This is a genomic window from Acrocarpospora sp. B8E8 (assembly GCF_039871605.1).
Classification (GTDB): domain Bacteria; phylum Actinomycetota; class Actinomycetes; order Streptosporangiales; family Streptosporangiaceae; genus Acrocarpospora; species Acrocarpospora macrocephala.
The window spans coordinates 1-55,471 of record NZ_JBDPLV010000071.1 but is presented as its reverse complement, the minus strand read 5'-3'; the positions used below and the strand labels follow the sequence as shown (position 1 = coordinate 55,471).

Here is a 55,471-nt window from a genome sequence, read left to right as displayed (position 1 = left end):
CGCGCGAACTCCTCCATCGAGGGCGCGCTCGAAGACGCGGATTCCTCGATCACGAACAGCGATCATGCCGGACTCCGGCGAGACGATCAAACCGGCGACACCAAGATCAGGAGGTGTGAATGGTTACAAGGAACCACGTCGGATGTTTGAGTAACCTTCTCATTAGAGCAGCACCCTTACCGACGATACCGGTACATTGTCACCGATTTGGAGGTGAAGGGTGACACAGACGAATCCACAACAGAACAATCAGGACTCTACGGGACAAACGGGTGAGGCCCCTCACGATGAAGACCTGCAAAACGACAAGGCAGATAAGAGTTGGAAGCGCTGGGACCGCATCACTATTGCTGCCGCAGCTGCAGCAATAGTGACGCAAATCGTTGGATTTTGGCAGCCTAAGCTACCCGCGAGCGCGCTCTCAGGTCTTATGATGACCGTAGCAGCGGCCGTGTGGCTGCACGGGCACCGACATATGAAATTGAGAAACAAAAAAGCAATCCTCTGCATTGCCTTCTTGTCCGCCGGCTGGGTCTTCTTGGGCTTTGCAGTCCAAGAAGTACTTTCGAACAGGCCAAATCCTGCTTCAACTTTTCAGGACAACCCACACCCCTCAGAGTCCCCATCGAAAAGTATCCCTATCGACAACGGCAATCAAAATTTGATTGATCAGAAGCATCTTGCGAAGTGGGAAACGTCCCTTGGAGAACGCATTGGACTGCAGTCGCGACCTCGCAGTGAGGAACGCAAAGGATATGCGAAGACGACGTACGCCGACCTTGAAGATGGGAGTAGTGGCGAAGGTGCGGTAATCGTAGCGGCTCCCTGGAAAGAAGGTTCCTGGACCGCAGGGGAGTTTCCCCTTGCCAGACCCATAAAAGCCACAGATCGATTCCTTGCGGCTGTAGGGTTCGACAGAAACTCAGAGGTTAAGGAGGCTAAATTTCGGGTGGAATGCCTTGGAGGCTCTCTATCTAAGCCCGCCCGCATAGGGGAAGTTGTTAACAAATTGGACAATAAACTTGCAATTTTAGATCAGCCTTTGCGTAACTGCATAGGCGCTACGGCGCTGCGCCTTTACACCGTTGGCGACAAAGTAGCCGGAGCCCATTTGATTTGGGTGAGAGCACAAATAGAATCCGACTCTGCAACTACGGAAGACTAGTCCAGAAAATCCGGGCGACGGCTCGTTGAGAGGTTCGGGAACGGCGAGGTAAGGCCGAACCGCACCTGCCGCAGGAACGAATCCGCCAACGGCACGATGGCCAGGTCCGGATCCAGCACCGTCCAGTACCTCGCCCCGGACGGCAACCTCACTGGGAAAGCTCGCATCCCAATGACCCCCCGATCATGTGCTGAGCTGCATGAACATCTATCAGCAACGAGCGGCACACCCAAGGAGATCTGCCGTAGAACAACACTGCCGCGTGTCGGGTTTATCGCAACGTCACGCAACGCCCCTGGCGGCCCCCGGAGAGCGGACGTAATGCTCGCGGTTTTCCACCCCCCAGTGCCAGCGGACGTAGGCGCCCAGATGGGCGGGTCCGGCCAGGTGGGCGGGCAGGTTCGTGATGGCGTAGGCCACCGCTTTACTCCTGCCCGAGCCGTGCCGATCGGCGATGTGCCGCACGATCCGCATGACCTGGACCGCGCCGGGAAAGTCGACGCCGTCGGCGGGGCGGTACGGATGGTGCGGCGTTCGCCGCGGCCGTGGCCCCGGTCGATCTCGGTGTGCCCGGTACCGGCCCACTCGTGCTCGGCGTCGGTCCCATCAGCCGGCGTGGCCATCGCCGTGGCCAGGAGCGCGGGCTGATTGTGCTTCAAAATCAGGACATAGTACGCGCCGAGGTCCTCGGCCAGATGCCGGGCGGTCTCGTGGACGGTATGCAGCGCGTCGGCGGTCAGGACCGTACCCGCCAGATCCACTCCGGCTATCAGTGGCTTGAGTTCGGGCACCTCGCTGGTCTTGGTGTCGATGGCCCGCTGAGCAAGCCTCGTGTCCCGGGTGTGGCAGAACGGCGACAGTAGTTGGGGACGGCGGCCGTCGGGGCGGCGGGCTCCGCGGATGGCCTTGCCATCGGCCGCCGCCCCGGGCGGCAACCCCGCCATAGCGGGAGGTTCCCGGTCACGCTGACGGACCCGGCGGGCTTCACGCTCGTTCGGCCATGCCGGCTCGGCCGGCTCGGCGGTGTCCGGCCGAGCCGTACCGGGGGTATCGGGATGGCCGGGTGCGTCGGCTTCGCGGGGCGCCCGCCCGGCCAGGTAAGCACACACCTCGCGTTCCAGCTCGTCGCCGTCGACCTCGCCCAGGACCCGGCGGAAGGTCCGCTCGCCGGGCGGTACGTGCAGCCCGGTGAGCGGATCACGCCACACCTCCAGTTCGGCCGGTACTTCCTGCGGGCACGCGTCGGAGGCCCAGTGCCAGACCGCGATAATCGAGTCTCCGCCGGCCACGGCCACCCCGCACGCGGCCAGTGCCAGGATCGAGGCCAGCGGATGCCGGACGTTTCGGGTGGACCGGTGGTCGGAAATCCGGCGGAAGCGGGCCAGCAGCCCCTCGCGGGTCACCCGATCGGGCACCGATCCCTTTGTCTTGCCGCTCTCGATCGGGCTGATCAGCGATGATAGGGCCACAAGCACGGCTTCCTCCCGGATCGACTGGTGTGAGAACCTCGATCTTCGGGAGTCGTGCCCGTTTCCATCCCTGAATTGGATCAGTTATTACCGGCGGCGGAGGCACGGCCGTTCGCGCGCAAGGAATCAAACCCGGTCAAAACTTCGAGATGCCGGGGCCGTGCTCTAAGACCTGCCCAAATACTGCGCCACCACCGATAGCAGCGACGGCTTCGAGGAGGTGACCAGGGTACTAGTTGGTCGTGCTCGGCGAGGGCGTTGATTTTCTGGTGCTCTTTCGCGGGAACGCCGAGCCGGGACCGTACCGTACGGCTGTTCCGCGTTTCGCTTCGGACGTTCTCGTGAGCAGTTCTCGGCTCACCAGGTCTCGAATGATGTCCCGGGCCTGATAGACGTTCATGTCGAACAAGCGCTGGATCGTACGATTGTTCACGTAGCTGTAGTCCCGCACGTGCTCGATCACCTTGGCGTCGATATCCTCCTGTGCCCGGCTGTGGTAGGCGACTGCGCTGCCCAGACGGGCGACCACCTCGGCCCGTAGCCGATAGGCCGGGAATCGGTACCGCATGGTCGCGCGAGTGGGCTCAAGGATGTTGGCCGGTGCCGCGGCCAGCCGCAGCAGCACCGCCTGTGCGTCCTCCGGCGAGCGCTGGATCACTTGCGCGACATCTGACGCGCTGACCGCGCGGTGTGTGCAGAGCAGCAGGATGGTGAGCATCGCGTCAGTGTCGTCCCGCTCCTCCTCGGGTAGCGAGGCCACGAACTCCGCGATCCGGGTGTTCGGCGCCTGCCCTCGGAACGAGACAGAAACCCGGTGCGCGTCCTCGGAGATCAGGGGGATGTCCCGCCCCGACCTGATCATCTCGCGATACATCCGATCTATGCCCAGTCCGACATCCTCCGCCAGACCCAGCAGGCGGAACCCGGCGGCAAGCGCTGGATGACGTGCCTGCGAGCCGCCGGCGAGAATATTGCTGAGAGTCACCCCGGCGACCAACGGACCAGGAGAGTCGATACGCAGGAGCTGCGGCGAGTGCTCAATTCGAATGGGCATCTGTAGGCGCCAATCCCGATGGATGATCGCGTTGACGAGGGCTTCTCGAACCGCAGCCGAAGGATAGTCCTCAATTTGAAGTTGCTGGCCGCTGGCCAAAGTCACCGGCGTGATCCTCTGTCCGACCCGGATAGCTCGAGATATGTCTTCAAGAGCCACCACCATTGGCGGACCGACCCGCAAAATTGAGTCCGGCTCGCCACCCATCGTTCGTTTATGCAGGTAGACAATGGCGTCAACCGGCCCGTTTCGCGGCTCGCACAGCATCAGCTCCCCCGCCCTGCTCAGCTTGCCGTCATCGGCGACCGCGCGCATGGTCCGGAGCAGATCCATATCCCCGAATCGCGAATATCGCTGCCGGGCAGGGTCGACAGAGCTGGCGAGCAACCTCCGGCAGTACCGCAGAGCGAGCGGATCGATGTCGTCGACCGGTCGTCCGCTCGTCCTCGCCGACCAATCGAAACCACGACGCTCATCAGCAAGCCGCGAGACATCGAGAGGTCTCATCGGCACGCAGTCAGTGTTTATCCGTTGATATGTGTAGCCTTTCGTCGTCGAGTACACCTGAATGCCCTCAGGAACAGCGATCTCCACCAAGCGCTTACCGGCGAACTCGAACGCTCTCACCTCGACGAGAAGCCCAGGGTCGGTCAGTTCGTGAATCCGGCCGCGTAGCTTGGCCGTGTCCAGTTCGCAGCCGACAAATGCTTCCTGACCCGACCTGGAGTCCGCCACACCGACGACGATGACCCCGCCGCTCGAATTAGCGAAACAAACAGCCGCCTCGGCCAGATCAAGCCAGGTATCTTTGAGTGCGGGCTTCTCCTGTTTGAAGTCCAGGGTCTCCGTCTCGCACTTGGCTGCGGCGGTGCCAGCCAAGATCCTCTCCAGAACCGGCTGAGGAGTCGGCTCCACTTTGAGTCCCCCTTTGATGTAGCCGTGGCAGCAAGGGTAGCCCCAAAGGAGCATCAAAGTAAGAAAGTGGCGGGGTCAGGTTGTTAGGGCTTGGGCGAGCATGAGGCCGAGGGTGGCGGAGCCTAGGCCGGCTATGAGGCTGGCGGTGATGTTGGCGGTGGCGTAGAAGCGGAAGCCTTCCTGGGATAGGCGGATGGTTTCGTAGCTGAAGGTGGAGTAGGTGGTTAGGGCGCCGCAGAAACCGGGGCCGAGCAGGGCGGTGACTTGGGTGGTGGCGGGGAGGCCGAGGAGGAGGCCGAGGATGAAGGAGCCGGTGACGTTGACGGTCAGGGTTCCCCAGGGGAAGACCGAGTCGTGGTGGGACTGGATGAAACGGTCGGTGAGGTAGCGGAGGGGGGCGCCGATTGCGGCGCCTAGGGCTACGAGGAGGGCGGTCATCTGATGACTAGGCGGGCGGTCACGGTGATGCCTGTCCAGGCGGCCAGGAGGGCGCCGATGAGTGTGGCCGCTGCGTAGAGGAGGGCGGTGGTGGGGGCGCCGTTGGTCATCGTCTGGTGGATGTCCAGGACATATGTGGAAAAGGTGGTGTAGCCGCCGAGGACGCCTACGCCTAGGAATGGGCGTAGGAGGCGGGCGGTCCATACCTCGGTGATCAGGACCATGAGGACGCCGATCAGGAGGCAGCCTGAGATGTTCACCAGGAAGGTGGACCAGGGGAAGCCGCCGGGTGGGTGTGGGAGTGCCACGCCGATGCCGTACCGGCCGAGGGCGCCGAGCACGCCGCCGGCGGAGATGGCGGCGAGCACGGGGAACGGCGTCGGGCGCAGTTCGGCGCGCTCGGCGGGTACGTGGAGGTCGACGTCGGAGTCGATGGGTTCGCGCATCGCGAACCCAGCATCGGTCACAAGCGGGGTTCCGCGCAAAACACCGTGCCGTTGCCGGAGAGTTCCAGGGCGCCGTCGGAGGCGGGGGCGAAGATGGCCTCCGCAGGGTGCAGTTTGAGCTCGTCCTGGGCGGCGTTCCGGATACTTACGACGCCGTCGACGCAGATGAGGATGCGCGGCTTGTCGCCGGGGACTTGGTAGGCGTCGCCGGGGGTGAAGCGCCGGAGCTGGAACTCCGGTGACGGGGTGAGGTAGACGTCGGCCACCGGTTCGATGGCGGCGGGTTGCGCGGCGGGGTCGGTGATGCGGAGGAGTTCTTCGATGTCGATGGGCTTGGGGGTCAGCCCGGCCCGCAGCACGTTGTCGGAGCTGCCCATGATCTCCACGCCGAAGCCGCCGAGGTAGCAGTGCAGCACGCCGGCGCCCAGGTAGAGGGCCTCGCCAGGGGCGAGTTGGTGGTGGCGCATCAGCAGGGGGGCCAGGACGGCAGGGTCGTTCGGGTACTGCTCGGCCAGCTGGGTGACCAGGTCGTGGTCAGCCGTCCGTACCAGATCCTGGACCAGGGCGGCGCGGTCGTCGGCGGGCCAGCCGAGCAGGATGCGGAGGGCGGCGAGCACGTCGCCGGAGGCGAGGGCGTCGGCGACGGGGGTGAGGGCGGGCAGGCCGAGGGCGGCGACCAGTTCCGCGGCCTCGCCGGGCGGGCGGAACCCGGCGAGGGCGGAGAAGGGGGTGAGTGCGCAGATCATCTCGGGCTTGGGCCACGGATCCGCGTAGTTGTGATCCCCTCGGAGGAAGCCTTCCGCGGCCTGTTCCAGCGACGGGTGGACCTGCATGGAGAGCGCCCGATCCACCGCGATCAACTTCAGCAGGTACGGCAACCGCTCCCCGAACCGCTCGATCACGGCAGCCCCGAGCTCGGCCACGGGATCCGCGGCGATGACGTCGGGCAACGCCTGCTGCGACCCGTCGCGCGGCAGCGACGACGGGCCGGAGGGATGGGCGCCGAGCCACATCTCCGCCTCGGGACCAGCCGCGGATCGCCCGGTCAGCGCGGCGATGGCCGTGCGGGAGCCCCAGGCATAGTCCTTGATCGGGTTGGTCAGCAGGTCCACGTGGCGTCCTTCGATCTAGAGCGGCTATTCAGCCCTAATGTTGTCAATGTCAAACGAACCTGGGCTAATCCACAGGAACATTCCTCGCACATCGGCGAGGTCCTCCAGTGAACAGGACATGGCCGAGGTGAGATCGATCTCCACGGGAACGACGCTGTCCTGGTTGGCCCAGGTGAAGTTGGACTGGCACCAGGTGAATCCTGGCCCGAACTGCAGGGCCACCGCCACCGACGTGCCCGCGGGGCCGGTCTTCAGGTCCCACTTGAACTGCGACTTGTTGGCCAGGTTCACCGGTTCCGGGAATGTCGCCCCGAACCAGGCACCGCCGGTGGAGTTGATCCGGAGGCCGGAGACGCCGTCGGTCGCGTACGCCGAGGTCTGCTCGACCGAGCCCGCGTCGGGCTGCCAGTTGCCGGGGGCCCAGCCCTGCACGCCGTCCTCGAAGGAGAACAGCTTGATCGCGCCGGTCGGGTTGGGCTTCACGGTGACGGTGATGTCGGCCACGTTGGAGGTGCGGCCGGCCGCATCCTTGATCGTGTAGTGCGCGGTGGCGCGCCCGGCGAACTCGGCCGGAGGCGTGTACGAGACCTTGCCGTCGACCAGCGTGAAGTCCCCGGAGCTGGTCTGCCGCCCGGCGGTGGCGGGATCCAGGTCGATCGTGCTGGCCTTCACATACGTCCGGTACGCGATGTCGTTGGCGGCCACGTCCAGCGTCGCCCCGGTGCCGAACTCGACAGTCGTGGCATCGTGATCGGCGACCGGCGGCAGCGAACGCTGCCCATATGCGAGTTCGGTCCCGGCGTTGGTCAGCGTCTGACAGACCGGCGACGGGCAGTACACCGTGAAGCCGTCATAGTCCGGATAAAGCGTGTTGTCGTCCTGGATGCCGGACAGGATCCAGTACAGCCAGCCGGTGCCGCCCGACGACCGCACCGCCTCGGTCCACTCCTGGTAGACGACGTTACGGGTCGCCTTGTCGCGCAAGCCGAACTCGCCCAGCAGCGATGGCTTGCCGATCTGGCGAGCCTTCTGGATGTGGCTCTTGATCCACTCGGTGCCCCAGGCGGCGTCCTTCAGCCAGCCGTCCGGGTAGAGGTGGAAGGACATCACGTCCACGGCGGGCAGCTTGGTCAGCGCGGTGTTGTCGACGCCCTCGCCGCAGTTGATCGTCCAGTCCGAGCTGGTGGGATCGGTGCAGCGGAAGCCCTCGTCGCCGACGCCGACCAGGTGCTTGCCGTCCTTGGACTTGATGAACCTGGTCATCTCGTCGGCCCAGGTGGTGAGGGTCTGCGGGGTGCAGGTGGCCGACTGCGGGTAGAGTCCTGAGCCCTTGCAGCGCGGCTCGTTGCCGAGCTCCCACATCATGACCGTGGGGTCGTCCTTGTATTTGACGCCGGTCAGCGTGTTGGTGCGGTTGAGGACGTGGTCGATCCAGTCCTTGTACCAGCCGCGGATGGTGGGGTCGGTGTAGAAGTCGTCGTGGTTGTCCAGGCCGGCCCAGCGGACGTACTGATCGATGCCGCCGAAGTCCGCCCAGTTGTTGGTGAACGGGATGATCAGCTTGATGCCGGACTGGCGGGCCTTGTAGAGCACGTAGTCGAGGCGTTCCAGGCCGTCCGCGCCGTCGTTGTAGGCGGGGCGGGTGCCGTTCCAGTACTGAAAGTAGACGCCGTCGGCCTTGCCCGCGACCGAGTTGCTGCCGTCCTGGTTGCCGATGTCGAGCCAGCCCCAGGTGCGGATGACGTTGAACTTGGCGGCCGCGGCGTCGGCGAGGACGTCGTCGGTCATCAGGCGTGATTTGTACATCAGGTAGTAGTTGTTGGTTCCCGAGAAGTGGAACTTCTTGCCGTTCAGCACCAGGTCAGCGCCCTGGCGTTTGACGAAGCCGTCGTTCTGGTGTGTCGCTGAGGCCGCTGGGGTGGCGATCAAGGCCGCCGATAACGCCATGGTCAGGATGGCGGTGAATCTCACGGTTGCTCCTTCAGGATGGTCGATCCCCGAGAACGAGGGCGGCGGCGCCGTACAGGCCGGCGTCGCGGCCGAGTGAGGTGGCGTCCACGCGCAGGCGGTGCAGGAAGCCCAGGCCCGCCTGGCGCGCGATGGCCTGGCGCAGCGGGACCATCAGGGTCGGGCCCGCCGCGGCGACGCCACCGCCGATGACAACGTTGTCAATGTCAAAGAGGGCGGCGGCGGTGAGGATTGCCGTGCCGAGGGCGTCCGAGGCGCGCTGGAAGGCGAGTTTGGCCACCGGGATGCCGCGTTTGGCGTCGGCCGCCAACGCACGCGCGTCGACCGCGCGCCCGGCCCAGAAGGCGGGTTCGACCGCCCGCCGCCAGCCGTTGTCGAGCGCCCAGCGCACCATGCTCGGCCCGCTGGCGATCGTCTCCACGCAGCCGGTGGCCCCGCACGGGCAGGCATCCCCATCCCGATCCACACTGATATGACCGATATGTCCGGCATTTCCGGTGGGGCCGAGGAAGGGCTGGCCGTCCACGACCACGCCGCCGCCGATCCCGGTGGACACGACGATGCCCAGCAAGGTCTTGTACGGCCCCGCGTCCGAAGCCCGCTTCCCGTACGAGCCCTGCCACCACTCCCCCAGCGCCATGCACTGGGCGTCTCCCGCCAGCCGCACCGGCAGCTCGGGCAGTAACTCGCTCACGGTCTTGACCAGCGGAAACTCCCGCCAGGACGGGATGTTGACCGGGCTCACCGTGCCGCCGAGCACGTCCAGCGGCCCGGCCGACCCGATGCCCACCCCGGTCAGCCCCGAATCCCCGGTCAGCCCGGGCACCGCGATCCGGCCGACCAGTTCGGCCAGCGTCGCGGTCGCGTCCGGGCCCACCGGCAGTTCCAGCCTGGCGGTGATCACCCCGGTGGGCTCCACCATGGCCGCCGCGAACTTCGTCCCTCCGATGTCGATCGCCAGAACCGTCATGTTCCGCCCCTCCGTTAAGAGAACTTTTCCGGAACCATCCCATATCGGGCTTTACGGCATCACACGTGGGCCTCGTTGACGCAGCGCAGCACCGGATAGGCGGTGAGCGCGTCCGGATCCACGTCTCCGGACACGTGGAAGGTGGCCGTCTCGCCGGGGAGCAGGGTGACGAGCTGGTCGTCCACGGTGGCGTCGGGGTCGAGTCGGTCGGGGAAGATCGCCAGCTCGCGGACGAGGGTCCTGGCGGTGATCGAGACCCGCAGCCCGCCGTCGGCCGGCTCGGTGGTCGCATCGAACTCGGCGGGCGGGAGATCAGTCGCGGGGTCCTCGGTGAAGAAACGCAGCGCCCGCGCGTCACCCAGCACGGCGACCAGCAGTTCGTGGGCGGGTTCTGCCGCCGTCAGCGAACCGGGCAGCGGGATGGCCAGGGTGCCGCGCGCGGGCACGGCGACCGGGACGTGCTCCTTGGCGAGCGTCTCCCCGGCGATCGACTGCCGGACGACCGCGAGTTCCCCCGCCCACTCCTCGCCGGTGTCGTTGACCACGACGAGCACGAGCGTGTCCCCGTCCACCCCGTGCGCCAGCCCCACGGACGAGTCCTGAAATGTCAGCAATCGGTCGGCGAAAGCGCGGCGCATGCCGTACCAGAGGGGCTTGCGGCGGGCGTCGCCGTCGACGGCGGCCCAGGAGGTCACCGGCCAGCAGTCGTTGAGCTGCCAGACGATCGTGCCCATGCAGAACGGTGCCAGCGCCCGGAACCGCTCCACCCCGAACACCATCGCGCGCGCCTGGTTGAGCTGGGTGTAGTAGTGCCAGTCGTCGAAGTTCGACGGCTGCGGCAGATGATTCCCCAGACCGCGGAGCAGTTTCCCGTTGCCGTCCACGGCCTTCTGGTGGTGCATGACCCCCTTGGACGTGGGCGCCAGTGGCTCGTCACTGACCGACCTGCGCAACGTCGCGTACGTCGGCGGCCCCTGGAACCCGAACTCCGCCACGAACCTCGGCTGGTAGGTCGCGTAGAACGTGTAGTCCTCCCGGTTCCACACCGTCCAGATATGCGTGGACCCATGCGCCGGATCATTGGGCGCCAGCTCCGGCGACCCCGAGTACGGGCTCCCCGGCCAGTACGGCCGCGTCGGATCCAGCTCCCGCACCACCCGGGGCAACAACTCGTAGTAGAACCCCGAACCCCAGCTACGCGCCTCCAGCTTCTCCTGCCAGCCCCAGTCCGCGTGGCCCTCGAGGTTCTCGTTGTTGCCGCACCACAACACCAGGCTCGGATGGTTGGCCAGCCGCGTCACCTGCTGCCGTGCCTCGGCCTCCACCTCGAACCGGAACGGCCCTTCCTCCGGGTAGGCCGCGCAGGCGAACGGAAAGTCCTGCCACACCAGGATGCCGAGCGCGTCGGCCAGGGCGTAGAAGTCCTCGCTCTCGTACAGCCCGCCGCCCCACACCCGCAGCGTGTTCGCCCCGGTTTCGACCGCCTGCTGGAACCGCTGCGCCAGCCGCTCGCGAGTCACCCGGTTGGGAAAGCAGTCGTCGGGGATCCAGTTGAAGCCCTTCATGAAGACCGGCACGCCGTTGATGATGATCCGGAACGCGTCCGGTTCCAGTTCGACCGTGCGGAAGCCGATCTCCTTCGTCCACACGTCGTCGCCGAGTTGCACGGTCAGCGGGTAGAGGGGCTGCTCGCCATACCCGCGCGGCCACCACAGGTCGGGATCCTGGACGGTCAGCGAGACCACTGCCGTGCGTTCGCCGGGCGCGAGCCGTACCTGCTCGGAGACGCCCGCGACGGACGCGGTCAGGGTGAGCGGGGCCTGGGTGGCGCGGTCGGCGGTGACGTGCACCTCGACCTGGCCGACGCCGTCGGCGACGGTGACCAGCGGGCGGACCTCGGCCAGCCGGGCGGTGCTCCAGGTGTGCAGGTAGATCGGGCGCCAGATGCCGGAGGTGACCACGGTCGGGCCCCAGTCCCAGCCGAAGTTGCAGGCCATCTTCCGGATGAACTGGTACGGCTGCCCGTACGCCCCCGGCCGGTCCCCGAGCGCGGCCCGCTGCCGCTCCGCATACGCGTACGGCGCCTCGAAGAGGATCTTCAGCGTGTTCCGGCCCTCCACGAGCAGGTGCTTGGCCGGAAACCGATACGACCGATGCTGGTTGGCGGTCTGCCCGATCTGCACCCCGTTGAGAAGCACCGTGGCCACCGTGTCCAAACCCTCGCAGACCAGATCGGCCCGCTCATCCTCGGTCCCGTCCCAGCCGAACGCGGTCTCGTACGACCAGCCCGTCCGCCCGATCCAGGTCAGCCTGACTTCGTTGTCGTCCAGATAGGGATCGGCGATGATCCCCGCCGTCAACAAGTCGGTGTGCACGCATCCGGGCACCGTCGCCGGGAGTCCCGCCACGACCGGGCGTGACTGCCCGGTCGAGGAGACCGCCGTGACGGCCCAGCCTTCGTGCAACATCGTGATCACACGCCCTCCCACTTCCTGTGCAGTTGCGGCACCGAGGCGAGAAGCTTCCTGGTGTAGGCGTGCTCCGGCGTCTCGAATACCTTCTCCGTCGGGCCGTACTCGACGATCCTGCCCTGGTGCAGGACCACCGTTCGCTCGCTGATGTAGTTGCCGAGCGCGAGGTCGTGCGTGATGAACAGCACGCCGAGGCCGCGGGATTTCAGGTCGGCCAGCAGGTTGAGCACATCGATCCGGGTGGACGCGTCGAGCATGCTGGTGATCTCGTCGGCCACCAGCAGGTCGATGTCCAGCAGCAAGGCCCGCGCGATCAGCAGCCGCTGCAGCTGGCCGCCGCTGAGCTGGTGCGGGAACTTGTTCAGCACCTGACCGGCCTCCAGCCGGACGTCGTTGAGCGCGGCGGCCACCTTGTCCTGCCAGATCCGGTCTGGCTCCTTGGGAAAGTAGACCTCTTTGATCATGCTGAACACCCGATCGGCCTTGAAGATCGGGTTGTACGAGCTGAACGGATCCTGGAACACGCCCTGGATCTTGCGGTAGTAGGCGCGCTTTTCCAGTTTCGTGACGTCGTCCCCGTCAACGGTGATCGTGCCCTTCTGGGCGGACATCAGCCGGAGCACCATCTTGCCGATCGTGCTCTTGCCGCTGCCGCTCTCCCCGATCAGCGAGACGACCTCGCCCCGGGCGACCTCGAAGCTCACCTCGTCCACGGCCGTCATGGTCTTGCCGCCGAAGGCGCCGACTCTGAAGACTTTCGAGACTTCCTGGAGTTTCAGCATCATGCCTTCCAGCACGCGACGAAATGATCCTTCTCGACCTCGACGGCCGGGGGTTCCTCCCGGCACTTGTCGAAGGCGAGCGGGCAACGATCCTGGAACCGGCAGCCGACCGGCGGATTGAGCAGCGAGGGCGGATTGCCGGGAATGCCGGTCAGCTTCTTCTCCGCGTAGCGAACCCCGACCTCGGGCAGCGAGGAGATCAGCAGCTGCGTGTACGGATGGCGGGCCCGGTTCACGATCGTGTCCGCGGGGGCCTTCTCGGCGAGCTTGCCCGCGTACATCACCATGATCGTGTCGGCCAGCTGGTTGGTCAGCGAGATGTCATGGGTGATGAAGATCATGCTCTTCACGAAGCCCAGCTCGCGGAAGCCCTTCAGCGTGGTGACCACGGCCTTCTGGGTGGACACGTCCAGCGCCGAGGTGATCTCGTCGGCGATCAGCAGGGACGGGTTGAGCAGCGTGGAGATGACCATCACCATGCGCTGCTTCATCCCGCCGGACAGCTCCAGCGGATACTTGGTGAGCACGTCCCTGGAGAGTTCGACCAGGTCGAGCCGCCGGTGCAGCTCGTCGGTGTCCACCGTGACACCGCGCGAGTCGAGCAGCTCGCGGACCATCCGGCCGATCTTGCGGGTCGGGTTCATCGCGCTCATCGAGTACTGCGGGATGATCGATACCTCGGTGAACCGGAACGGGTTCATCTTGACCGTGTCCCCGATCGGCAGGTTCTCGCCGTCGAGTTCGACCCGGCCGCCGACCAGCTTCATCCGGCCGTCCATCCGGATCAGCGCCTTGCCGAGCGTGGTCTTGCCGCAGCCGGACTCCCCGGCCAGGCCGAGGATCTCGCCGTCCGCCACGTCGAAGCTGACCCCGTCGAGGGCCTTCACGTCACCGCGAAGAGTCCGGTAATAGACCCTTAAGTCCTGCACAGACAGGGTCATCTAGAGCTCCCTCAGCTTGGGGTTGAACACCTCGTCGAGGCCGACGTTCGCGACGTAGAGGGCGCCCACGATGGCGGTGATCGCGGCGCCCGGCGGGATGAACCACCACCACAGGCCCAGATGGAGCGCGCTCCACTGGTTGGCGTGGTTGAGCATCACACCGAGCGACACGCCGTCGGTCGGGCCCAGGCCGATGAAGTCGAGGGAGGACGCGATCAGGATGGAACTGCCGAACAGCAGGATGAACGTCATGAACAGGTAGGAGCTCATGTTCGGCGCGATCTCCCGCAGGATGATCTTGCCCGTGCGCACCCCGCTCAGCCGGGCCAGATCCACGAAGTCGCGGCTGCGCAGCGAGAACGTCTGCGCCCTGATCGCCCTGGCCACCCAGGGCCAGGAGGTGAGGCCGATGAACAGGGCCTGCATGCCGACGCTGCGGATGCCCAGGTAGGCGTTGATGATCAGCAGTACGGCCAGGGTCGGGATGACCAGGACCACGTTGGTGAGCATGTTGAGGATCTCGTCGACCAGGCCGCCCCGGTAGCCGGCCACGAACCCGATCACCATGCCGATGAGCGCGGCCAGGCCGCCGGCGAGCAGCCCGACCACGAAGGCGTTGCGCACGCCGTGCACGAACTGGGCCAGCACGTCCTGGCCGAAGGTGGTGGTGCCGAGCCAATATTCGCCGTCCGGCGGCATCATGGGCTGGCCGACGTACTCCATCGGCGGGCGATCCACCAGGAACGGCCCGATGATGCCGATGAGGAGAAATATCGTGACAATGCCAGCGCCGAGCAGGAGCTTTCCGTTCCGTACGGCGAAGTAGAGGGCTTCCCGTCGCACCGTGACCGGGGGTGTGCCCGGATCCGGCGCGGTGATCGCGGTGATCGGATCGGTGGTGGTCATGTGGTCGCCCCTGTCATTCCCGCCCGGGTCCGCGGATCGACGATCACGTACACGATGTCGATCACGAAGTTGGCGATCAGCACGCCCAGGACGATGAACAGGAAGGTGCCCTGGAGGAGGAAGAAGTCCTGGTTCTGGATGGCCTTGAGGATCAGGCTGCCCAGCCCCGGATAGGAGAACACGATCTCGGTGACCAGCGCGCCGGCCACCAGCACGCCCAGCTGCAGGGCCAGGCCGGTGATCTGCGGCAGGACGGCGTTGCGGAAGGCGTACCGCCGGATGAGCCGGTGCGGCGCGCCGAGCGCGGCCAGGTAGTTGGAGTAGTCGGCCTCCAGCTCATAGATGATCATGTTCCGCATGCCGATCGCCCAGCCGCCCAGCGCCACCAGGAACAGCGACACGAACGGCAGCAGCCAGTGCTGGAACAGGCTCCCGACGAACTCCCACGACAGGTTCGGCTGCATCGCGAAGCTGTAGCCCCCGGCCACCGGCAACACCTGGAAGACGACCCCGAACCCCCAGCAGAGCAGGATCGCGATCCACATGTACGGCATCGCGGTCAGCACATACCCCACCGGAAGCACCGTGTTGTCGAGGATCTTGCGCCGGGCCGCGAGCGCGCCGGCCCAGTTCCCGACGAACCAGCTGAGCAGGATCGACGGGATCAGCAACCCCAGCGAGTACGGCACCGCGTCCATGATCACGTCGGCCACCGGCAGCGGGTACGCCCAGATGCTGATCCCGAAATTTCCGGCGAACAGCGCGCCCCAGAAGTTGAAGTACTGCGCCAGGATCGGCTGGTCGAAGCCGAAGAGATTGCTGTAGTACTGCTGCATCGCCGCCACGGCCTCCGGGTCGGAGATGCGCGCCCTGGCGACCATGCTCGCCACCGGGTCGCCCGGCATGAACCGCGGGATCATCCAGTTCACGGTGACCGCGACGAAGAACGTCAGTGCGTAGATAAGCAGTTTCCGGCCGAAATATTGTCGCAAACCATCCTCCGGGGGATGTGTCCCCCAGCCTGGCCAGGCGGGGGATGCGGGCGGGCCTTGGCTGGCCCGCCCGATCCACTAGGTCCCGACTACGCGCCGGCGGGCTGGAGCTCGGTCAGCGTGAGCACGCCGCCCAGTTCGAGCCAGTTGCGCCACATGGTGGGCGGCGTCTTGGGCGTGCCAGCGGCGTCGGACGGCCAGTTCTTCCAGACCGAGTTGCTGACCTGCGACCAGAGGCCGTTGTACCAGAGCGGGATGACCGGCATGTCCTCCAGCTGGATCTTCTGCAGCTGGGAGGTGATGGCCTTCATGCCCTCGACGTCATCGGTCTTGGTGGCGTCGAGCTGGCCGACCAGATCCCAGGCCTTCTCGTTCTCGTACCGGCCGAAGTTCACGGTGTTCTGGAGCTTCTGCACCGGCATGTTGAAGACGTAGTCGTAGTAGCGCTCCGGCGTGTTCGACAGCTGGCGCTCGTTGTTGATGAGCATGTCGAACTTGCCGGTGCTGCGCTGCTCGACCAGGGCGTTGTAGTCGGGGAACTCGGGGGTCAGGCTGATCCCGACGTCCTTGGCGCTGGTCGCGATGACCCGGATGGACTCCATCCAGTCGGTCCAGCCGGTCGGCACGATGATCTTCAGGTCGATCTTCGAGCCGTCCTTGTTGTTGATGAAGCCGTCACCGTCGGTGTCCTTGTAGCCCGCGTCGGCCAGCAGCTGCTTGGACTTGGCCGGGTCGTAGCTGAAGCCCATCGAGCCGGTCACGCTCTTGTCGACGTACTTGTCCCACTGGGGCAGCAGGCCGGTGGGGTCGGCGGGCTTGACCAGGTTGCCGTACACGTTCTCGACGATGCGCTTGGTGTCCACCGAGTACGCCATGGCCTTGCGGAAGGCGGGGTCGTCCATCGGCTTCTTCTTGGTGTTCAGCACCAGCCAGGCGGTGTTGGCCGACAGCATGAACGGCGCGTCCGGGTAGTAGGTCGAGACGCCGAAGTTGCCCCTGACCAGGTTGGCCACGCCGGGCAGGAAGTTGTTGCTGAGGTCCAGGCCCTTCTGCAGCAGCAGACCCATCGCGACCTCGTTGCTGGAGTTCACGATGTCCACGATGTACTTGGGCTTGACGTCCTTGCCGAGGGCCTTGATCCCCCACCAGTCGTCACGCTTCACCCAGGCCTGCCGGTCCTGGTCGTGGCTGTGGTAGTTGTACGGCCCGGTGCCGACCGGGTTCTCGTTGGCGAAGTCCACGACCTCTTCCGGCTTGACCGACTCCCAGATGTGCTTGGGCACGATCGCGCGCTGGTAGACGTGGTTGGCCCACTGCTGGTAGCGGGCCTCCTTGAAGGTGAACTTCACCGTCTGCGGGTCGACGACCTCGGCCGAGTCCAGGAACGTCCAGATGTTGTGATAGGGAACGGTCTCGATCTTGCCGAGCTCGAAGGTGAACTTGACGTCGTCGGCGGTCAGCGGCTTGCCATCCGACCAGGTGATGCCGGAGCGGAGCTTCAGGGTGTATTCCTTGTCGCCCGTCCACTCACCGCTCTCGGCCAGCCAGGGCTGGAACTTGTCGGTGGTGGCGTCGTAGAGGAAGAGCGTCTCGTACAGCAGGCCCTTGGTTCCGGTGGCCGAGTCCCACTCGCGGAGCGGGTTCCAGTTGGCCGGCGGGCCCCACATCGTGCCGCTCGAGTAGAGCGTCTCGTTCCGGGGGAACGACTTGGAGTCGGCGGGGGCCGCCGCACTCGCCGCGGGGGCGGAACCTTGCGTCGATGGCGTCGTGTCTCCGCTCGAACAGGCGGCGGCAGCCAGGCTGACCACCACGAACGGGATCAGAAACCGAGTTCGGTTTCGCATCGTCTTGTCTCCTTCCTCCTCGCGGGTCAGACCGCGTGGAGGTCCGTACATCAGCAGGCCTAATCCCCGATGGATCGACCGTGAGAGGTGGTGCCTTCACCTCTCCTGGACCGTACGTGGGAGCGCTCCCACGTCAGCAAGCAGCACGCTCCCGGCCCCGAACAGCCTCCGCGTGTCGACTCCCTTCCCGTCGTACGGGTGGCTGAACCGGATAAGTACCGTGACCGTAAAATCTGCATGTCAGGGGTGTCAATAGGGGCGAGATGAGGTGTGATGGCACCGAGACATTTGAATCAGGGGGCGTAGTAGGGTGTGCCCTGTTCGAGCAGGGACTAGACCGGTTCAGTGAACGTCAAGGTGGGTGTGTGAGAAGACCGACCATCGCGGACATCGCGCGGCAGGCGGGTGTGTCAAAAGGCGCGGTTTCCTATGCGTTGAACGGACAGCCCGGTGTGTCGGAGAGCACCCGGGCCCGGATCCTGGCGATCGCCGACGAGATCGGCTGGCGGCCGAACAGCGCCGCGCGCGCCCTCAACGGGGCCCGCGCCAACGCGATCGGGCTCGCGCTGTGCCGCCCCGCCCGGATCCTGGGCATGGAACCGTTCTTCATGGAGCTGATCAGCGGTCTCGAGGCGGAGCTGGCGGCGCGGTCCTGCGCGCTGATGTTGCAGGTGGTCCGGGATCACGACGCCGAGATTGCGGTCTACCACCGCTGGTGGGGCGAGGGGCGGATCGACGGGGCGATCGTGGTGGACCTGCACATGGACGATCCGCGCGTCCCCGTGCTGGAGTCGCTCGGCATGCCGGCCGTGGTGGTCGGGGATCCGTCCGCGTCGGGGTCGCTGGTGTCGGTGTGGTCCGATGAGCGGAGCGCGGTGCGGGAGACCGTGCAGTATCTGGCCGCGCTCGGGCACCGGCGGATCGCGCGGGTGGCCGGGCTGCCCAAGCTCATGCACACCGCGATAAGGGATCGGGCGTTCAGCGAGGCCGGGGCCGGGCTCGAATCGTGCGTGACGGTGCACACCGACTACACCGGCGAGGAGGGCGCGCGGGCCACCCGCCGCCTGCTCAGCGCACCACACCGGCCGACCGCCATCGTGTACGACAACGACATCATGGCGGTGGCCGGCCTGTCGGTGGCCCAGGAGATGCGACTGACCGTGCCAACCGACCTGTCCATCGTGGCGTGGGACGACTCCCCGCTATCCCAGGTGGTACGCCCACCGTTGACGGCGCTGAGCCGCGACATCCCCGCTTATGGGGGACATGCCGCACAACTGCTGCTGTCACTGATCGACGGCACCGAGGTGACGGCCCTGGAAGACCAGGCAGCACGCCTCAACCCCAGAGGAAGCACCGGCCCGCCCCCCGCCTAATTCACAACTTTTCCTGAATTTTCGGCGTCTAAGTGTGTGCTGGTATTGCGACCCGAATCTGACGTTCAGGATCGGTCGCTACACTGCCGATTCTCGCCGACCCCCCTTCAGGAGTGAGCACGTGAGTGCTGTCGACGTGCGCCCGGCACCGAAATGGCGGGCGTGGGTATGGGCATTCGTGGCCGCGGCTACCGGCGTCCTGACCGGAGTGGTGACCTTCCTGGTCACCGGCGTCGTGACGCTCACGAGCAACGTGACCCGCCAGGTGGTCACCGAGGCGGACCTCGGCCCGCGCCCGGTGAAGATCGCCACCGAGGCGATGAACGTGCTGCTGGTGGGGTCGGACAAGCGGGACGGCGCCAACGCCCGCTACGGCAAGTTCGGCGGCGAGCGCACCGACACGATCATCCTCGCCCACGTCTCCCCCAAGCGGGACGGCGCGCTGCTGATCAGCTTCCCCCGCGACTCCCTGGTCAAGCTCCCCAGCTGCCCGGCGCGCGCGGGCTTCCCCGGCCAGCGCGCGCACATCGGCATGATCAACGAATCGTTCAACTCCGGCGGCATCGGCTGCACCTGGAAGACCATCGAGAACCTCACCGGCATCCGGATCGACCACTTCGTGAAGGTCGACTTCACCGGCTTCAAGGAGATGGTGAACGCGCTGGGCGGCGTACCCATCTGCGTGCCGGCGCCCGGCATCGCCGACAAGAAGGCGCTGCTCACGCTGAGCGCCGGCCGGCACTTACTCACCGGCGAGCAGTCGCTCGGCTACGTCCGGGCCCGCTACAGCCTGGGCGACGGCTCCGACATCGGGCGGATCCAGCGCCAGCAGATGTTCCTGGCCTCCATGGCCAAGAAGGCGATGAGCGGCGAGACCCTGACCGACCCCGCCCTGCTCTTCGACTTCCTCGACGCGGTCACCCGGTCGATCACCACCGATCCCGCGCTGTCGGTCGGCGTCATGAAGGATCTCGCCCTCAGCGCGAAGGGCATCACCGCCGGTCAGATCAGGTTCGTGACCACCCCCTGGCGTTACTCGCTGTCCAGCCCCGGCCGGGTCGAATGGGTGCAGCCCCAGGCCGACCGCCTGTTCAAGATGGTCGCCTCCGACACGGTCGCCCGCGACCTCACCACCGGCGAGCAGAAGATCCCCAAGTCCCAGGTCCACGTCATCGTCCAGAACGCCTCCGGCCGCGCCAGCCTCGGCACGATCGCCGCCGCCAACCTGGAACAGCGCGGCTACCACATCGTCCGGGTCGAGCAGGCTCCCAAGTTCGCCGCGAAGACGGTGGTCAAATACACCCCCGTGGGCGTGGCCCGCGCGTCCCGCCTGTTCCGCGAAATCCAGCAAACTACGACATCCCGCATCGAATCCGGCACAACTCCGCGTGTGGTCCTGGCCCTCGGTGGCGACTGGCAGGGCCTGAAACCACCCAAAACCCTGGACGACATCGACAGTTTCGACGCAACCCATGACACGTGCGGTTGATCATCCAAGGGCGAGTGACGCTGCGCAACTAGCCTGTTACTAGCCCTGAGAGGTAGACATAGTGGGGCATAACGGACCGGGAGTGTGAATGGGCGGAAACAGGAGCCTCTGGCGTGCTTTGGGGCTGACTCTGGGTTCCGCCGTGCTCTGGGGTATCGCGCATCTGTGGGTCGGCCGCACGCGCACCGGTCTCGCCCTCGCCGCGATCTACACGCTCCTGCTCGCGACCGGCATCGCGGTCGCGACCAGCTTCCGCTCCACCGTGCTCGCCCTCCTGGTACGCCCCGGCTGGCTGACCGCCACCGTCGTGGCCACCCTGGTCACCGCCCTGGTCTGGGCCATCGTGATCGTCTCGTCGTACCGGCTGGTCCGGCCGCAACCGCTGCACGGCACCCGCCGCCTGTTCGCGGGCGGGCTGGTGGGCGGGCTCTGCCTGGTGGTGACGGCTCCATTGGCGTACGCCAGCCGGGTCGCCTACGTCTCGCACGACCTGATGACCACGGTCTTCTCCGACCAGTCGGCCTTCCCACCGGACCGGGGGGACCACTTCGACTACCTGGGCAGCAAGCAGCGGCTCAACCTCCTGCTGGTCGGCGTCGACGCCGCCAAGAACCGCCCCGGCGCCCGCACCGACAGCATGACCGTCGCCAGCGTCGACACCAGAACCGGCCAGACCATGCTGTTCAGCCTGCCGCGCAACCTACAGCGCGTCCCCATGCCCGCCGGCCCTGCCAGAACCGCCTTCCCGAACGGCTTCACGGGCGGCGGCGACTCACCCGGCCTGCTCAACGAGGTCTATCAGTGGGCCGAGGACAATCCGTCCCTGGTCCCCGGCGTCCCCGACCGCCAGCGGGGCATCACCCTGCTGAAATCCACCGTCGGCGGCATCCTCGGCCTTCCCATCGACTACTACGCGATGGTCGACATGAAGGGCTTCGCCCAGATCATCGACGCCATGGGCGGCGTCACCGTCACCGTCAAACAGGACATCGTCTTCGGCGCCTACCGCGAAGGCCTCGTCAAAGCCGGCACCCGCCGCCTCACCGGCGACGAAGCCCTCTGGTTCGGCCGCTCCCGCACCGACAGCGACGACTACGTCCGCATGGGCCGCCAGAAGTGCCTCCTGCACGCGGTCGCCAAGCAGGCCGACCCCCTCACCGTCCTGCGCGGCTTCGAACGGATCGCCGCCGTCACCAAACGCTACGTCTCCACCGACATCCCCCAGTCCCTCCTGCCCTCCCTGGTCACGCTCTCCGCCAAGCTCAAGCTCACCGAGATCCGAAGCCTCCAGTTCGTTCCCCCGCTGATCAGCACCGCCAACCCGGACTGGACCTTCATCCGCCAGAAGGTCAAGGACACCATCAACACCCCCGCGCACCCTGAGATGCCCTCGAAGCGCACCCTCACCCTGGCGCCGCCCGCCGACACCGTCTCCCTCGACGCAACCTGCGGCTGACTCAACCGTTCTCGCGCCCGACTCCCGCCGCTCACGGCCCGATAACGGATCCCCACCAAACTTGACGGAAATCTGGGGATCGCTTTGAATACAGATAACCCGACTTATTTAGTAGGAATCAGGGAGAAGCGCATGGATGCTCGCAGGATTCGCGGAGTGGCGGCCGCGTTGGTCGCAGTGGCGGTTACCGCGCTCGCGGCCGCCTGCGGCGGGGGTGGGGACTCCGCTGGGACGACGGCCGGGAGTGGGGAGCCGGCGCCGGCGGCGACCGGGGAGGTGCGGCTCGGATTCTTCCCGAACATCACGCACTCCACCGCGCTGGTGGGGGTCGAGAAGGGGTTCTTCACCAAAGCGCTCGGCAGCGGCGTCACGCTGAAGACCAGCACCTTCAACGCGGGACCTGCCGCGATCGAGGCGGTCTTCTCGGGGGCCATCGACGCGACCTACATCGGGCCGAACCCGGCGATCAACGCCTGGGAGAAGTCCAAGGGCCAGGCCATCAAGATCGTCGCGGGCGCCGCGTCCGGCGGGGTCTACCTGGTGGTGAAGCCGGAGATCAACACGATCGAGGACCTCAAGGGCAAGAAGGTCGCCACCCCGCAGCTCGGCAACACCCAGGACGTGGCGCTGCGCTACTACCTGGACGAGAAGGGCATCAAGACCGACACCAAGGGCGGCGGCGAGGTCTCGATCGTGCCGCAGGAGAACTCGCTGACCCTGCAGACGTTCGCGACCGGGGACATCGACGCCGCGTGGGTGCCGGAGCCGTTCGCCAGCCGGCTGATCCAGGAGAGCGGCGGCAAGATCCTCATCGACGAGCGGGACCTGTGGCCGAACAAGCAGTTCGTCATCACCCACCTGATCGTCCGGCAGGAGTGGGCCAAGGAGCACCCTGACCTGCTCAAGAAGCTGATCGAAGGCCACGTCGAGTCCACCGCGTACATCAAGTCCGACCCCGCGGGCGCGGCGGCCGCCGTGAACAAGCAGCTGGAGTCCCTGACCGGCAAGCCGCTCAAGCCCGAAGTGCTGGACACCGCGTTCAAGAACATCGAGTTCACCAACGACCCCATCGCCTCCTCCCTGATCGGCAGCGCCGACCACGCCATCAAGGTCGGCCTGCTCCAGCCGGTGGACCTGAACGGCATCTACGACCTGACCGTGCTGAACCAGATCCTGGCCGCGAAGGGAGAGACGGCGGTGACCGACAAGTGACCGCTCCTACTCAGGAGCTCGGTTCCGGCCGGACGGATGGGCAGCGGCCCGCCGTCCGGCTGGACGCCGTCTCCAAGGTGTACGGCCGGGGCGCGAGCAGCCTGCTCGCCCTCGACAAGGTTTCGTTAGACGCGGCCCAGGGCGAGTTCGTCTGCCTGCTGGGCGCCTCCGGCTGCGGCAAGAGCACCCTGCTCAACCTGGTCGCCGGCCTGGACCGCCCGACCACCGGCACGATCGAGACCGGCGAGCGCAAGATCGCCATGATGTTCCAGGAACCCGCCCTGTTCCCGTGGCTGACCGTCTCGGGCAACATCGAACTGGCGCTGCGCGTGCAAGGCCTGGACCGTACGGCCAGGCGGGCCAGAGCCGCCGAACTCCTGGACGTCGTGCACCTGGGCGGCTTCGCCAAGAAGCGCCCGCACGAGCTGTCGGGCGGCATGCGCCAGCGGGTCTCCCTGGCCCGCGCTCTCGCCCAGGAAGCCGACCTGCTCCTGATGGACGAGCCGTTCGGCGCCCTCGACGCGATGACCCGCGACCTGCTGCACGACGAGCTCGAACGCATCTGGCGGGAACGCAACCTCGCCGTCCTGTTCGTCACTCACAACGTCCGCGAAGCCGTACGCCTCGGGGATCGGGTGGTGCTGCTGTCCAGTCGGCCCGGCCAGGTCATCGAGGACTATCCGGTACGGCTGCCGCGCCCGCGCCGTACCGAATCGGCGGAGGTGGCCGAGCTGGCGGGCCGGATCACCGAGCGGCTCAAGGAGGAGGTGAGCCGGCATGGCCGTTGACGCGCCCGACCGGCTGAACGAGCAGATCGCCGGGCTCCACGCGCTGGAGATCCAGGTCAAGCGCAAGCGGGGCATCCCGGCCCTGCTGTGGGGCCGGATCTGGCCGATGCTGCTCGCGGTCGGCATCGTGCTGGCCATCTGGGAAGGCGTGGTGCTGGCCGGTTTCTGGCCGGAATACGTCTTCGCCGGGCCTTTCACCGCGCTGCAGGAGCTGGGCGCCCGGCTCGGCACGGCCGAGTTCTGGCACGCGATCGCGACCACGATGCGCCGCGGTATCACCGGGTTCGCGCTGGCCATCCTGGCCGGCGTGGTGGTCGGGGCCGCGGTGTCGCGGGTCCGGCTGCTCCGGGCCGCGTTCGGCTCGCTGATCACCGGGCTCCAGACGATGCCGTCCATCGCCTGGTTCCCGCTGGCCATCCTGCTGTTCGGCCTGAACGAGAGCGCGATCACGTTCGTGGTGGTGCTGGGCGCCGCGCCATCCATCGCCAACGGGCTGATCACCGGGGTCGACTACACGCCGCCGATCCTGCTGCGCGCCGGGCACGTGCTCGGCCTGCGCCGGGTCGCGCTCTACCGGCACCTGATCCTGCCGGCCTCGCTGCCGTCGTTCCTGGCGGGGCTCAAGCAGGGCTGGGCGTTCGCCTGGCGGTCGCTGATGGCGGGCGAGATCCTGGTGATCATCGCCAACCAGCCGTCCCTGGGCGAGCAGCTGCACTACGCGCGGGAGTTGGCCGACTCGGCCCGCCTGCTGGCCACGATGATCGTCATTCTGGTCATCGGAGTGCTGGTGGACGTGCTGTTCGGGGTGGCGGACAGCGCCCTGCGCCAGCGGTGGGGCCTGGACCAGCGGATCGGATGACCGCTGGTGCGCCTGTCGGCCCGCACCCAATACGCGCTGCGCGCGGCGGTCGAACTCGCGGCCGCTCCCGGCGGGCCGGTGCCCGCGGAACGGATCTCCGTCGCGCAGCGCATCCCCCGCCGCTTCCTCGACAACATCCTGCTGCAGCTGCGCCGGGCCGGGCTGATCCACAGCCAGCGCGGCCCCGACGGCGGCTACTGGCTGGCCCGCCCCGCCACCGAGATCAGCCTGGCCGACATCATCCTGGTCATCGAGGGTGTCGCCCAGGAGAACGAGCGTTTCCCCGGGGTCTCGGAACCGCTGGAGAAGGTCCTGGGCGCGCTGCGCGAACACCAGGACAGCCTGCTCTCCGAGATCACGCTCGCCCACGTGGCGGCTGGTTCGTTGCCCAACCTGTCACGCTGATATGACGGAGTGAGCAGTAGGTCCCGTACGCCCCTCTAGTTATGGAAGACTCCCCATCCAGTGGTATTTGCCGTGTGCAAAGGCAGGCGTGATGGGAACTCCGGGTCAGCTGATCGTCAAGCGATATCGGCTGGTACGGGCACTCGGCCAGGGCAGCACCGGCATCGTCTGGGAAGGCCACGACACGCTCCTCGATCGCCCCATCGCGATCCGGGAGGTGCTCCTGCCCGCCGGGCTCCGGGAGAGCCGGCGGCTGGCCCTCACCCAGCGCGTCACCCGGGAGGCCCGCCACGCCGAACGCCTCCGGCACCCGAACGTGGCCGCCGTCTACGACGTCGCCGAGGACGAGGGCACACCCTGGATCATCATGGAATTGGTACGGTCCCGGTCCCTGGACGGGATCGTGGCCAGCGACGGCCCGCTGAGCCCGGAACGCGCGGCGGTCATCACCCGGCAGATCCTGGCGGCGCTCACCGCCGCGCACGCCGCCGGGGTCAGGCACGGGGACGTGCGCCCGGCGAACATCCTGGTCGGGCATGACGGGCGGGTGCTGTTAGCCGACTTCGGGGTGAGCGTGCTCGCCGACGAGCCGGCCTTCACCGGCCGGACGGGGGAACGTTCCCCTGCGCATGGTGAGGCGGCGAGCGCGACCCGGGGCGTGAGCGCGTTTCTCGCGCCGGAGCGCACCGGCGGGGAGGGAGCTCGGGATTCCTCCGACTTATGGTCGCTGGGGGCGAGTCTGTATCTGGCCGTGACCGGGCGGCCGCCCGCGGCCGTGTGGCCGAGCGCGAAACCTGGGCAGGCCATGGGCGGGCCGGATTTGTCCGCCGTGCCCGCGGAGCTGAAGCCGCTGCTCACCGGGCTGCTGGCGCGCGATCCCAAGCGGCGTCTGGCGCCGGATGTGGCCGATCGGATGCTGGCCGAGTTCGAGCCGCCCGCGCCGCCGCCGGAGGTCAAGCCACGGCGGAGCCGGACGCGGATGATCGCGCTGGGGGCCGCGTCGGTGGTGCTCGCGGGTGCGGTCGGCGGGTGGGCGTTGATGCGCCCGGAACCGGGTGTCACTGAGACGCTGAGCGCGTATTCCTCCAGTCCGCCGCCTGTCGCTACGGTCTCCGCGTCGCCGACGCCCTCGGTCAGTCCGGTGGACGCGCCCCGGCTCAAGCTGTCGTGGTATGAGGCGCCCACCGGATGGCGGGCGGCCGTGCCGAAGAAGTGGCGGCTGGAGGAGACCGAGTATTCGCTGTGGTGGCTCGACCCGGACGGCCGAGCCCAGCTGAACGTGGAAGTCACCAACCAGAGCGGCACCGATCCGCTGGCGGCGCTGCACGAGGCCGAGGCCTTCCTCTATCCGAATGTGAAGAACTACGAGAAGCTGCGGCTGCGGTCGGTGACGTCGAAGCACGGCACCGCCGCCGACTGGGAGTTCACCTGGCAGCAGCGGAAGACCTCGGCTGACACACATCTGGTCAAGGGCGTCACCTACCACCAGTACCGGCGGGTCATCTCCACCGGTACCACCACCAGCGTGCTCACCTGGACCACGATGGCCGACGACTGGGAACGCCTGCGCCCAACCCTGGTCCGGGTCTTCCGTCTGTACGAACCGCCGAAGGACCCCACCTGACGCCGCGATGATCGCGGTGGTTTCGTCGCCGGCGTGGTCTCGGCTGTGGTTACTGCGCTTGTACGAACCCGCCGAAGGAGCCCGCCCGACGCCGCGATGATCGCGGGGTTTCCAGTCATGGCGTGATCTCGGCTGCGGTTGCTGCGATCGATTCATCCGCCGAATGACCCCGCCTGACGCCGCGTGATCGCGGTGGTTTCGTCTCCAGCGTGGTCTCGGCTGTGGTTGCTGCGATCGGTTCGATCCGCCGATGGAGCCCGACTGACGCCGCGATGATTGCGGGGTTTCCTGTCATGGCGTGGTCCCGGCTGTGGGTTTCTGTGATCGGATCGATCGCGGGTTTCTGCGGTTAGAGGTCTGTTCTGGTGGGCGGGGCGCGGGCTCCGGGGAGCGTGAAGGCCGCCATGTGGGTGTCAGCGTGGGTGAAGGCCGCGTGGCGTGCCGTCGGGGGCAGGTCCGCCCGGCTGGCCGTGGTCGAACTGTGGATGGCGCTGGTTTGGCCGGGGTTGCGAACGTGTGCGTACCAGGTATGGAGTTTGTTGAGGTCGGTCAGTTTGACGCCCATGAAGGCTGGATTTGGGCCACTGTGGTCGGGTGCTCGGCTGATCGTGGCGTTGCTCCATAGCGACGATCGCACGTCCACCCAGAGGGGGCGGTGCGGTGTCATGACCACGACACCGCGGGCCCCTCGGGAGGCGTCCATGTAGTGGGCAGGCCGTTGCTGCGCATACGCGTCGGAAGCCGCCATGAAAGGCAGCAAGAAAGCCGCGCAGAAGGTCAGTGACATGACCACGGCCGCCACCATGGTCCGTCCGACCGCTGAGGCGGTGCGCCGACACCGCTCAGCCAATGCCACAACTGACATAGACAATCCCCTATCAACAAACACGCATTCAATTACGGGGGGATTGAAGCTCTCAAGGGCTTTGATGCCCTGGGTTATTGCTGTTAAACACGTGACTGGTGTGACTCAGGTAAAGAACTTCGTTAGTGGCGGTGCACGGCACCTAAATGGGACTACCCGTCCGAAAGTGAATCCCTCAAAAAGCCGCATGACCGCCCGGAAGGATGAAACTTCCCGGAGTGGATTGCGGGAGACCGGTCGTGGGTGTTCCAGAATCTGGATGTTCTGCGAGGTACTCGCCAGCACCGGTTGCGCTGGTAGCGGCGGTTCCTCACGTACCGTCCAGAAGGTCGTTGTTGATTGCGATGAATTCGGGAGAAGGGCCGGACGCCGGACCGAGATTGAGGAATCGGACATAGCCTGACCAGCTACGTCTTCGATGGATTCCGCGCGCTTCGGGAAAACGTTGCGCACTAGTTCGACGAGCGTGAGCACGAAGGTCGTCAGCAAAGCGAGGAGGCGCTTAACCCCCCAACCCGCCTGAACTTCCCAGAATCGGTACACACTTCCCCCTTAACGACGTTCACCGCCTGTCACCAATTCGGGGGTGAAGACCTTCGGCCTCAATTGGCTGACGCATTGCGACAGCGCCAGATCTACCCTGCACCCCACACTCAAAACATCGAAAAATAAACGTCCACTTCTATCCCCAATGAAGCCTTTGAAGACCGTCCGCCCCAGCGTTTTCGCTGATTTCCGACTGCGAACACAATTACCGGGATTTCAGGCTCAAAGGAATGCTCCCCCAAGGCCTCGCAGGGGCTCAAGCGTTACGTGAGTCCTCCCACCACCCAGCCCTCTGCCTCCTTCGAGCTCCGCCCGTCCCGGCCAGCGCCGCGGATCCCCACACGACAACCACAGCACCGCGGTTTCTCCCACTCAACCCTTCATTTCCCTCGGGGTCCGCCGTTCCCGCCATCGCCGTGTCCTGGTTGGGTGGGAGAACGACCCCGGACACGGCGATGGCAGGGACGGGCGGACGCTCGAATGAAGCGAGCCGAGGACCTGCTCTTCGCGGGTTGAGGGTCCGCGGGTTGGTGTGCTGCTCCTTGATCGGGCGTGGCGGTGGCCGAGGGGGGCGGAACCCGAGGCAATCAAAGGGCTCGGTGGCGGAACCACCGATCCAGCGGATAGTGCGGTTCCGGGCGAAGCCACGGGGAGCGGGCGGGGCCGGGCGAAGCCCGGAAGCAAATAGGGGGGAGGGTGGGTGAGAACGACCCCGGACACGGCGATGGCGGAGACGGGCGGGCTCTTCGGATGGGTGGCGGTTAGGTAGATCTTTTCACGGGGTGCGTGACCTGCGGTTTTGTCGCGGATCAAGGCTAAATGTCGTAGCTGCTGGATAGCGTGAGGGTGGCTGTTCGGATCCGCCGGTGCGAGAGGGGGGCCTTCATGCTCGGGTCTGCGATCGACGTGCGGGATTCCTCCCGTGCGGAGGGCGTCCGCGGACGCGAGTTGCCCGCGTTCCTGAAGGGCACGGTGCTGGACCCTGACTACGTCCCGCCCCAGCGTTCCGCCCACGACGCCCACGACGACGCCCACGACGACGCCCACGACGCCTACGGCGACACATACGGCGACGCGCACAGGGACGCGTGCGGCGCAGGGCAGCAGAACGCACGGCAGCAGTTCCTCCACGGCCGCTCCACCGCCGCCGGCCCCTCCACCGGCCCTGGCCGCTCCACCGATCCTGGCCGCTCGGCCGATCCTGGCCGCTCGGCTGACGCTGGCCGCTCGGCGGGGCCGGAGGCCTGGGGCGAGCCGGTGGGTTCGGGAGTGCTGGTGGCCGAGTTCCGGCAGCTCGCCTCCCGGATTGCGATGACCGACCTGCCCGAGGCCGCCGGGGTGTGCGTGGGCGAGACGGAAGACCTGCTGTTCGCCCAGGACGGGCTGAGCTCGGCGATCGCCGCCCGGGTGGGGCGCGTCCATGCCACCGGGGAGGCCAGGAGTGCCGGCAGCGGCGGGCACGCCTCCACCGGTACCTGGCTGCGCGCCTCGGCGGGCATGAGCGGCGCGGGCGCGTCCCGTCTGATCCGGCTGGCCACCCAGCTGGCCCGCCTGCCCACCGTCCGGGACCGGTTCGCCTCCGGCACACTGGCCGAGGGGTCGGCCGACGCGATCAGCCAGGTCACCACCCATCTCAACGACGCGCAGGCGGCGCTGGCCGAGCAGATCCTGCTGGATTTGGCCGACAGCGCCTCCCCAGCGGAAATCCTCAAGGCCGGGCGATACCTGCGGGAACTGCTGGACCCGGGCACCCTGGAGGATGACGCCGACACCGACTACGCCACCCGTTTCCTGCTGGTCCGCCCGTCCAGTACTGGCGGCGTGGAGGGGGAGTTCCGGCTGCCGCGTGAGGCCGGCGCCCGCCTGCGCGAGTTCCTCACCGCCTACGCCAGACCGAAGGGCAAAGACGACGACCGCCCAACGCGCAAGGCCGCGTTCTGGACATGGGCCGTGCCGTGCGCCTGGCCACGCCCGCCCAGCGGCGGGCCGTCCTGGCCCGCTACGCCACCTGTTACTGCGAGGGCTGTCCCATCCCCGCCGACATGGCCGAAATCGACCATGTCAAGGGCTGGGCTGAGGGCGGCACCACCGACCTGGACCTTCTCGCCCCCGCCTGCACCTGGCACAACCGCGACAAAGCAACCCACCCCGACCGCTACCGCACCCGCCGCAACCACGACGGCACCTGGACCCTCCTCCACCTCGGCAAACGAAGCCGCTTCGCCGGACGATTCCGACGCTGAACCGGACCGGCACGAGCGCGCCACCCACCTGGGCCGGGAACCGTCCGTGCCGACTCTGCGTGCCGACTCTGCGTGCCGACTCTGCGTGCCGACTCTGCGTGCCGACTCTGCGTGCCGACTCTGCGTGCCGACTCTGCGTGCCGACTCTGCGTGCCGACTCTGCGTGCCGACTCTGCGTTTGGTCGGCGCCGGCTTCGTCGGGTCCTTCGGCGTTGACAGCGCGGATGCCCGCGTGCCGATCTGCGCGAGATCGCGGCACTAGATCGCCGTGACTTCCTCGTCGTCGCCCCTCGTTGCCGTCCCTGGCCGCCTTCCCGAGGGACAACCCCCAAGGCGGAACCGACGGTTCACCCCCTACGGGCATGGGGAGCCTGGTGACCTTCCCAAGGGACAACCCCAAGGGCCAACGCCTCACAGTTCTCCCCGGCGATTGACCCTACGGACTCCGTGAAGCTGCCAGGCAATGTGGCTAAGTGCGCATGGTGTGAGACGCGCGGCCCTGATCCCGTGTTGCTGTTCCGATTAGTCCATCGGGACGTCGTATGTGAACCTGTGCCACCCTGCATCGAACAGGAAGTCGGTCACCTCGACGGCGCGTTCTCCCGCGTAGATCGTGCGTGACAATTCCACGACTGGAGTGCCGGGGAGCAGGTTGAGGGTCTCGGTTTCCTGTGGGGTGGGCATACGCGCGACGAAGACTTCCCTGGCTTCGGGCAGTGCTCTGGCCGGCACGCGGGCCGGTTCGGTGTGAACGCCGCCGGGAATGGCCTCATGGGCGTTGCGGTCCGCGTCCCCTGCACCTGCTCGAAGAGGACGTAGGAGTCCGCTGTTTGGGCGGGGTTGCCATCGAGGGTGATGAGGTGGCGGCGGCGGACCAGCGGGGTGCCGGTGGGGACGTCAAGGAAGGCGGCGATCTCGGCGGGTGCGGGGACGGTGGTGACGTCGAGGAGTTGGAGTTCGTGACGGATGTCCTGCTGTGCGGTCTCGGCCTGGGTCGGCGAGGTTCCCGCCGGGCGGTGGGATCGTAGGTGGCGCTTGGACCCGTGCCGGTCGTACCGCTTGAACTTGCGGACGAGGATTTCCTTGCCTGGCCTGCTGACGATGCGTCCCTCGGTGCGCAGGATGGCAGCGGAGGGAGCGAAGCCCCGCAGTTCCTCGGTCCGGTGCCAATGTGGGCGGGTGGGGAAACGGCCTGGAACAACCTCCGGCTTCGTCTGCGGCAACAACAGTAAGGGCGCCACGGCGACTCCAGGGGGTCGAGATGTGGCATGATGCCGAGTGACAGTGGAAACGGTTTTCACATTCACTCAGGAGTGCGCTCATGCGTGTGGCGTTCGTCGGTAAGGGCGGCAGCGGCAAGACCACGATGTCGTCGCTGTTCGCGAGGTACGCGACGACGGCGGGCCCGGTCGTGGCCATCGACGCGGACATCAACCAGCATCTCGGGCTCGCCCTCGGCATCGAGACGACGCCCCCGCCCCTGGGCGCCCGGCTCACCGAGATCAAGGACTACCTGCGCGGCGACAACCCGCTCATCCCCTCGGCCGCGGCCATGGTCAAGACCACCCCGCCCGGCCGCGGCTCCCGCCAGCCCACCATCGACGACCCCTTCTTCCTCGACACCTTCGCCGTCCGCGACGGCGACCTCCACCTGATGGCCACCGGCCCGTTCAGCGAGGACGACCTGGGTGTCGCCTGCTACCACTCCAAGATCGGCGCAGTCGAGCTCTACCTCAACCACCTGGTAGACGGCCACGGCGAATATGTCGTCGTCGACATGACCGCGGGCGCCGACTCCTTCGCCTCCGGCCTGTTCACCCGCTTCGACCTCACCTTCCTGGTGGCCGAACCCACCCGCCAGGGCATCGGCGTCTACCAGCAGTACCGCGAGTACGCCGCCGGCTTCGACGTCCCCCTCGCCGTCATCGGCAACAAGGTGCAGTCCCCCGCCGACCTCGCCTTCCTACGCGACCACGTCGGTGACGCCCTGCTCGCCACGATGACCCACTCCCCCGCCATCCGCGCCATGGAACAGGGCCACCCCTTCACCCTCCACGACCTGGAGCCCACCAACCTCGCAACCCTCGCCACCATGCTCACCACGCTCGACGCCCAGGAAAAGAACTGGCCCCGTTTCGCCCGCCAGACCGCCGAGTTCCACCTCAAGAACGCCCACTCCTGGGCCAACCTCGCCACCGGTACCGACCTAACCACCCAAATCGACCCCCACCACCAGTACGGCCCCGCCCCCGCCCACTTCTGAGAGCCCACAACGGATGAGCATGGTGCCGGGTTACTCGCCGTTATCCGGCACCGTTCACGCCAGTGATGGTCCTCGCCGTAGCGGCGCCAAGAGCCGCGGCAATCGTGAAGGGCGCAGATCAGCTGACCAGACCCGATCACGCCATACCGGGTGGCAACCGTGAGGGACGCGGATCACCAGAACCGGACCCCAACGGCAATCGTGAAGGGCGCGGATCACCTGACCGGACCCGATTACGCCATACCGGCGGCAAGCGTGAGGACGCGGATCGCCTGAATCGGACCCAACCACGCCATACCAACGGCAACCGTGACAGACCCGGATTCCCTGCACCGGACCCACGGCAATCGTGAAGGGCGCGGATCGTCTGACCGGAGCCGATCATGCCGTGCTGGCTCCGAGAGCGGCGTAATCTGTTGGGGTTCTAGGACTTCACTGGGTGTAACGATCTCCTTTGGGCCGGGTGAAGCGTGGCGTTGGGCGGATATGAGTGTCGCCTCGCCGACAGGTGGAGGCGCTGAGATGCCGACATAGCGTCGGATCGATCTCTTTGAGTCAGATGGATCTCTTTGAGAGGAGAAGCACATGTCGCTGACCGTTTCCAACGATCTGCTCGATCGGGCGCGGGAGGGGGATGTCGACGACGCGGCCTTCGTGGCCTGTGTTCGTGACTCGCTTCCCTACGCCTGGTCGGTGATCAGCGATCTGGTCGAGCAGCGTGCCACCAGCGGCGCCGAGTTCGCCGACAACCTCGTCCCGCCGCCGGACGAGTCCGCCCGCGGCCAGCTCCTGCGCTGCCTGGCCAGCGACTCCATGCGGGGCGCGCTGGAACGCCACTTCGGCATCCGGCTCGCCTTCCAGAACTGCCACCGCGTGGCCGTCTTCCACCCGAGCGCCACCGACGCCCTCGCGGAGTTCACCAGCCCCCGGGCCCAGATCCTGAACCAGAAGCCCGAACTCGTGGACTGTTAAACGCGTTCCCGTGGCTCCGCCGCCAATCTGGCGGGGCCACCCCCTCAATTGGCCGAAGAGCGGCAATTGCCCTTCGTCCGCCAGGCGTTCCCTCGCCGCTTAAGGTGACGCCACTACGGAAGGCCTCCAGGTAGGACCGAGACAGGCCGTGGCCAGCGGGGCCGCGCCGGGGAATTAGCCGAAGAGCGGCAATTGTCCTTCGCCCGCCAGGGCGTTCCTGTGACGCTTGAGGTGGCGCCACTGCGGGAGGTCGTCCAGGTAAGACCAGGACAGGCGGTGGTGGGGAGTGGGGCCGAATTCGGCCAGTGCCTGCTGGTGTACGGGAGACGGGTAGCCCGCGTTGTCGGCGAAGCCGTACGCCTCGAAACCGAGGGTGGCCATGTGGGTGTCGCGTCTGACCTTGGCGAGGACGGAGGCGGCGGCGACGGAGACGCAGGTCAGGTCGCCCTTGATCTCGCAGCGGACGGGCCACGGTGGGCCGAGGTAGTCGTGTTTGCCGTCGAGGATGACCGCGTCGGGGCGTACCGGCAGGGATTCCAGGGCGCGGCGGGCGGCGCGGCGGAGGGCTTCGGTCATGCCGAGGGTGTCGATCTCCTCGACGGTGGCCTCGCCGTGGCCGATGCCCAGGGCCCAGGCTTCGATCTCGGCGACCATGGCGGTTCGGCGTTTGACCGTGAGCATCTTGGAGTCGGTGAGACCCGCCGGTGGCTCGGACAGATCGGTCACCACCGCGCACACCGACACCGGACCTGCCCAGGCGCCGCGGCCCACCTCGTCCACTCCGGCCACGAGTTTGGCCCCACCGGCGCCGGTGAGCAGGCGTTCCAGGTCATAGGTGGGGGCATCCGTCACGCCGCACAACCTACTGGAGCAGAGGTTCCCGCCGAGACCCAACCTGGAGGTTGCATCGGCGGGTTAGCTACAGAGCGTTTCTCATGTGAACGACCAGATCACCCGCTGCCCAGGCGGAAGCCCGAGGCTAGCTGGTGATCAGGTCGAACTGCTCCCATGGACCGATCGCGGTGCGATTCGCGATCAACGCCTGGGAACCGCCACCTTCGGCGCATACGTACCGGCCGTTGGCTTGGGCGCGGAGGCTGATCGTGCCGTTCGGGTTGGTGACGACCTGGAAAGTCTCCCAGGGGCCGACGGCGGTCGGTTGGCGATCAGTGGCTGGGTGCCCGCCGCCTCGGCGGCGATGTACAGGTTGTTGGCCTTGGAGCGCAGGGCGATGTTGCCGTTGCCCAAGTCCACGCGCTCGAAGAGTTCGGCGGTCGTGACCGTCGACTTGCTGGCGATCAGCGGGCCGTTGGCGGGGGCGGTGACGTAGAGGTTGTTGGCCCGGGAGCGGAGGCTCACTCCGGAGGGGACGGGAGTGCCGGGCGGGCCGAACCAGTTCAGGTCCACCGCGTTGGCCATGGCCTGGAGGCCGGCGTCGTTGGGGTGCAGGTGGTCGCCGGGGTCGTACGCGGGAAGCAGGCGCTGGGGGTTGCCGGGATCCCGGGTGGCGGCGTCGAAGTCGACGAAGGAGTCACAGCCGCTGCCCGCGCCGCGCGCCCAATTGTTGTACGCGACCCGATGCGTCTCCACCGTCTGAGTCCAGCCGCCGGCGCCCTGGAACGGGGTCAGCGTCGCGCAGATGAACGTGATGCCGCGCGCATGCGCCCGGTTGATCAGGCTTTGCGCCGCGGTGATCAGCTGGCTGGACGTGTGCCGGCGGATTGCTGGACGTAAGGTCGTCGATCGGATTGTCCGCGAAGATCACCCAGCGGACTTGGCCAGGAAGAAGTAGTTGCCGAACTCCTGGACCCCGGTCAGGTTGGCGTTCCCGCTGACGTACCGGGGGCGACGTAGTTGCTCTGCGAACTCATCTGGTGGTAGGTGGCCCGGCCGGTAGCCGTGGGCAGGTGCACACTGACGGCCAGGTCGGACTCCGCAGCGACGTTCATCGCGATCTCGTCGCTGGCCGCCAAGCCGCCGACCGGGACGGTGATCGGCCGGTTCGGCTACTGCCACCGGGGACGTCTACCCCGCCTGGGCGTCCCCGGAAAAGCGGATGATGTTATGAAATATCCGGACTAATCTCCGGCGACGGTCAGATGCGGCAGATCCGCCGCGAGATAGCGGGCGGCCACGTGCAGCGCCCGGAGTACGGCCGCCACCGAGGCCCGCTGCACGCTGGAACCCCGCGCGACGGCATAGATGCGACGCTCGATCTGCTCCCCGGGAAACTCCCTGACCACCACCCCGCGCACCCCGGCGGCCAGCGACAGCGCGGGCACCGCCGCGATCCCGATCCCCTTGGCGACCAGGCTCAGGATCGTGCCGAGCCCTTCGAACTCCCACGCCACCGGAGGCGCGCCCCCGACGTCGGCGAGCAGCCGGTCCACCGCCGTACGGGACGGTTCGCCTTCGGGGGTCGCCATCCACGACTCGTCCCGCAGGCGTACGGGATCCACCGACGCGTCCGGATCCGCGAGCCGGTGCCGGCGCGGCACGGCGAGCACCAAGGGGTCGTTGAGCAGCGGAAACACCGTCAGCGTGGCATGCTGGCGTACCCTCCCCCACCAGTCGTCCACCAGCGCGATGTCCACCTCCCCGGACTCGACCTCCCGCATGCCCCGCCCGGACCGGCTCTGCATCAGCCGCAACGACAGCTCCTGATGCCGCCGCAGTGATCGGGCCAGCGCGGGCGCGAACGCCACGGCCGCGGTGGGGAAGGCGGTCACCACCACCCGCCCGGACGGCGTCGCCGCGTGGCTGGACAGATCCGACTCGGCGCTCTCCACCAGGCTGAGGATGTGCTCGGCGTGCTCGACCAGCCGCCGCCCGGCGTCGGTGAGTTCGGCACTGCGCGAGGTCCGGTCGATGAGCGCCACCCCGGCCTCCCGCTCCAGCGCCGCCAGCTGCTGCGAGACCGCCGACGCGCTGTATCCGAGCGAGGACGCCGTGGCCGCGATGCTGCCCCGCCGAGCGAATTCACATATCAACGTCAAACGCCGCAAATCAAGCATCGGATCTCCTTATGCCAGGCACCGAAAAGCCTCGCTTGTACCGATGCCTCTCCCGCCTCAGGCTGGGAACGTTCCGAGCGATGGAAGGAAAAAGAAGAATGCACGTTACCCTCTCAGCCACTCTGGCAGCCAACCAGGACATCGAGCGAAGACGCCGCGCCGGGCAACGGGTCCTGCACCTGGCCTTCGGCGAGGCTGGTCTGCCCGTGCACCCGGCCCTGCGCGCCCGGCTGGCCGACGCGAGCGGCAACAACGGCTACGGCCAGGTCGCGGGGTCGCCCGCGCTGCGCGAGGCCGCCGCCGGCTACTGGACCAGGCGCGACCTGCCCACCGATCCCGACCTGGTGGTGTGCGGGCCAGGCAGCAAGTCGTTGCTGTTCGGCCTGCTGCTCGCCATCGGCGCGGACGGCCCGGCCGACATCGTGCTGCCCATGCCCAGCTGGGTCAGCTACGCCGCGCAGGCGGAGATCATCGGAGTCCGGCCGATCATGGTTCCGGCACCTCCCGGCGAGGGTGGGGTGCCCGATCCCGATCTGGTGGCTTCGGCGGTGCTGCATGCGCGGGCGCAGGGGCGTACGGTGCGGTCGTTGCTGGTGACCTTGCCCGACAATCCGACCGGACGGCTCGCGCGCCCGGGCACGATCCGGCGGCTGGCCCAGATCGCCCGCGATCTGGATCTGGTCATCATCTCCGATGAGATCTACCGCGATCTGGTGCACGATCCGGTGGCCGAGTATCTGAGCCCGGCCGAGGTCGCGCCGGAGCGGACGATCATCACCAGCGGGCTGAGCAAGAGCCTGGCCGTCGGCGGCTGGCGGATCGGGATGGCCCGGCTGAGCCACACCCCTGCTGGCTGGGCCCTGCGGGATCGGTTGCTCGCGGTGGCCAGCGAGATCTGGTCCAGCCCGGCCGCGCCGGTGCAACACGCCGCCGCGTACGCGCTGACTGAGCCAGCAGAGATCGTCCAGCGGGTGAACGATTCACGCCGGCTGCACGGCCTGGTCGCCCGCGCGGTGGCCGACCGCTTCACGAAAGCGGGCGCATCCGTCCACGCCCCCCAAGGCGGTTTCTACCTATATCCCGAAATTTCGGGGTTTGAGAGTGCGGCTGAGTTGGCGCACACCCTGATCGAGCAGCACGGGGTGGGCGTGCTTCCCGGCTCCGCTTTCGGTGACAATCCGCGCGCTCCCCGGGTTCGCGTCGCCACCAGCCTGCTCTACGGCGACACCCCGGACCAGCGCCTGACCACCCTGCACGCCGATGATCCGCTGACCCTTCCGTGGGTGGCGGAATCCTTGATCCATCTCGAATCCGCCCTCGCCGATCTGACCGCCGCCAGGCAGCCGAGCCAGCGCCGGATCGGCGTCCTCAAACCCGCCCATGCGGTGCGGTGATCTTGTCGAAATCTTTACCCTGAAAAGCGGGCGAGGGCGATAGGGTACACACCGTCTGACCTGCGGTTTCAAGGCCTCGCGTGGCGCTTAACCAGAGTCTCCACAAGATGTCGCGTGTCATTTGGTACCACAAATGTCACTGAGCCCCCATCATGTGCTCATGCCCGCTTTTGTCACCCTGTCCGGGCGCTCTGTGCGCCTGGAACCGCTTAGCCTCGCGGTGGTCGACGACCTCGTCACAGCGGCGAGTGAGGACCGTTCAACTTACGCCTTCACTCGCGTTCCCGCCGGTCGGGACGACATGGTCTCCTACGTGGAGGCCGCCATGGCTGAGCAGGCGGAGGGCCGGTCGATGCCCTTCGCCATCCGGTGGCTGCTCACCGATCGTGTGGTCGGTGCCACCCGTCTGATGCACCTGGAGTACTGGCAGGGCCCCATGCCCTGGCCGCCGGGTACCAAAGGCGTGGTGGGCGAGGTCCCGTCCGTGGCGGACATCGGTTACACCTGGCTGGGCGCCTCCGCCCAGGGCACGGGTGTGAACCGGGAGAGCAAGCTGCTGATGCTCTCACTCGCCTTCGAGACCTGGCAGGTTCACCGGATAACGCTTAAGGCAGACGTACGCAACGCACGATCTCGGGCCGCCATCGAGGCCCTCGGCGCGCACCTGGACGGTGTGCGACGGGCTGACAGCCGGGGCGCCGACAATACGGTCCGAGATACCGCGTACTACTCGATTCTCCGCTCCGAATGGCCGATGGTCCGAGAACGGCTCCACGCGCGGCTCGGCCTCGTGGAAGCAGCCTGACCCTTCTATTCGCACACGGAACGGAGCGGCCCGCCCCCTGCTGGGGACGGGCCGCGCTGTGTTTTTCCTGCTGGGTTAGGGCTTAGTGCTCGTCCCAGTAGTCCTCGTCGTAGCCGTAGTCGTCGTCGTAGGCGTTGTAGATGTCCTTCCAGTACCCGCACTTGTAGGGGTAGCTGCTCCACTTGTCGATCTGGCAGACCTTCACCTGGACCTGCGAGACGTCGTAGCGGGTGAAGGAGAACTTCTTGTCCCAGCCACACTCCTTGTAGCTGACGTAGTCGGTGTACCAGTCGTCCTCGTGGTCGCTCCACTTGGTGTAACGGAAGACGACGTAGGCGCACTTCTTGTTGCTGTGGTCGTAGTCCCAGAGCTTGCCGCCCACGCGGACCTTGTTGTCCTCGTCGTCGTAGTAGTCGACGTCGATCCAGCCCTTGGCCTTGGCCTTGTGGTTCTTGGAGTAGTAGGCGCCCCAGCTGTCGTCCTCCCAGTCGGGAGACGAGGCGGTGAGGGTGTTCTGGGTCGAGGCGTTGGCGGCGGTCGAGGCGAAACCGACCATGCCGGTCGCGAGGATCGCGGTCGCGGCGGCGACACCGAAGAACTTACGGATACGCATGGGGTGCTCCTGCTGTGTGCTTGAGGACGATGCCCCCCGTTTCGGGGTTGCCCCATTTGTAGGCTGGGCCGCCTGCAGGCGACTTACAGGTTCCTTACGGGACCGTTGCAAGATCCCGCCCCACCAGCGGAAAGTCCCTCCCCGACCGGGGAGGGACTCCATATGTAGACGAGGCATGACCGCCCCCGCAGGGGCCATGACTCACATGCCTACAGGATGGCCCCGCCCGCTCAATGACCGATCAACGCCTGATCAATAGGATGAATGACAACCAACGCGGCGGTTAACGAGAGGATCCCGCACTATTGGACAGCCCCAGTGGGATCTATCATTTGGTCGGAAAACCTGCCAATAAGGCTTTGGGGATGGAAAATGTCTGGTCGCGGCGCCGAGGACGGGCTGCGCTTCGCCGTACTCGGACCGGTCCGGGCCTGGCGCGACGAGGTCGAGCTGGATCTGGGCACGCCCTTGCAACGTTCCATCCTGGCGATGTTGCTGCTGCGGGAAGGCCGGGCGGTCACGCCGTCCGAAATGATCGACGCGATCTGGGGCGAGGACGCGCCGCCCCGGGCGCTGGGCGCCTTACGGACATACGTGTCCCGGTTGCGTACCGTGCTGGAGCCCGACCGCTCGCCGCGTACGCCGCCGGAGTTGCTCACCTCGGTGGGCCGCGGCTACGCGCTGCGGCTCGCGCCCGACATGCTGGACCTGGCGCTCTTCGACCGCGCGGTCGCCGCCGCCGAAGCCTCCCACCGGGCCTCGGACACCGCCGAAGCAGCGGAAACGCTGCGCTCCGCGCTCGCTCTGTGGACCGGTGAACCGCTCGCCGGCGCCGTCGGCCCGTACGCGGACCACCAGCGGGACCGTCTGATCGAGCGCCGGCTGGGCGTGGTCGAGACCCTGATGGAGCACGACCTGGCGCTCGGCCGCCATGCCGGAGTCGTCTCCGAGCTGATCGCTCTGGTCGCCGATCATCCGCTGCGTGAGCAGTTGCGCGCTCAGCTCATGCTCGCCTACTACCGCAACGGCCGCGCCGCCGAAGCCCTCGCCGTCTTCACCGACACCCGGCACGCGCTCATCGAGGAACTCGGCATCGAGCCCAGCGCCGAGCTCGCCGACCTGCACCGCCGCATCCTCGCCGCCGACCCGACGCTCACTGTCACGCCGGTACGGCCTCCGGCGCCCGACGAGCCCGAAACCCTCGTCGAGATGCCCAAACCGGCGCAGCTTCCGGCGGCGGTGACCGACTTCACCGGGCGCAAGCAGCTGGTCAACCGTATGCTCACGCTGCTCAGCAGCGGCGGTGACGGTGTGCCCGTGGTGGCCATGTCGGGCATCGGCGGTGTCGGCAAGACCACGCTCGCGGTGCATGTCGCTCATCTGGTTCATGATCTGTTCCCGGATGGTCAGCTCTACGCCGATCTGCGCGGCTATGGCCAGGAGCCGACCCCGCCGGAGACCGCCCTGGTGGCGTTCCTGCGCGCCCTCGGCATTCCGGTCGATGTGATCCCGGATAGCCTGGCCGATCGGTCGGCGCTGTTCCGGTCGCTGCTGGGCGATCGGCGCATGCTGGTGCTGCTCGACAACGCGCGGGATGCCGATCAGGTCGAACATCTGCTGCCCGGTTCGGCTGGATGTGCGGCGATCATCACCAGCCGGGGGAAGCTCGGCGATCTGCCGTCGGCTCGGCTGATCGACCTGGATGTGATGGAGCCCGACGAGGCGCTCTCCCTGTTCGGCGCTGTCGCTGGTCTTGAAAGGGTGTCGGCTGAGCGTGCCGCTGCCATGGATGTCGTCGCCGCCTGTGGTTTCCTGCCGCTGGCGGTCAGGATCGTGGCTGCCCGGCTGGCCGCGCGGCCGTCCTGGACGGTTGCCTCGCTGGTGCCCCGGCTGGCTGACGAGCGTCGCCGGCTGGACGAGATGAAGATCGGCAACCTGGCTGTGTCGGCCACTTTTGCGCTGGGGTACGGCCAGCTGGATGACCGGCAGAAGCGGGCGTTCCGGTTGTTGTCGTTGCCGAATGGGTCGGATATTTCGGTGTTTGCGGCGGATGCCGTACTGGATCTGAGTCTGGTGGAGACTGAGGATCTGCTGGAGTCGTTGGTCGATGCCAGCCTGCTGGAGGCGCCTGCGCCGGGGCGGTATCGCTTTCATGACCTGCTGAAATTGTTCGCGCGGCGGCAGTCGGAGGGTGAGGACGACGGGGGCGAGCGGGCGGAGGCGTTGCGGCGGCTGCTCGGGTTCTATCTGGCGACCGCGCGGTCGGCTCATCGGCTTGCTTACGAGGGCAGCGCGGTTGCCGACAATCTTCAGGTCATCGGGCATCGTGGGCATACGTTCTCGTCGGCGGACGAGTCAGTGGCGTGGCTGGCGGCTGAAAGTGAGGCACTGTTCGCCATACTCGGCCAAGCTGCGGAGGCGGCGACCGGCGAATTGTTGCCGGCCGCGGACCTGCTTGTCGCGATGGAGCCGCTGCTGGAGACCGGTGCCACCGGGCGCGAGTTCGACCAGCGCACGCGCGTACTCATCGAAGCCGCGCGGCAAGCCGGCGACCTGCGCAGCGAGTTGCGCTGCCGGTATGTGCTCGGTCGGGTGCTGTTCGGGGCGAATCGCATGGCCGAGGCGGAAGAGCAGTTTCTGGGCGCTCGTGCGCTGGCCGAGCAGTGCGGCGACGCGATCGTGCTCGGGGAGACGTTCAACGCGCTCGCCGTGGTGTCCGGGCGGCAGCGCCGCCACCACGAAGCGCTGGAATGGTTCGGCCGGGCCGGGAAGATCTACCGCGAGGTCGGGAACGTGGCCGGTGAGGCGCTCGTGCTCAGCTACTCCGCGCGCGACCACTTCGGCCTGGGGCGGCCGGAAGACGCCATCGCCGTCTCCGAACAGGGTCTGGCCATCTTCAGCGAGCTCGGCAGCGCGCCCGGCGTGGCCCGCGCTCGGTACCACCTGGGCATCGTGCTCTCCGCCGTCGGCCGGCTCAACGAGGCCGTCGTGCATCACGCCGAATGCCTGGACTTCTTCAGGGCCAGCAACCAGCGCGTGTGGGAGCAGCGGGTCTGCGTCCGGCTGGCCACCACGTTCACCGCCGCCGGCCGCTACCAGGACGCCGCCAGGCACGCCGAGCAAGCCCTCATCGTCAGCCGCGAGATCACCCATCCGTACGGCGAAGCGCTGTCGCTGACCGCCCTCGGCAAGGCGTTGCGCGGCCTGGGCAGCATCACCCGGAGCACTGACGCCCTAGAGAAGGCCCTCGACATCTTCACCCGGCTCGGTTCCCCCGAAGCCGACGACGTCCGTGCCCTCCTCACCCAGAAGGTCGAGACCTAGTTCATCATCCAACCGCGTCATCCGGACGTGATTGATCACCGCGACCTCCTAAGCGTGCATTCCGTGGCTGTCCAGCTCCCCCAGCGTCCCCTTTTGTGCCCCCTTGGTGGCATTCCCGACCAGCGTGCAGATGGGCGCCCGGCCGGTCGTCAGCTCTCATTTGGCGCGTAGGGGGGCCCGGCTAACCGGAGCGCCTCATGACAGCTAGCCGCCTCTCTACGACGACCGGCCGGACTTGACACAGACCCCGAACCCCCCGGGTCCATGCCCACTCCTCACCCTCCCGCACCAAACTCAACGTCCAATCACCATCCGATTGCCGCCCACGCCGTCACGGCGAGTTGCCTGGGTTCTCCCACCCACCCTGGCGGCCTCTGTCAAGTACGGCCTCGCGTGTACGTTCACCGGTGACCTTCCAGGCGCGCTGGTTGTCCTGCATGCACGACCGCACTTGATGGGGGCTGACTGACCACGGACAATCGGACGGCGGGTGCAGGGCTACCGCGAGAACGCTGCGCTTATGCCGGGCCTCCCGGAGCCGGAACCCCCCAGTTCGTGGTTCCCTGAGATGCGGGTCAGCCGTCGCTGAGGACCCGGGTCATCCACTCCAGGGATCCGGCCTTGAGTGCTTCCTCTGCGAGTCGCTTCGCACTCGGCGTATGGAGAGCGGCAAGTGAGCTGTCGATCCACGGCTGAACATTGCTATGGCCCTGATCGCGATACTCAAGCGCCTGTAGAAGGCATTCCAGCTTGTCGGCGTCGCGCGCACATCGGCTCTCCAGACTGGTGCGCTCTTCGTACTCTTCCACGGCATTCGTGATGATCGTGGCCACGCTGCTGGGGAGACCAGCCGTCTGGTGGGCGGTCACCTCCTGGTTCGGTATAGCTGTGAGGTATCGCTTGCCCACGTAGGGGATATCGGTGATTCGAGTCTCTTGCGTGTCATGGAAGAGGCTCATAAAGGCGGTGCGCTCAGGGTTCGCGCCCTCCATGGCTGCGATCACGCTCGCAATGATGGCTGTTCGGAAGGAGTGCTCCGCGATGCTCTCGGGGTCCTTCACTCCGGCGATCAACCATCCGGTTCGCTTGTAGCGCTTGAGCAGGCCAATCTCGTAGAGGAGGCCGGTAAGCCGCGAGAGTTCATCCGCCATGAACGGCCCTTCTATCGACGCTGGGACATGCGGAGAGCGTAGAACACTTCCTGTAACTCTCGGCGGGATTGGTCGGAGATGCCATCGTCGTCGAGCGTACGGGTGAGCGGGGGCATCACACGACTCACGGCTTGAGGGAGAAGAGCGGGCCTGGATGTGAGCAGAGACCAGAGGGTGTGCGCGACTACGTCGATGTAAGGATTCGCGGCGTAGAGCTTGGCGATCAGGTGATCAAGTAGGCGGGTGCCGTGCCATGCCTGCGGTTCGATCATGAAAGTGTCGGCTATCTGGGGTTCGGCCAGCTCCCCTAACCAGTACGCCCAGTAATTGAGGTTCGCTACCTCACATTCATCGCTGCCGAGACTTCCCCGAATGAAGTGGGCCAAGGCGTCGCGATCACCGAAGCGCGCGAGGGTATGAGCGCCTGACCGAACAACAGCCCACGCGGGTGTCCATTCGGCAGTCTGCCGAATACGGCGTTCTTCGGCGTGCTGCATGACGGCAAGCCAGTCGGCGGTCTCACTGGAGCCATCGAATCCAGCAACGTAGTGAGCCTGCCTGCGGAGAAGCATGCCGTCCACTTGGGTAACGTCGGCGAGTTCGGCGATGACTTTCAGGTGAGTGAAGACATGACGAGCCTCGTCGGCGGCAAGTGCGGGGCCTGAAGGAACCGGACCTCGACGGGCTCTTGGAGAGGCAACTCCGGACAGGACTACTGGAATCTGCTTGGTGAAGGGCCACGCGAGCAGGTCAGTAAAGGAGCGCGTGATCACCCATGAGGCGAGTGGGTGACCCGTGGTATCTGCTCGATCGGCGCTGAGGATGTAGCCGAGGAAACGATCCGCTTCCATTGCTAGATCCAACTGCGAGAGCAGTCGAGGAGCGACGGGGAGCCCCAGAAGCGTGTGCTTCAAGGCGAGATAGCTTCCCACGGGAACGGCCATGAGCGGCCGACGGCCGGATTCCCACCCCTGAACGGTCGTGCCATCCACGTTCAAACGTTCAGCTAGCTGCTCCTGGGTGAGCCCAGTGGATTCCCGCATGAGCTTGAAGACGTAGCCGGAAATGCGGCCTTCACGGCCACGCTCGGTAAAACCTCGACCGGTGGTCAGTGTTGAGGGTCGTCGTTGAGGCATTGGAGGCCGTCACCGCCGCGTACTCGGACTGTCAGTCAGTTCCATCAGGAAAGACACACTCATAACGTAACGCATGAGGAAGTGCGAGGAACTCAGCGTAACAAGGCTCTGGATGGCATGCGACGTTTCGAGTCTTGACGCGGAATGTCGAATTTGACGCAAAGCGGACCCGCCCAAGTGGGCGAACACGAGGACGGGTCCTTAATCGCACAGTGGAGGTGCGACCCGTGCAGGATTCTAGGGCTAAGCAGGGGCGTCGTAGACGCAGAGTCCGCAAGGAAGATCGGCGACCGTCGGCGGGGCCGCTCTCGTCTCGTGAGGAGTTACGGCTTCAGGGTTACCGGCTGCTGGTGCAGCTGGCCTATGACCTGGAATGGCTAGGTATGCCATGCCGGGTGCGGCTGCCAGGGTCGCGTGATGAGCTGCCGGTTCTGGATGTGCCGGGCGGCGGGCCTGACGGGGTGATGAAGGTCGGCACCCGCAAGGAGCGGGACGGCTGGCAATTCACCTGGGGAACCGGCGCGGGAACGGGTGCGGTGTGGGCGGCGAATGAGCACGCCCCGGAAGCGATCATCGCGGCGGTGTCGCCGTGACGGGCTTGGGGGTGCTGGGGGCTGTCGAGCTGCCGGGTGAGGCCGTGTCGGTGGTGCGGGCGCGGGCCTTTGTGCGGGGGGTGCTGGAGCGGGCGGGCGTCGGTGAGGCGGCGGATGTGCTGCTGCTGGTATCGGAGCTGGTTGGGAATGCCGTGGCGCACAGCGATTCGGGGCAGGGCGGACGGGTGGCGGTGGCGGTCCTCGGCTGCGGCGACCAGGGTGACCGGGTCGTGCGGGTGGAGGTCAGCGACCAGGGGTCGGATGAGAACAAGCCGCAGGTCCGGGACGGTGAGGGGCTGCTGGCCTCTGGGGGGCGTGGTCTGCGGCTCGTGGAGCTGATGGCTCGTGCCTGGGGCTGGGATGAGGACGGGTCGGGCCGAACGGTGTGGTTTGAGGTGGGTGTATGACCGGCGATTCTCGCTCGGCCGAATCGGTCCCCGAATCTATCGCCGAGTCTCGATGCCGGGAGGTGACCGGGACACTGGTCGCCAAGATCCGTGGTGGTGAGCTGGCCCCTGGCGATCTGTTTCCGCGTCTGTGGGAGCTGAGCCGCACGTATGGGATCAGCAGGGGTATCGCCGCCATCGTGCAGCACGACCTGAAACGGCAGGGCCTCATTCGAATCGTTGGAGGCCGTCCCGTTGTGGGTGAGCGCAGATGCGCTGGCCTGACGCCTGATGCGCTGGATCGGGCAGGCCCGATCCCGTTGTACCGACAGATCGCGGACGTCCTTGCCCTGATGATCAAAAACGGGGATTTGGCTCCCGGGGAGAAGGTTCCCAGCGAAGACGAGCTCAGTGGCGTGTTCGGCGTGGCGCGAGAGACCGCACGGTCGGCGCATCGCGAGTTGAGGGAACGCGGGCTGGCTCACACCGTTGGCGGCGCGGGAACGATTGTCGGGGTAGGGGGCGCTGCGACCGGTTCGGATATGCGGCCTATGTATTTGAGGATCGCCTGTGAGATCGCCGATCAGATCCGGGGCGGCCGGATTGCGCCTGATCGGCCTATCCCGACTCGGCAGGCGCTGGTGGCGCGGTACGGCGTCTCGGTGGAGACCGCCCGGCGGGCGGTGGGCATGCTGTGCTGGGCGGGGTGGGTGTACACGGTGGCGGGACGGCCGCGTTTCGCGGCGCGGCCGGAGCGGTGGCCTGCGCTGGAGGTGTGGGAGGAGGCCACTGCCGGGCGTGGCGCGGGCCCGCGTGCTTTGATGGCTGGGGGTCTGCTGGGGTTGAGGGTTGGGGACGGTGTGCCTGATCCCGGCGCACGACCGCCGGTGTAGCTTGGGCCTTCAGTTGATCTTGAAGGCTTCCGCGGATGTGGGAAGTCGGAAGTACCCTTCGGCGATCAGTGGGCGCAGAGTGCTGGGGGTTAGGTTCTCCTCGCCGAGGATGTCGCCGATGGCGCCTAGAAGTGGGCTCAGGAGGAGTTCTCCATCGCAAACGCCCGCCAGTGCGGCTTCGACCGTGCCGACCGTGGTGGTGCGGCGCAGTCCTCGGGTCTGATGGAGGACGATGCGAGTCGGATCTTCAGCGCCGGGAAGGCTGATCCGTTCTTCCAGGATGCCTTCGCTCAGCTGTAGGGCCGCTGCCAGTAGCTCGTCGTCGGTCAGGCGGTGGGCAGTGGTGATCGAGTCGAGGATGTCCGCCAGGTAGGCGCCGACCGGGAGTTCGACCTGCTGCGAGAGTTCCTCCACGCGGACGACCGGGTCAAGCGTGCCGGAGGCGTGCAGGGTGATCCAGCCGAAACCGATGCCGGTGACGTTCTGGGCCTCGAACCAGGCCAGCCACTCGTCGTAGCGCTCCCGGTAAGCGGGAGTGCCCTGTTCGGCGGCGTCCTTGAGCCAGAGCTCGACATACTCGGCCGGATCCTGCGCATCCCGTTGTACGGCCCAGCCATCGCAACCGGTCTCCGCCAGCCAGCCGCCCAGCCGATCCTGCCAGTCCTCACCTTTGACGTGCAGCCAGTTGGCCAGAAGCTGGCAGTGGCCGCCAGGGTTGAGGTGGGCGGGCGCAAGCCGTACCAGCTCGCGGCAGAAGTCGTCGGCCTGGTAGCCGGCCTCGCGGTAGGTGAGACGGGCATGGGGAGAGATCACGAACGGCGGGTTGGAGACGATCAGGTCGAAACGTTCGCCCTCGACCGGATCGAACATCGAGCCCCTGCGCACGTCCACACCCTCGATTCCGGACAGGCCCCAGCTCAGCTGGGCCAGGTCGAGGGCGCGGCGGTTGACGTCGGTGGCGACGATGTGATCGGCGCGATCGGCGAGGTGGAGGACTTGTACGCCGCAGCCGGTGCCCAGGTCCAGGGCGCGTTCGACCGGTTGGCGGGTGACCAGCTGGGCCAGGTTGGCGGACGCGCCGCCCGCGCCGACGACGTGGTCGCGGCGGACCGCAGGGTCGCCTGGGCGTACCTTACGGTCGGAGACGACGTAGCCGCCCGTCTCCCAGGGCTGCAGGTGCACGCTGGCCTGCACCGCGTCTCCGACTTTCACCAGCAGGCCGCACTGCACGAGTTCGGAGAGCGGAAGGTCGGCGGCTGCCGTACTGACCGGGACGCCCAGCCACCACAGGCGGATCAGCGCCGCGAGCGGGTCGAGGTCCTTGGTGGCCCGCAACGCGGGAACGAGCTCCTCCCGGGCCAGCGCCCCGGCGGCTACGTCCCCCAGCCGCTCACGCACCCCGTCGATCGTGTATCCGGTCTCATCGAACCGGGCCCGAAGCCGTCGCAGCAGGTCAGATGGAGCTTTCACGGAAGCAATCTAGCGCCGCCGAAGAGTGCCCAAGTCCCGCTCCCGCAGCACGGTCAGCTCGGACCCGCTCACATACACACCTTTCGCAAGCGCACACGGCTTCGCGGAGCTCCTTGATCCCTTCCCGCGTTCACACAGCTTCGCGGGGGCCTCCTTGATCCCTTCTCGCGTGCACAGGGCTTCGCGGGGGCTTCTTGAGCTCTTCTCGCGTGCACACGGCTTCGCGGAGGATTCTTGAGCTCTTCTCACATGCGGAGGCTGGCCCAGGCGGCTTCGGCGAGTTCCTTGATCTCCGCTTCGGTGGGCTGGTGGGCGCCCGCGAACCAGAGGCGGCACATCTCCTGCGCCGGTCCCAGCCACAGGACGTAGCACATGGTGGCATCCACCGGTTTGAGCAGGCCCGCCTTCGTGTGGGGCCGCCACCAGTCGGAGACCTGACGGAAGAAGGTGCGCCTGGTCTCCGCCACCTCGGCTCCCCCCGGCTCCTCGCGCCGGGGCGGACGCTCGCTGACCAGCAGCCGGGCTCGCTCCGGATGTTCCCCACACCAAGCCATGTGCAGGGTGACGATGCCCTCGATCCCGGCGCGAGCCTCCTCATGCCGGGTCAGCTCGGTGACGAACGCCTCTTGATACATGACCAGCGTCTCCGAGTACAGAACCCCAAAGACATGTTCCTTGCTGGCGAAATGATGATAGAAACTACCGACGCTGACGCCGCTCTCCTCGCGAAGGCTGGCCAGCGTGCTCGCGGAGACGCCATCCTGGCTGAACCGGCGCAGGGCGCCCTCGATGATCCGGGTCCGGCCGTCACGACCATTCTTCGCGCTCTTCACACCGTCAATGGTGACGCAACAGAACCTTGTTCTGCAAATGTAAGTTCCGCTCTGACCTGAACAGACCCGGATTCGATGGTCATGATGGCATCCGGCCAGGCCCGCCGAACCATGGCGAGCACCTTCCGGTTGTCGCCCATCACATCCATCGCGAGCCACTCAGCCCCGCTCACCCGCCGCAGCAACGTACGCACCAGCTGGGATCCCACTCCCACCCCCTGCCACTCATCGGTGACGACCACGGCGATCTCCACATCAACGCCATCCCGAAACGCCATCGCATGCCCGATCACCCGATCCTCCACGACCGCCACAAGCGAATCCCGTCGCTCGTCCCTGGCCAGTAAAGCCCGCATCATGCTCGCGCTCGGCTTCGTCACCCCCGCGAAGAACCGGTGGGACTGAGTGTGCAACGACAGCCCGAGCAGGAACTTCCGCACACCATCCTCGTCGCCGGCCCGCGTCGGCCGAACCTCCACCTGAGTTCTCTCCATGGACTCAGCCTCCTTGGGCCAGCTAGGTCTGTCAAGTAGACTCAGATGACGGCTCGGCCGCGCCTGTGTCTGGACTGAGGAACGCAGGGAGCGAAGCGACTGGAGAGACGAGGGAAGACACAGGCGCGGCCGAGCCTGCCGTGCCGGAGGCGCGGCAAATGTCAAGAGAGGTAATGATTTACGATGCGAGCCATGGACGGCGTGACCGATCGGAGCGCGTACCGGCTGGATAACTGTTCGATCGAACGAACGCTTGCCGTGCTGGGCGAAAAGTGGACCTTCCTCGTCCTACGCGAGGCATTCAATGGAGTACGGCGCTTCGCCGACCTCCAGGCCAACACCGGCGCCCCCCGCCAAGTGCTGAGCGCCCGCCTCACCCGCCTGGTAGAAGAAGACCTCCTCCGAAAAGTCCCCTACCAGGAGCCCGGCCAACGCCAACGCGACGAATACCGACTAACCCAAAAAGGCGTAGACCTCTACCCCATCCTGGTATCCCTGATGCACTGGGGCGACCGCTACGTCTCCGACCCCGAAGGCCCTCCCGTCCTCCTCACCCACCGAGGCTGCGGCGCCCTGATCGAACAACACATGCGCTGCACCCAAGGCCACGAGGTAGCCACCCCCCGCGACGTCACCCCCCGCCCAGGCCCAAGCGCCCGCCTAAAGCAGCCTGCTAACACTGTTGCCGTGGTCGGCTGACGGGGCACTCGGGTGGGTGCCTAGGCTTGAGTTCGTGTATCGGTTTCTGCTGACTCCCCGCTGGCTGGCGCTGCACGTTGTGGTGCTGCTGGTGATTCCGGCGTTCGTGTTCCTGGGGCGATGGCAGTTCGGGCGGTACGAGGAACGTTCGTCGGCCAGTGATCGGACCTCCGCGAATCTGGCCGCCGGCCCGGTTCCGCTGGCGAATTTGGCGGTGGTGGGCGGTGTCGTACCGGAAAGGGACAAGTTCCGGGCGGTGACCGTGCGGGGGAGTTTTGACGCGTCGCATGAGTGGCTGGTGCGGCGGCGTACCCAGAATCAGCGGGTTGGGTTTTATGTGGTCACGCCGCTGGTGACCCCGGCGGGGGCGGTGCTGGTGAATCGTGGGTGGGTCGCGGCGGGGACGGACGCGGATGGCACGCCTTCGGTGCCTGCGACTCCGGCGGGTGAGGTCACTGTGACCGGGCGGTTGCGGCCTGCGGAGACTGAGGAGACGACCGGAATCGAGGATCGTGCGGGATTGCCCCCCAAGCAGATCCTGTTGATCAACGATTCTGTGCTGGGGGCAGGGTTGCCGTACCGGCTGTATGGGGGGTTTGTCGAGCTCAGTGCGCAGGAGCCTGCGGCGGCGAGTGCGCCGGAGCCGGTGCCGGAGCCCGATCCGGGAAGTGGTGGCGGGCTGAATCTGGCCTACGGGGTGCAGTGGTGGATGTTCATCGGGATCGCGATCGGCGGGTGGCTGTTGCTGATCCGGCGAGAGGCTCGCGATCTGCGGGCCGCGGCGCAATCGTCGCCAGAATCCGTGCAATCCACGGCGCGCTGAACCCGCATTTCTCCGCCTGCTCGCGCGTTCGCACGTAAGGTTTAACCAAGCCCCCGATCTGGACGAAAGACCTCAGACGCCCCGGGTGAACGAACGGATACCAACCGGAGACCTCGCAGCTTGTTTGGTGTTATTCCTTGCCTCTACCGTTGACTCCTGTGAACACGCCGCTGCTTCCTGACCCAGAGCCGAGGCGGCGGGACTATGTGATCATCTCAGCTGACGATCATGTGATCGAACCGCCGGACCTGTTCGAAGATCGCCTTCCGGCCAAGTTCGAAGACCTGGCACCCCGAGTGGTGGACACCGATTCCGGGCACCAGGTGTGGCGCTATGGCGGTGCGACGTACCCGGTCGCCGGGCTGGACGTCGGTGCTGGGCTGCCCAAGGAGCAGTGGACGCTCGATCCTGTCCGATTCGATGACATGCGCCCGGGTTGCTATGACATCGATGAACGGATCCAGGACATGGATCGGGCCGGAATCTGGGCGGCGGTCAACTTTCCGGGCATGCTGGCGGGGCAGGCGGGCATGGCGTTCGCCAGGACCCGCGACCAGGATCTCGGGCTTGCCCTGGTCAAGGCGTGGAACGACTGGCATGTGGACGTGTGGGCGGGGAGTTATCCGGAGCGGATTATCGCCCTGCAGTTGCCCTGGCTGCCGGATCCGCAGATCGCCGCCTCGGAGATCAAGGCGAACGCGGCGCGTGGCTTCAAGGCCGTGGTGTTTCCCGAGTTCCCGACGCGGCTGCGGTTGCCGTCCATTCACAGCGGGCACTGGGATCCGTTCTTCGCCGCCTGCGAGGAGACCGGCACCGTCGTCTGCCTGCACACCGGCGGCTCCTCCTGGGCGCCGGTCCCGTCCACCGACACCCCCATCGAGGCGATCACCACGCTGATCCCGGCCAGCGCGATGTTCGCCTGCGCCGACTGGCTCTGGTCGGGGGTCCCGCTGCGGTTTCCGTCCCTGCGCATCCTGATCGTCGAGGGCGGCGTGAGCTGGCTGCCGATGCTCTCCGAGCGGGCCGACTACGCCCTCGATCACCCGGTCGCCAGCGAGACGAGCTGGGAGGGCGGGCTCAAGCCGAGCGAGGTCCTGCGCCGGAACTTCTTCTTCGGGTCGCTCGACGACACCGCGCTGAGCGCCGTACGGATGGCCGTCGGGATGGAGCACGTGCTCCTGGAAAGCGGATACCCCCGGTCGGAATCGTCCTGGCCCGACACGCAGCGTGCCATCGCCCACCGCCTCGGCAACCTGCCCCCCGCCGACCTCGCCCGGGTCGCGTACGGCAATGCCGCCCGCCTCTTCGGCCATCCGCTGCCCTCGCGGGCGTGGCTGCGAATGGAAGAGCTCTAGGGGAGGCGGCGCTGCTTCTCCCAGGTGACGTACTGACCGCTTTCGCCGAGCAGGGCGGTGGTGAGCCAGACCAGGACGCCGAAGTCGTCGACGATGCCGATGGCGAGGAGGAAGTCGGGGATCGCGTCGATGGGGGAGACGATGTAGAGGACGGCTAAGCCCATCATGCTGAGCTTGCCCTTGCCCAGGCCGCGATACTCACCGCGGATGGCCCCGCGGATCATGCGGGGGACGGCCCGAATTCGGGCCATCAGGCCGGGGCTGCCCGGCCGGGAGACGTCCTGGTACGCACGGTAGACCTGCGCCGCTCGCCGCGCTTTCGCCATCGCCGACCTCCAAAGGGCTCAGGAGTGCTTTACCCGAGCATTCCCCCCGATAACGAACGATCTTTTCAGGCCGTTCCAAGGTCTCGGACGATCTGGGCGATCGGCGTCTCGTCGGCCGGAATCGGGGCGAGAACCGGGGTGGTGAGGCCGTTCGCGACGTATTCGGTGATCCGGGCGCGGCAGGTGGCGGCGTCGCCGTGCACGATCAGCTGGTCGACGAGCTCGTCGGGGATAGCCTTGAGGGCGGCTTGGCGGTCGTTGGCCGCCCAGGCCTCGTGCATCGGGCGGAGCATCTCGGCCCGGCCGAGCCAGTCGTGGAACGCCGCGTAGACGGGGACGGTCAGGTAGGCGGCGATCATGCGCTTGCCCAGGGCGCGGACCTTGTCGGCGTCCTCGCTGACGACCACGAACAGCCGGGCGATGAGTTCGGTGTCGTCGTTGAGCTCGGCTCGGACTTTCCGTACGTCCTCCGGGGACAGCCAGTTGGTGATCGCACCGTCGGCTTCGGCGGCGGCCAGCCGCAGCATCCTCGGCCGGAGCGCGGCCAGAACGATTTTGGGTGGGATACGAGGGGCTCGCTCAAGCTTGAAGCCCTTGATGTCGAAGGTCTCGTATGTCGCGGTCACCTTCTCGCCGGCGAGCGCGGCGCGGAGGAATCTGAGGGTGTCCCTGGTACGGGCGAAGGGTTTGACGAACTCACCCGCGTTCCAGTCTTCGACGATCACGGGGGACGAAGCGCCGATGCCCAGAACAAACCGGTCCGGAGCGAGATCGGCCAGAGTGGCCGCGGTCATCGCCAGAAGTCCGGGGCCGCGCGTGGACACGGGCACGATGGCCGTGCCCAGCCGAAGTTCGGGCGCCCACCCCGCGGCCAGCGCCAGCGGCGTGAACCCGTCGCTCCCGTTCACCTCCGCCGACCACGCGTCCGTGTATCCCAGCTTCGGCAGCTCCGCGACAAGCTCGCGATCAAGCACCTGCCCGGCGTACGGAATCGTGATTCCCCAACGTTCCACAGTCCATCCTCACTCTCGAAGCTCGCGGACGACCTCGATAAAGTCCCTGGTCACACCGCGCAAGCCGGGCAAGTACGACAACCCGACGAGCCTATCGACCAGCGGCACGGTTCTATCGATCAGGCGATAGGTCCGCGCGCATCCGGCGGATGTGTCGTGTACCCAGAACAAAACCACGCCCATCGAGAGCAACCACAACAACTCCGGCAACTCCGCCCGGAGTTCGGCGTCCATTCGATCCGTACACCCATCCACAACCTGGCGATAAATCGCGACAGACGACTCCCGCGCCGGCGCTGAATCCGCGCTGAACGGATTCAGCGGATTGCTCGGCTCGGCCGCGTGCTTAAAGAATTTAACCGCGAATTCATGGTACGGCTCCGACACCCGCACCCACGCGCACAGCACCCCGCGCAGCCGCGCGGCGAACGCCCCCTCGGTGGCCAGCACCTCCGCACACGCCGCTTCATGCTCGGCCTGCGCCCGGTCATAGTACGCCTGGATCAGCTGTTCCTTCGAAGCGAAGTAGTAATACGCGTTACCCACGGAAACACCCGCTTCGGAGGCGATTGCCCGCATTGTCGTCGCCTCGAACCCCCGTTCCCTGAACAGCCGCAGGGCTGTCTCCACAATCAGCTCCCTGGTCCTCTCGGAAGCTCTCACACGCGGCTCGGGCACATCGGTCACTGTACGGCTCCCGCCCCCGTTAGGTCATGGACCCACCAGATGATGCGCATCCTGGGGCAAACTCTCACCCCACACAGGGATGGGCGCGACATCCCGGTGGGATTGATCCTTTTGGCAACTCCCCCACGACTGAGAGTAACGGGGGAAACCGAGGTGCAGTTACGTCACACTTTGTGGGGTGCGGCCGGAATGACGATGATTGTCCTGGCCACCCTGCCCATGAACACCAGGCCGGCCGCGGCTCGGCAGGACACCAAACAGGACACCACTGCCCGCCAGGACGCCAACGGGACGCCGGTCCGGCGCGCTCCGGCGTCATCGGTGCAGATCCGGCCGCCGCTCCAGGCGCTCCGCACGAAAGGCCGGGCTGCCGCCGCCCTGCGCAGCCGGATCGCGGCCACGAAAGGGAAGGTGAGAAGCACCACGTGGCACGGCCGAGCGTCCGGCCTGCGAATCAGCGGCAACCGTGCCATGCGCCGCATCTCCCGAGCCGGCGTCGGCTGGCAGGCCACCGGCAGATGCACCGACCAGAACCGCCCGTACTGCACCTCGCTCCACTCGATCCGGTACGGCACACTCATGAAGACCATCGACCTCAAACGCCGCAGCGGCTGCCGCATCGTCATCACCGGCGGCACCGAAACCGGCCACGCCCACGGCATCTACAGCCACGGCAACGGCTACAAAGTCGACATCAAACACAATGAATGCATCGACTCATATATAACCCGAAAATTCCGTTTCCACCGCACCCGCGGCGACGGAGCCGCCCTCTACCGCAACAAGGAAAACGACATCTACGCCCGCGAACCCGACCACTGGGACCTACTACTGCACTGACCTCGAAGTGGTGCGGGTGGGGCAATCACGGATATCACCTCCGTGATTCCC

Annotated in this window: 51 protein-coding genes; 23 read left to right on the top strand and 28 right to left on the bottom strand. The window is 66.8% G+C overall.

Going from position 1 to position 55,471, the window contains the following annotated elements:
* The first annotated feature begins 220 nt into the window (after positions 1-220).
* Positions 221-1,165: a hypothetical protein gene (locus tag ABGB08_RS44025; RefSeq protein WP_347603407.1), complete on the top strand. Its 945-nt coding sequence runs from the start codon at positions 221-223 to the stop codon at positions 1,163-1,165.
* On the opposite strand, the gene ABGB08_RS44020 is transcribed toward ABGB08_RS44025, so the two are convergent.
* The 13 genes from ABGB08_RS44020 to ABGB08_RS43960 all read right to left on the bottom strand — a co-directional run bounded on the left by ABGB08_RS44020 (position 1,162) and on the right by ABGB08_RS43960 (position 17,473).
* Complete coding sequence (locus tag ABGB08_RS44020; protein ID WP_347603404.1) at positions 1,162-2,640, bottom strand: ISAs1 family transposase; 1,479 nt, start codon at positions 2,638-2,640, stop codon at positions 1,162-1,164. The two genes, ABGB08_RS44025 and ABGB08_RS44020, sit on opposite strands and share 4 nt — an antisense overlap.
* 226 nt (positions 2,641-2,866) lie before the next feature.
* A complete protein-coding gene (locus tag ABGB08_RS44015; RefSeq protein ID WP_347603401.1) occupies positions 2,867-4,567 on the bottom strand; it encodes an RNA-binding domain-containing protein in 1,701 nt (566 codons plus the stop codon).
* A gap of 111 nt (positions 4,568-4,678) precedes the next feature.
* A complete protein-coding gene (crcB, locus tag ABGB08_RS44010) occupies positions 4,679-5,041 on the bottom strand; it encodes a fluoride efflux transporter CrcB (protein WP_347603398.1) in 363 nt (120 codons plus the stop codon).
* Positions 5,038-5,508, bottom strand: a complete 471-nt coding sequence (locus tag ABGB08_RS44005; protein ID WP_347603396.1) for a CrcB family protein — start codon at positions 5,506-5,508, stop codon at positions 5,038-5,040. The genes crcB and ABGB08_RS44005 overlap by 4 nt, the downstream gene beginning before the upstream one ends.
* Entirely contained in the window at positions 5,505-6,599 is a 1,095-nt protein-coding gene (gene manA, locus ABGB08_RS44000; protein ID WP_347603393.1) for a mannose-6-phosphate isomerase, class I, read from the bottom strand. Before manA ends, ABGB08_RS44005 begins: the two co-directional genes overlap by 4 nt.
* 24 nt (positions 6,600-6,623) lie before the next feature.
* Positions 6,624-8,570 (bottom strand): cellulase family glycosylhydrolase, encoded by a 1,947-nt coding sequence (locus tag ABGB08_RS43995; protein ID WP_347603390.1) that lies wholly within the window; start codon positions 8,568-8,570, stop codon positions 6,624-6,626.
* Between the two features lie 10 nt (positions 8,571-8,580).
* The gene (locus ABGB08_RS43990) at positions 8,581-9,537 is read right to left on the bottom strand and encodes an ROK family protein (protein WP_347603388.1); all 957 of its coding nucleotides are present in this window, start codon (positions 9,535-9,537) and stop codon (positions 8,581-8,583) included.
* A gap of 59 nt (positions 9,538-9,596) precedes the next feature.
* Complete coding sequence (locus tag ABGB08_RS43985) at positions 9,597-12,005, bottom strand: glycoside hydrolase family 2 TIM barrel-domain containing protein (RefSeq protein ID WP_347603413.1); 2,409 nt, start codon at positions 12,003-12,005, stop codon at positions 9,597-9,599.
* Positions 12,006-12,010: 5 nt separating this feature from the next.
* The gene (locus tag ABGB08_RS43980) at positions 12,011-12,790 is read right to left on the bottom strand and encodes an ATP-binding cassette domain-containing protein (RefSeq protein ID WP_347603410.1); all 780 of its coding nucleotides are present in this window, start codon (positions 12,788-12,790) and stop codon (positions 12,011-12,013) included.
* Complete coding sequence (locus ABGB08_RS43975; protein WP_347603385.1) at positions 12,790-13,731, bottom strand: ABC transporter ATP-binding protein; 942 nt, start codon at positions 13,729-13,731, stop codon at positions 12,790-12,792. The genes ABGB08_RS43980 and ABGB08_RS43975 overlap by 1 nt, the downstream gene beginning before the upstream one ends.
* Entirely contained in the window at positions 13,732-14,637 is a 906-nt protein-coding gene (locus tag ABGB08_RS43970) for an ABC transporter permease (RefSeq protein WP_347603382.1), read from the bottom strand.
* Positions 14,634-15,629, bottom strand: coding sequence for an ABC transporter permease (locus tag ABGB08_RS43965; RefSeq protein WP_347603379.1), 996 nt, complete (start codon positions 15,627-15,629; stop codon positions 14,634-14,636). The genes ABGB08_RS43970 and ABGB08_RS43965 overlap by 4 nt, the downstream gene beginning before the upstream one ends.
* 89 nt (positions 15,630-15,718) lie before the next feature.
* A complete protein-coding gene (locus tag ABGB08_RS43960) occupies positions 15,719-17,473 on the bottom strand; it encodes an ABC transporter substrate-binding protein (protein WP_347603377.1) in 1,755 nt (584 codons plus the stop codon).
* Between the two features lie 365 nt (positions 17,474-17,838).
* Between ABGB08_RS43960 and ABGB08_RS43955 the strand changes: the two genes are divergently transcribed.
* The 8 genes from ABGB08_RS43955 to ABGB08_RS43920 all read left to right on the top strand — a co-directional run bounded on the left by ABGB08_RS43955 (position 17,839) and on the right by ABGB08_RS43920 (position 26,682).
* On the top strand, positions 17,839-18,849 hold the full coding sequence (locus ABGB08_RS43955; protein ID WP_347603374.1) for a LacI family DNA-binding transcriptional regulator: 1,011 nt from the start codon (positions 17,839-17,841) through the stop codon (positions 18,847-18,849).
* A gap of 121 nt (positions 18,850-18,970) precedes the next feature.
* A complete protein-coding gene (locus ABGB08_RS43950; RefSeq protein WP_347603371.1) occupies positions 18,971-20,338 on the top strand; it encodes an LCP family protein in 1,368 nt (455 codons plus the stop codon).
* Positions 20,339-20,426: 88 nt separating this feature from the next.
* The gene (locus ABGB08_RS43945; RefSeq protein WP_347603369.1) at positions 20,427-21,794 is read left to right on the top strand and encodes an LCP family protein; all 1,368 of its coding nucleotides are present in this window, start codon (positions 20,427-20,429) and stop codon (positions 21,792-21,794) included.
* Positions 21,795-21,926: 132 nt separating this feature from the next.
* A complete protein-coding gene (locus ABGB08_RS43940; RefSeq protein ID WP_155344906.1) occupies positions 21,927-23,006 on the top strand; it encodes an ABC transporter substrate-binding protein in 1,080 nt (359 codons plus the stop codon).
* Entirely contained in the window at positions 23,003-23,794 is a 792-nt protein-coding gene (locus ABGB08_RS43935; protein ID WP_155357483.1) for an ABC transporter ATP-binding protein, read from the top strand. Before ABGB08_RS43940 ends, ABGB08_RS43935 begins: the two co-directional genes overlap by 4 nt.
* A complete protein-coding gene (locus ABGB08_RS43930; RefSeq protein WP_347603366.1) occupies positions 23,784-24,653 on the top strand; it encodes an ABC transporter permease in 870 nt (289 codons plus the stop codon). The genes ABGB08_RS43935 and ABGB08_RS43930 overlap by 11 nt, the downstream gene beginning before the upstream one ends.
* 6 nt (positions 24,654-24,659) lie before the next feature.
* Positions 24,660-25,058 (top strand): Rrf2 family transcriptional regulator, encoded by a 399-nt coding sequence (locus tag ABGB08_RS43925; RefSeq protein WP_155357481.1) that lies wholly within the window; start codon positions 24,660-24,662, stop codon positions 25,056-25,058.
* Positions 25,059-25,149: 91 nt separating this feature from the next.
* The gene (locus tag ABGB08_RS43920; RefSeq protein ID WP_347603364.1) at positions 25,150-26,682 is read left to right on the top strand and encodes a serine/threonine-protein kinase; all 1,533 of its coding nucleotides are present in this window, start codon (positions 25,150-25,152) and stop codon (positions 26,680-26,682) included.
* Positions 26,683-27,031: 349 nt separating this feature from the next.
* Here the strand turns inward: ABGB08_RS43920 and ABGB08_RS43915 are convergent, their stop codons facing one another.
* Complete coding sequence (locus ABGB08_RS43915) at positions 27,032-27,430, bottom strand: hypothetical protein (protein ID WP_347603362.1); 399 nt, start codon at positions 27,428-27,430, stop codon at positions 27,032-27,034.
* Positions 27,431-28,978: 1,548 nt separating this feature from the next.
* Between ABGB08_RS43915 and ABGB08_RS43910 the strand changes: the two genes are divergently transcribed.
* Entirely contained in the window at positions 28,979-30,598 is a 1,620-nt protein-coding gene (locus tag ABGB08_RS43910; protein WP_347603360.1) for a hypothetical protein, read from the top strand.
* 260 nt (positions 30,599-30,858) lie between these two features.
* On the opposite strand, the gene ABGB08_RS43905 is transcribed toward ABGB08_RS43910, so the two are convergent.
* Positions 30,859-31,068, bottom strand: a complete 210-nt coding sequence (locus tag ABGB08_RS43905) for a UTRA domain-containing protein (RefSeq protein WP_347603358.1) — start codon at positions 31,066-31,068, stop codon at positions 30,859-30,861.
* Between the two features lie 98 nt (positions 31,069-31,166).
* Between ABGB08_RS43905 and ABGB08_RS43900 the strand changes: the two genes are divergently transcribed.
* The 3 genes from ABGB08_RS43900 (at position 31,167) to ABGB08_RS43890 (ending at position 33,571) form a co-directional block, all read left to right on the top strand.
* On the top strand, positions 31,167-31,364 hold the full coding sequence (locus ABGB08_RS43900) for a hypothetical protein (RefSeq protein WP_347603355.1): 198 nt from the start codon (positions 31,167-31,169) through the stop codon (positions 31,362-31,364).
* A 293-nt stretch (positions 31,365-31,657) separates the two neighbouring features.
* On the top strand, positions 31,658-32,599 hold the full coding sequence (locus tag ABGB08_RS43895; RefSeq protein ID WP_347603352.1) for an ATP-binding protein: 942 nt from the start codon (positions 31,658-31,660) through the stop codon (positions 32,597-32,599).
* Positions 32,600-33,184: 585 nt separating this feature from the next.
* Positions 33,185-33,571 carry an SCO5389 family protein gene (locus ABGB08_RS43890; RefSeq protein ID WP_155344915.1) on the top strand — a complete coding sequence of 129 codons (387 nt, stop codon included), beginning with the start codon at positions 33,185-33,187 and terminating at the stop codon, positions 33,569-33,571.
* A 174-nt stretch (positions 33,572-33,745) separates the two neighbouring features.
* On the opposite strand, the gene ABGB08_RS43885 is transcribed toward ABGB08_RS43890, so the two are convergent.
* The 4 genes from ABGB08_RS43885 to ABGB08_RS43870 all read right to left on the bottom strand — a co-directional run bounded on the left by ABGB08_RS43885 (position 33,746) and on the right by ABGB08_RS43870 (position 36,585).
* Positions 33,746-34,423 carry a ribonuclease HII gene (locus ABGB08_RS43885; RefSeq protein ID WP_347603350.1) on the bottom strand — a complete coding sequence of 226 codons (678 nt, stop codon included), beginning with the start codon at positions 34,421-34,423 and terminating at the stop codon, positions 33,746-33,748.
* A 183-nt stretch (positions 34,424-34,606) separates the two neighbouring features.
* Positions 34,607-35,161, bottom strand: a complete 555-nt coding sequence (locus ABGB08_RS43880; RefSeq protein ID WP_347603348.1) for a hypothetical protein — start codon at positions 35,159-35,161, stop codon at positions 34,607-34,609.
* A gap of 224 nt (positions 35,162-35,385) precedes the next feature.
* Complete coding sequence (locus tag ABGB08_RS43875) at positions 35,386-35,520, bottom strand: hypothetical protein (protein WP_347603346.1); 135 nt, start codon at positions 35,518-35,520, stop codon at positions 35,386-35,388.
* Between the two features lie 129 nt (positions 35,521-35,649).
* Positions 35,650-36,585: a LysR family transcriptional regulator gene (locus tag ABGB08_RS43870; RefSeq protein ID WP_347603344.1), complete on the bottom strand. Its 936-nt coding sequence runs from the start codon at positions 36,583-36,585 to the stop codon at positions 35,650-35,652.
* Between the two features lie 98 nt (positions 36,586-36,683).
* Between ABGB08_RS43870 and ABGB08_RS43865 the strand changes: the two genes are divergently transcribed.
* On the top strand, positions 36,684-37,979 hold the full coding sequence (locus tag ABGB08_RS43865) for a pyridoxal phosphate-dependent aminotransferase (protein WP_347603342.1): 1,296 nt from the start codon (positions 36,684-36,686) through the stop codon (positions 37,977-37,979).
* A 160-nt stretch (positions 37,980-38,139) separates the two neighbouring features.
* Positions 38,140-38,784 carry a GNAT family protein gene (locus ABGB08_RS43860; protein WP_155357472.1) on the top strand — a complete coding sequence of 215 codons (645 nt, stop codon included), beginning with the start codon at positions 38,140-38,142 and terminating at the stop codon, positions 38,782-38,784.
* Positions 38,785-38,866: 82 nt separating this feature from the next.
* Here the strand turns inward: ABGB08_RS43860 and ABGB08_RS43855 are convergent, their stop codons facing one another.
* Positions 38,867-39,397, bottom strand: coding sequence for a hypothetical protein (locus ABGB08_RS43855; RefSeq protein WP_347603339.1), 531 nt, complete (start codon positions 39,395-39,397; stop codon positions 38,867-38,869).
* A 372-nt stretch (positions 39,398-39,769) separates the two neighbouring features.
* On the opposite strand from ABGB08_RS43855, the gene ABGB08_RS43850 reads away from it, so the two are divergent.
* The gene (locus tag ABGB08_RS43850) at positions 39,770-42,721 is read left to right on the top strand and encodes a BTAD domain-containing putative transcriptional regulator (protein WP_347603336.1); all 2,952 of its coding nucleotides are present in this window, start codon (positions 39,770-39,772) and stop codon (positions 42,719-42,721) included.
* Between the two features lie 575 nt (positions 42,722-43,296).
* Here the strand turns inward: ABGB08_RS43850 and ABGB08_RS43845 are convergent.
* A complete protein-coding gene (locus ABGB08_RS43845; protein ID WP_347603333.1) occupies positions 43,297-43,872 on the bottom strand; it encodes an HD domain-containing protein in 576 nt (191 codons plus the stop codon).
* Between the two features lie 11 nt (positions 43,873-43,883).
* Positions 43,884-45,008 (bottom strand): helix-turn-helix domain-containing protein, encoded by a 1,125-nt coding sequence (locus ABGB08_RS43840; RefSeq protein WP_347603330.1) that lies wholly within the window; start codon positions 45,006-45,008, stop codon positions 43,884-43,886.
* 227 nt (positions 45,009-45,235) lie between these two features.
* Between ABGB08_RS43840 and ABGB08_RS43835 the strand changes: the two genes are divergently transcribed.
* The 3 genes from ABGB08_RS43835 to ABGB08_RS43825 all read left to right on the top strand — a co-directional run bounded on the left by ABGB08_RS43835 (position 45,236) and on the right by ABGB08_RS43825 (position 46,880).
* Complete coding sequence (locus ABGB08_RS43835; protein ID WP_347603327.1) at positions 45,236-45,601, top strand: hypothetical protein; 366 nt, start codon at positions 45,236-45,238, stop codon at positions 45,599-45,601.
* Positions 45,598-46,008: an ATP-binding protein gene (locus ABGB08_RS43830; protein ID WP_347603324.1), complete on the top strand. Its 411-nt coding sequence runs from the start codon at positions 45,598-45,600 to the stop codon at positions 46,006-46,008. The genes ABGB08_RS43835 and ABGB08_RS43830 overlap by 4 nt, the downstream gene beginning before the upstream one ends.
* Before the next feature lie 530 nt (positions 46,009-46,538).
* Positions 46,539-46,880 (top strand): GntR family transcriptional regulator, encoded by a 342-nt coding sequence (locus ABGB08_RS43825; protein WP_347603321.1) that lies wholly within the window; start codon positions 46,539-46,541, stop codon positions 46,878-46,880.
* 9 nt (positions 46,881-46,889) lie between these two features.
* On the opposite strand, the gene ABGB08_RS43820 is transcribed toward ABGB08_RS43825, so the two are convergent.
* From ABGB08_RS43820 to ABGB08_RS43810, 3 genes are all read right to left on the bottom strand, one after another.
* Complete coding sequence (locus ABGB08_RS43820; RefSeq protein ID WP_347603318.1) at positions 46,890-48,350, bottom strand: methyltransferase; 1,461 nt, start codon at positions 48,348-48,350, stop codon at positions 46,890-46,892.
* A 245-nt stretch (positions 48,351-48,595) separates the two neighbouring features.
* Positions 48,596-49,183 carry a TetR/AcrR family transcriptional regulator gene (locus ABGB08_RS43815; RefSeq protein WP_347603315.1) on the bottom strand — a complete coding sequence of 196 codons (588 nt, stop codon included), beginning with the start codon at positions 49,181-49,183 and terminating at the stop codon, positions 48,596-48,598.
* Positions 49,180-49,623, bottom strand: a complete 444-nt coding sequence (locus ABGB08_RS43810; RefSeq protein ID WP_347603312.1) for a GNAT family N-acetyltransferase — start codon at positions 49,621-49,623, stop codon at positions 49,180-49,182. The genes ABGB08_RS43815 and ABGB08_RS43810 overlap by 4 nt, the downstream gene beginning before the upstream one ends.
* A gap of 246 nt (positions 49,624-49,869) precedes the next feature.
* On the opposite strand from ABGB08_RS43810, the gene ABGB08_RS43805 reads away from it, so the two are divergent.
* The 3 genes from ABGB08_RS43805 (at position 49,870) to ABGB08_RS43795 (ending at position 52,554) form a co-directional block, all read left to right on the top strand.
* Positions 49,870-50,376: a helix-turn-helix domain-containing protein gene (locus ABGB08_RS43805; RefSeq protein ID WP_347603309.1), complete on the top strand. Its 507-nt coding sequence runs from the start codon at positions 49,870-49,872 to the stop codon at positions 50,374-50,376.
* Between the two features lie 34 nt (positions 50,377-50,410).
* On the top strand, positions 50,411-51,199 hold the full coding sequence (locus ABGB08_RS43800; RefSeq protein ID WP_347603306.1) for an SURF1 family protein: 789 nt from the start codon (positions 50,411-50,413) through the stop codon (positions 51,197-51,199).
* A gap of 158 nt (positions 51,200-51,357) precedes the next feature.
* Entirely contained in the window at positions 51,358-52,554 is a 1,197-nt protein-coding gene (locus tag ABGB08_RS43795) for an amidohydrolase family protein (RefSeq protein WP_155357465.1), read from the top strand.
* On the opposite strand, the gene ABGB08_RS43790 is transcribed toward ABGB08_RS43795, so the two are convergent.
* From ABGB08_RS43790 to ABGB08_RS43780, 3 genes are all read right to left on the bottom strand, one after another.
* Positions 52,551-52,880: a DUF1232 domain-containing protein gene (locus ABGB08_RS43790; RefSeq protein WP_347603303.1), complete on the bottom strand. Its 330-nt coding sequence runs from the start codon at positions 52,878-52,880 to the stop codon at positions 52,551-52,553. The genes ABGB08_RS43795 and ABGB08_RS43790 overlap by 4 nt on opposite strands.
* Before the next feature lie 65 nt (positions 52,881-52,945).
* On the bottom strand, positions 52,946-53,893 hold the full coding sequence (locus ABGB08_RS43785; protein ID WP_347603300.1) for an LLM class F420-dependent oxidoreductase: 948 nt from the start codon (positions 53,891-53,893) through the stop codon (positions 52,946-52,948).
* Positions 53,894-53,902: 9 nt separating this feature from the next.
* Positions 53,903-54,523, bottom strand: a complete 621-nt coding sequence (locus tag ABGB08_RS43780; RefSeq protein ID WP_246268757.1) for a TetR family transcriptional regulator — start codon at positions 54,521-54,523, stop codon at positions 53,903-53,905.
* Positions 54,524-54,769: 246 nt separating this feature from the next.
* Between ABGB08_RS43780 and ABGB08_RS43775 the strand changes: the two genes are divergently transcribed.
* Positions 54,770-55,420 carry a hypothetical protein gene (locus ABGB08_RS43775; protein WP_347603297.1) on the top strand — a complete coding sequence of 217 codons (651 nt, stop codon included), beginning with the start codon at positions 54,770-54,772 and terminating at the stop codon, positions 55,418-55,420.
* Positions 55,421-55,471: the final 51 nt, after the last annotated feature.

Bases quoted from the DNA above. Each gene is read 5' to 3' on its own strand.
- crcB (WP_347603398.1), bottom strand. From the start codon at position 5,041: ATGACCGCCCTCCTCGTAGCCCTAGGCGCCGCAATCGGCGCCCCCCTC.
- ABGB08_RS43990 (WP_347603388.1), bottom strand. From the start codon at position 9,537: ATGACGGTTCTGGCGATCGACATCGGAGGGACGAAGTTCGCGGCGGCC.
- ABGB08_RS43985 (WP_347603413.1), bottom strand. From the start codon at position 12,005: ATGTTGCACGAAGGCTGGGCCGTCACGGCGGTCTCCTCGACCGGGCAG.
- ABGB08_RS43980 (WP_347603410.1), bottom strand. From the start codon at position 12,790: ATGCTGAAACTCCAGGAAGTCTCGAAAGTCTTCAGAGTCGGCGCCTTC.
- ABGB08_RS43975 (WP_347603385.1), bottom strand. From the start codon at position 13,731: ATGACCCTGTCTGTGCAGGACTTAAGGGTCTATTACCGGACTCTTCGC.
- ABGB08_RS43970 (WP_347603382.1), bottom strand. From the start codon at position 14,637: ATGACCACCACCGATCCGATCACCGCGATCACCGCGCCGGATCCGGGC.
- ABGB08_RS43960 (WP_347603377.1), bottom strand. From the start codon at position 17,473: ATGCGAAACCGAACTCGGTTTCTGATCCCGTTCGTGGTGGTCAGCCTG.
- ABGB08_RS43945 (WP_347603369.1), top strand. From the start codon at position 20,427: ATGGGCGGAAACAGGAGCCTCTGGCGTGCTTTGGGGCTGACTCTGGGT.
- ABGB08_RS43940 (WP_155344906.1), top strand. From the start codon at position 21,927: ATGGATGCTCGCAGGATTCGCGGAGTGGCGGCCGCGTTGGTCGCAGTG.
- ABGB08_RS43930 (WP_347603366.1), top strand. From the start codon at position 23,784: ATGGCCGTTGACGCGCCCGACCGGCTGAACGAGCAGATCGCCGGGCTC.
- ABGB08_RS43920 (WP_347603364.1), top strand. From the start codon at position 25,150: ATGGGAACTCCGGGTCAGCTGATCGTCAAGCGATATCGGCTGGTACGG.
- ABGB08_RS43915 (WP_347603362.1), bottom strand. From the start codon at position 27,430: ATGGCGGCTTCCGACGCGTATGCGCAGCAACGGCCTGCCCACTACATG.
- ABGB08_RS43910 (WP_347603360.1), top strand. From the start codon at position 28,979: ATGCTCGGGTCTGCGATCGACGTGCGGGATTCCTCCCGTGCGGAGGGC.
- ABGB08_RS43895 (WP_347603352.1), top strand. From the start codon at position 31,658: ATGCGTGTGGCGTTCGTCGGTAAGGGCGGCAGCGGCAAGACCACGATG.
- ABGB08_RS43890 (WP_155344915.1), top strand. From the start codon at position 33,185: ATGTCGCTGACCGTTTCCAACGATCTGCTCGATCGGGCGCGGGAGGGG.
- ABGB08_RS43875 (WP_347603346.1), bottom strand. From the start codon at position 35,520: ATGAACGTCGCTGCGGAGTCCGACCTGGCCGTCAGTGTGCACCTGCCC.
- ABGB08_RS43870 (WP_347603344.1), bottom strand. From the start codon at position 36,585: ATGCTTGATTTGCGGCGTTTGACGTTGATATGTGAATTCGCTCGGCGG.
- ABGB08_RS43865 (WP_347603342.1), top strand. From the start codon at position 36,684: ATGCACGTTACCCTCTCAGCCACTCTGGCAGCCAACCAGGACATCGAG.
- ABGB08_RS43860 (WP_155357472.1), top strand. From the start codon at position 38,140: ATGCCCGCTTTTGTCACCCTGTCCGGGCGCTCTGTGCGCCTGGAACCG.
- ABGB08_RS43855 (WP_347603339.1), bottom strand. From the start codon at position 39,397: ATGCGTATCCGTAAGTTCTTCGGTGTCGCCGCCGCGACCGCGATCCTC.
- ABGB08_RS43850 (WP_347603336.1), top strand. From the start codon at position 39,770: ATGTCTGGTCGCGGCGCCGAGGACGGGCTGCGCTTCGCCGTACTCGGA.
- ABGB08_RS43845 (WP_347603333.1), bottom strand. From the start codon at position 43,872: ATGGCGGATGAACTCTCGCGGCTTACCGGCCTCCTCTACGAGATTGGC.
- ABGB08_RS43840 (WP_347603330.1), bottom strand. From the start codon at position 45,008: ATGCCTCAACGACGACCCTCAACACTGACCACCGGTCGAGGTTTTACC.
- ABGB08_RS43825 (WP_347603321.1), top strand. From the start codon at position 46,539: ATGTATTTGAGGATCGCCTGTGAGATCGCCGATCAGATCCGGGGCGGC.
- ABGB08_RS43805 (WP_347603309.1), top strand. From the start codon at position 49,870: ATGGACGGCGTGACCGATCGGAGCGCGTACCGGCTGGATAACTGTTCG.
- ABGB08_RS43790 (WP_347603303.1), bottom strand. From the start codon at position 52,880: ATGGCGAAAGCGCGGCGAGCGGCGCAGGTCTACCGTGCGTACCAGGAC.
- ABGB08_RS43775 (WP_347603297.1), top strand. From the start codon at position 54,770: ATGACGATGATTGTCCTGGCCACCCTGCCCATGAACACCAGGCCGGCC.